The organism is Tersicoccus mangrovi (assembly GCF_036881825.1).
Taxonomy (GTDB): domain Bacteria; phylum Actinomycetota; class Actinomycetes; order Actinomycetales; family Micrococcaceae; genus Tersicoccus; species Tersicoccus mangrovi.
In genome coordinates this window covers 1-57,671 of record NZ_JBAJMW010000007.1, presented here as the reverse complement: position 1 = coordinate 57,671, position 57,671 = coordinate 1, and the positions used below count along the sequence as shown (strand labels likewise).

45 protein-coding genes (1 of these 45 running past the window's edge) are annotated in these 57,671 nt (G+C 72.6%); 35 read left to right on the top strand and 10 right to left on the bottom strand.

Features of this window, described 5'->3' with window-relative positions:
• From pyrR to V6N00_RS14135, 13 genes are all read left to right on the top strand, one after another.
• Positions 1 to 199, top strand: partial view of a bifunctional pyr operon transcriptional regulator/uracil phosphoribosyltransferase PyrR gene (gene pyrR / locus V6N00_RS14195; protein WP_334233236.1) — the end only. 416 nt of this gene lie to the left of the window's left edge; only the last 199 of its 615 coding nucleotides appear in the window; its start codon lies off the left edge, out of view; its stop codon occupies positions 197 to 199.
• Positions 196 to 1,242 carry an aspartate carbamoyltransferase catalytic subunit gene (locus V6N00_RS14190; protein ID WP_334233234.1) on the top strand — a complete coding sequence of 349 codons (1,047 nt, stop codon included), beginning with the start codon at positions 196 to 198 and terminating at the stop codon, positions 1,240 to 1,242. The genes pyrR and V6N00_RS14190 overlap by 4 nt, the downstream gene beginning before the upstream one ends.
• 26 nt (positions 1,243 to 1,268) lie before the next feature.
• Positions 1,269 to 2,603, top strand: coding sequence for a dihydroorotase (locus V6N00_RS14185; RefSeq protein ID WP_334233420.1), 1,335 nt, complete (start codon positions 1,269 to 1,271; stop codon positions 2,601 to 2,603).
• A complete protein-coding gene (locus V6N00_RS14180; RefSeq protein WP_334233232.1) occupies positions 2,600 to 3,217 on the top strand; it encodes a PH-like domain-containing protein in 618 nt (205 codons plus the stop codon). Before V6N00_RS14185 ends, V6N00_RS14180 begins: the two co-directional genes overlap by 4 nt.
• Positions 3,214 to 4,473, top strand: a complete 1,260-nt coding sequence (carA, locus tag V6N00_RS14175; protein WP_334233231.1) for a glutamine-hydrolyzing carbamoyl-phosphate synthase small subunit — start codon at positions 3,214 to 3,216, stop codon at positions 4,471 to 4,473. The genes V6N00_RS14180 and carA overlap by 4 nt, the downstream gene beginning before the upstream one ends.
• Positions 4,473 to 7,898: a carbamoyl-phosphate synthase large subunit gene (gene carB, locus V6N00_RS14170; RefSeq protein WP_334233230.1), complete on the top strand. Its 3,426-nt coding sequence runs from the start codon at positions 4,473 to 4,475 to the stop codon at positions 7,896 to 7,898. Before carA ends, carB begins: the two co-directional genes overlap by 1 nt.
• Before the next feature lie 76 nt (positions 7,899 to 7,974).
• Complete coding sequence (gene pyrF, locus V6N00_RS14165) at positions 7,975 to 8,868, top strand: orotidine-5'-phosphate decarboxylase (RefSeq protein ID WP_334233418.1); 894 nt, start codon at positions 7,975 to 7,977, stop codon at positions 8,866 to 8,868.
• A gap of 244 nt (positions 8,869 to 9,112) precedes the next feature.
• Positions 9,113 to 9,430 carry an integration host factor, actinobacterial type gene (gene mihF, locus V6N00_RS14160; protein ID WP_334233229.1) on the top strand — a complete coding sequence of 106 codons (318 nt, stop codon included), beginning with the start codon at positions 9,113 to 9,115 and terminating at the stop codon, positions 9,428 to 9,430.
• Between the two features lie 218 nt (positions 9,431 to 9,648).
• On the top strand, positions 9,649 to 10,197 hold the full coding sequence (gene gmk / locus V6N00_RS14155; protein ID WP_334233417.1) for a guanylate kinase: 549 nt from the start codon (positions 9,649 to 9,651) through the stop codon (positions 10,195 to 10,197).
• Between the two features lie 98 nt (positions 10,198 to 10,295).
• The gene (rpoZ, locus tag V6N00_RS14150; protein WP_334233227.1) at positions 10,296 to 10,619 is read left to right on the top strand and encodes a DNA-directed RNA polymerase subunit omega; all 324 of its coding nucleotides are present in this window, start codon (positions 10,296 to 10,298) and stop codon (positions 10,617 to 10,619) included.
• Positions 10,620 to 10,632: 13 nt separating this feature from the next.
• Positions 10,633 to 11,898, top strand: a complete 1,266-nt coding sequence (coaBC, locus tag V6N00_RS14145) for a bifunctional phosphopantothenoylcysteine decarboxylase/phosphopantothenate--cysteine ligase CoaBC (protein ID WP_334233225.1) — start codon at positions 10,633 to 10,635, stop codon at positions 11,896 to 11,898.
• The gene (gene metK / locus V6N00_RS14140; RefSeq protein ID WP_334233223.1) at positions 11,895 to 13,094 is read left to right on the top strand and encodes a methionine adenosyltransferase; all 1,200 of its coding nucleotides are present in this window, start codon (positions 11,895 to 11,897) and stop codon (positions 13,092 to 13,094) included. The genes coaBC and metK overlap by 4 nt, the downstream gene beginning before the upstream one ends.
• A gap of 198 nt (positions 13,095 to 13,292) precedes the next feature.
• Entirely contained in the window at positions 13,293 to 15,653 is a 2,361-nt protein-coding gene (locus tag V6N00_RS14135; protein WP_334233221.1) for a primosomal protein N' family DNA-binding protein, read from the top strand.
• Positions 15,654 to 16,034: 381 nt separating this feature from the next.
• On the opposite strand, the gene V6N00_RS14130 is transcribed toward V6N00_RS14135, so the two are convergent.
• From V6N00_RS14130 to V6N00_RS14120, 3 genes are read right to left on the bottom strand one after another with little or no spacing between them, the layout of a single operon-like run.
• A complete protein-coding gene (locus V6N00_RS14130; RefSeq protein ID WP_334233219.1) occupies positions 16,035 to 17,183 on the bottom strand; it encodes a glycosyltransferase family 4 protein in 1,149 nt (382 codons plus the stop codon).
• Positions 17,180 to 18,124: an alpha/beta fold hydrolase gene (locus V6N00_RS14125; protein ID WP_334233218.1), complete on the bottom strand. Its 945-nt coding sequence runs from the start codon at positions 18,122 to 18,124 to the stop codon at positions 17,180 to 17,182. Before V6N00_RS14125 ends, V6N00_RS14130 begins: the two co-directional genes overlap by 4 nt.
• On the bottom strand, positions 18,121 to 18,981 hold the full coding sequence (locus V6N00_RS14120; RefSeq protein WP_334233216.1) for an aldo/keto reductase: 861 nt from the start codon (positions 18,979 to 18,981) through the stop codon (positions 18,121 to 18,123). Before V6N00_RS14120 ends, V6N00_RS14125 begins: the two co-directional genes overlap by 4 nt.
• Positions 18,982 to 19,226: 245 nt before the next feature.
• Between V6N00_RS14120 and V6N00_RS14115 the strand changes: the two genes are divergently transcribed.
• From V6N00_RS14115 to holA, 7 genes are all read left to right on the top strand, one after another.
• Positions 19,227 to 19,934 carry an MIP/aquaporin family protein gene (locus tag V6N00_RS14115; protein ID WP_416385093.1) on the top strand — a complete coding sequence of 236 codons (708 nt, stop codon included), beginning with the start codon at positions 19,227 to 19,229 and terminating at the stop codon, positions 19,932 to 19,934.
• A 39-nt stretch (positions 19,935 to 19,973) separates the two neighbouring features.
• Positions 19,974 to 21,488, top strand: coding sequence for a glycerol kinase GlpK (gene glpK, locus V6N00_RS14110; protein WP_334233213.1), 1,515 nt, complete (start codon positions 19,974 to 19,976; stop codon positions 21,486 to 21,488).
• A gap of 279 nt (positions 21,489 to 21,767) precedes the next feature.
• Positions 21,768 to 24,308, top strand: a complete 2,541-nt coding sequence (gene leuS, locus V6N00_RS14105; RefSeq protein WP_334233209.1) for a leucine--tRNA ligase — start codon at positions 21,768 to 21,770, stop codon at positions 24,306 to 24,308.
• Positions 24,309 to 24,342: 34 nt separating this feature from the next.
• Positions 24,343 to 25,248, top strand: a complete 906-nt coding sequence (locus V6N00_RS14100; RefSeq protein ID WP_334233208.1) for a DegV family protein — start codon at positions 24,343 to 24,345, stop codon at positions 25,246 to 25,248.
• Between the two features lie 58 nt (positions 25,249 to 25,306).
• Complete coding sequence (locus V6N00_RS14095; RefSeq protein WP_334233206.1) at positions 25,307 to 26,710, top strand: ComEA family DNA-binding protein; 1,404 nt, start codon at positions 25,307 to 25,309, stop codon at positions 26,708 to 26,710.
• A gap of 461 nt (positions 26,711 to 27,171) precedes the next feature.
• Complete coding sequence (locus V6N00_RS14090) at positions 27,172 to 29,607, top strand: ComEC/Rec2 family competence protein (RefSeq protein WP_334233204.1); 2,436 nt, start codon at positions 27,172 to 27,174, stop codon at positions 29,605 to 29,607.
• 156 nt (positions 29,608 to 29,763) lie between these two features.
• Positions 29,764 to 30,867 (top strand): DNA polymerase III subunit delta, encoded by a 1,104-nt coding sequence (gene holA, locus V6N00_RS14085; protein ID WP_334233202.1) that lies wholly within the window; start codon positions 29,764 to 29,766, stop codon positions 30,865 to 30,867.
• Between the two features lie 128 nt (positions 30,868 to 30,995).
• On the opposite strand, the gene rpsT is transcribed toward holA, so the two are convergent.
• A complete protein-coding gene (gene rpsT, locus V6N00_RS14080) occupies positions 30,996 to 31,256 on the bottom strand; it encodes a 30S ribosomal protein S20 (RefSeq protein ID WP_334233201.1) in 261 nt (86 codons plus the stop codon).
• Between the two features lie 294 nt (positions 31,257 to 31,550).
• Here rpsT and lepA point away from each other — a divergent pair, with 294 nt between their 5' ends.
• Both lepA and hemW read left to right on the top strand, forming a co-directional pair.
• A complete protein-coding gene (gene lepA / locus V6N00_RS14075) occupies positions 31,551 to 33,416 on the top strand; it encodes a translation elongation factor 4 (RefSeq protein ID WP_334233199.1) in 1,866 nt (621 codons plus the stop codon).
• Between the two features lie 7 nt (positions 33,417 to 33,423).
• The gene (gene hemW, locus V6N00_RS14070; protein WP_334233198.1) at positions 33,424 to 34,653 is read left to right on the top strand and encodes a radical SAM family heme chaperone HemW; all 1,230 of its coding nucleotides are present in this window, start codon (positions 33,424 to 33,426) and stop codon (positions 34,651 to 34,653) included.
• A gap of 35 nt (positions 34,654 to 34,688) precedes the next feature.
• Here hemW and V6N00_RS14065 read toward each other — a convergent pair whose 3' ends face one another.
• Together V6N00_RS14065 and V6N00_RS14060 are read right to left on the bottom strand one after the other, a co-directional pair.
• Positions 34,689 to 35,111, bottom strand: a complete 423-nt coding sequence (locus V6N00_RS14065) for a DUF4870 domain-containing protein (RefSeq protein ID WP_334233195.1) — start codon at positions 35,109 to 35,111, stop codon at positions 34,689 to 34,691.
• Between the two features lie 206 nt (positions 35,112 to 35,317).
• Positions 35,318 to 36,205, bottom strand: a complete 888-nt coding sequence (locus tag V6N00_RS14060) for a DUF3097 family protein (protein WP_416385090.1) — start codon at positions 36,203 to 36,205, stop codon at positions 35,318 to 35,320.
• Positions 36,206 to 36,459: 254 nt separating this feature from the next.
• Here V6N00_RS14060 and hrcA point away from each other — a divergent pair, with 254 nt between their 5' ends.
• The 3 genes from hrcA to V6N00_RS14045 all read left to right on the top strand — a co-directional run bounded on the left by hrcA (position 36,460) and on the right by V6N00_RS14045 (position 39,661).
• Positions 36,460 to 37,506: a heat-inducible transcriptional repressor HrcA gene (hrcA, locus tag V6N00_RS14055; protein WP_334233192.1), complete on the top strand. Its 1,047-nt coding sequence runs from the start codon at positions 36,460 to 36,462 to the stop codon at positions 37,504 to 37,506.
• A gap of 61 nt (positions 37,507 to 37,567) precedes the next feature.
• On the top strand, positions 37,568 to 38,710 hold the full coding sequence (gene dnaJ / locus V6N00_RS14050; protein WP_334233190.1) for a molecular chaperone DnaJ: 1,143 nt from the start codon (positions 37,568 to 37,570) through the stop codon (positions 38,708 to 38,710).
• A gap of 96 nt (positions 38,711 to 38,806) precedes the next feature.
• Positions 38,807 to 39,661 carry a 16S rRNA (uracil(1498)-N(3))-methyltransferase gene (locus V6N00_RS14045; RefSeq protein WP_334233188.1) on the top strand — a complete coding sequence of 285 codons (855 nt, stop codon included), beginning with the start codon at positions 38,807 to 38,809 and terminating at the stop codon, positions 39,659 to 39,661.
• A 50-nt stretch (positions 39,662 to 39,711) separates the two neighbouring features.
• Here V6N00_RS14045 and V6N00_RS14040 read toward each other — a convergent pair whose 3' ends face one another.
• Positions 39,712 to 40,707, bottom strand: a complete 996-nt coding sequence (locus tag V6N00_RS14040; protein ID WP_334233186.1) for a GerMN domain-containing protein — start codon at positions 40,705 to 40,707, stop codon at positions 39,712 to 39,714.
• A gap of 250 nt (positions 40,708 to 40,957) precedes the next feature.
• Between V6N00_RS14040 and V6N00_RS14035 the strand changes: the two genes are divergently transcribed.
• The 9 genes from V6N00_RS14035 to abc-f all read left to right on the top strand — a co-directional run bounded on the left by V6N00_RS14035 (position 40,958) and on the right by abc-f (position 52,255).
• On the top strand, positions 40,958 to 42,103 hold the full coding sequence (locus V6N00_RS14035; protein ID WP_334233184.1) for a PhoH family protein: 1,146 nt from the start codon (positions 40,958 to 40,960) through the stop codon (positions 42,101 to 42,103).
• Complete coding sequence (gene ybeY, locus V6N00_RS14030) at positions 42,100 to 42,573, top strand: rRNA maturation RNase YbeY (RefSeq protein WP_334233182.1); 474 nt, start codon at positions 42,100 to 42,102, stop codon at positions 42,571 to 42,573. Before V6N00_RS14035 ends, ybeY begins: the two co-directional genes overlap by 4 nt.
• Entirely contained in the window at positions 42,570 to 44,000 is a 1,431-nt protein-coding gene (locus V6N00_RS14025; RefSeq protein ID WP_334233181.1) for a hemolysin family protein, read from the top strand. Before ybeY ends, V6N00_RS14025 begins: the two co-directional genes overlap by 4 nt.
• Complete coding sequence (gene era / locus V6N00_RS14020) at positions 43,997 to 45,028, top strand: GTPase Era (protein ID WP_334233179.1); 1,032 nt, start codon at positions 43,997 to 43,999, stop codon at positions 45,026 to 45,028. Before V6N00_RS14025 ends, era begins: the two co-directional genes overlap by 4 nt.
• Positions 45,029 to 45,242: 214 nt before the next feature.
• Positions 45,243 to 46,898: an LCP family protein gene (locus V6N00_RS14015; RefSeq protein ID WP_334233177.1), complete on the top strand. Its 1,656-nt coding sequence runs from the start codon at positions 45,243 to 45,245 to the stop codon at positions 46,896 to 46,898.
• A 281-nt stretch (positions 46,899 to 47,179) separates the two neighbouring features.
• Positions 47,180 to 48,931, top strand: a complete 1,752-nt coding sequence (gene leuA, locus V6N00_RS14010; RefSeq protein WP_334233175.1) for a 2-isopropylmalate synthase — start codon at positions 47,180 to 47,182, stop codon at positions 48,929 to 48,931.
• Positions 48,932 to 48,940: 9 nt separating this feature from the next.
• The gene (gene recO / locus V6N00_RS14005; protein ID WP_334233174.1) at positions 48,941 to 49,696 is read left to right on the top strand and encodes a DNA repair protein RecO; all 756 of its coding nucleotides are present in this window, start codon (positions 48,941 to 48,943) and stop codon (positions 49,694 to 49,696) included.
• Between the two features lie 6 nt (positions 49,697 to 49,702).
• Positions 49,703 to 50,539 (top strand): isoprenyl transferase, encoded by an 837-nt coding sequence (locus tag V6N00_RS14000; protein WP_334233172.1) that lies wholly within the window; start codon positions 49,703 to 49,705, stop codon positions 50,537 to 50,539.
• A 78-nt stretch (positions 50,540 to 50,617) separates the two neighbouring features.
• Positions 50,618 to 52,255, top strand: coding sequence for a ribosomal protection-like ABC-F family protein (gene abc-f / locus V6N00_RS13995; RefSeq protein ID WP_334233170.1), 1,638 nt, complete (start codon positions 50,618 to 50,620; stop codon positions 52,253 to 52,255).
• Positions 52,256 to 52,280: 25 nt separating this feature from the next.
• On the opposite strand, the gene V6N00_RS13990 is transcribed toward abc-f, so the two are convergent.
• Positions 52,281 to 53,423: an alpha/beta hydrolase gene (locus tag V6N00_RS13990; RefSeq protein ID WP_334233168.1), complete on the bottom strand. Its 1,143-nt coding sequence runs from the start codon at positions 53,421 to 53,423 to the stop codon at positions 52,281 to 52,283.
• A 127-nt stretch (positions 53,424 to 53,550) separates the two neighbouring features.
• On the opposite strand from V6N00_RS13990, the gene V6N00_RS13985 reads away from it, so the two are divergent.
• Positions 53,551 to 54,627, top strand: a complete 1,077-nt coding sequence (locus V6N00_RS13985; protein ID WP_334233166.1) for a quinone-dependent dihydroorotate dehydrogenase — start codon at positions 53,551 to 53,553, stop codon at positions 54,625 to 54,627.
• 1,212 nt (positions 54,628 to 55,839) lie between these two features.
• Here V6N00_RS13985 and V6N00_RS13980 read toward each other — a convergent pair.
• Positions 55,840 to 56,844 carry an aldo/keto reductase family protein gene (locus tag V6N00_RS13980; RefSeq protein WP_334233164.1) on the bottom strand — a complete coding sequence of 335 codons (1,005 nt, stop codon included), beginning with the start codon at positions 56,842 to 56,844 and terminating at the stop codon, positions 55,840 to 55,842.
• 66 nt (positions 56,845 to 56,910) lie between these two features.
• Positions 56,911 to 57,495: a DUF3043 domain-containing protein gene (locus V6N00_RS13975; RefSeq protein WP_416385089.1), complete on the bottom strand. Its 585-nt coding sequence runs from the start codon at positions 57,493 to 57,495 to the stop codon at positions 56,911 to 56,913.
• Between the last annotated feature and the right edge of the window lie 176 nt (positions 57,496 to 57,671).

Below are 57,671 nucleotides of genomic sequence, written 5' to 3'. Positions count from 1 at the left end.
CCGGCTCGCGGTGCTCGTGGACCGTGGCCACCGCGAACTGCCGATCCGCGCCGACCACGTCGGCAAGAACCTGCCGACGTCCTCCGCCGAGCGGGTCCGCGTGCGGCTCACCGAGACCGACGGCGACGCCGTCACCGACGACGGGTCGTCCGCCGGCTCCGCCGCGGCCGCTGTCGACGAGGTGGTGATCGAGGGATGAAGCACCTGCTGAGCACCGCGGGCCTGTCCCGCGCCACCGCCGTCGGCCTGCTCGACACCGCGGAGCGGATGTCCGAGGTGGAGAACCGCGAGGTGAAGAAGCTGCCCGTGCTGCGCGGGCGCACCGTCGTCAACCTCTTCTTCGAGGACTCGACCCGCACCCGCATTTCCTTCGAGGCCGCCGCCAAGCGCCTGAGCGCGGACGTCATCAACTTCGCCGCGAAGGGTTCCTCGGTCTCCAAGGGCGAATCGCTCAAGGACACTGCGCAGACGCTCGAGGCGATGGGTGCCGACGCCGTCGTCATCCGGCACTCCTCCTCGGGCGCCGCCGAGCAGCTGGCCCGGTCGGGCTGGATCGACGCGGGCGTCGTCAACGCCGGCGACGGCACCCACGAGCACCCGACCCAGGCGCTGCTCGACGCGTTCACGCTCCGTCGGCACCGCGCCACCGTCGCCGGTACCGATCCGGAGGGCACCGACCTGGCCGGGATGCGCGTCGCCATCGTCGGGGACGTCCTGCACTCGCGCGTCGCCCGCTCCAACCTGTGGCTGCTGACGACGCTCGGCGCCGACGTCACCCTCGTCGCGCCGCCCACCCTGCTGCCCGTCGGCAGCGCCGGGTGGCCCGCGCGGATCAGCTACGACCTGGACGAGGTGCTCGCCGAGGGCGTCGACGCCGTCATGATGCTGCGCGTGCAGGCCGAGCGGATGCACGCGGCGTTCTTCCCGACGGCCCGCGAGTACGCCCGCCGCTGGGGCTTCGACGCCGCCCGGCTGGCCGCCCTCGACGAGGCGTCCGCCGCCGGCGGCCCCGCCGCGGAGACGGTCATCATGCACCCCGGCCCGATGAACCGGGGCCTGGAGATCGCCGCCGAGGCCGCCGACTCGCCGCGCTCGACCGTCCTGGCCCAGGTGCGCAACGGCGTGTCCGTGCGCATGGCCGTGCTCTACCACCTGCTCGCCGGCGGGCCGGACGAGGCGGCCGCCGACGCGGCGCGCGAGTCCGGCGCCGACACCGCTTCCGACCCAGTGAGGACCTCGTGACCGATTCCCTGACCGATGCCGGCGCCCTGCCCGCGGGCACGGGCCGCTACCTCGTCCGCGGTGTCCGTCCCCTCGGCGGCGAGCGCACCGACCTGCTGATCGAGGACGGGGTGATCGCCGGGACCGGCAGCCTCTCCGCAGCCGGTGCGCAGGTGGTCGACGCCGACGGGCTCGTCGCCCTGCCCGGGTTCGTCGACCTGCACACCCACCTGCGCGAACCCGGCCGTGAGGACGCCGAGACGGTGCTCACCGGCTCCCGGGCCGCGGCCCTGGGCGGCTTCACCGCGGTGCACGCGATGGCCAACTCGGACCCGGTGGCCGACACCGCCGGCGTCGTCGAGCAGGTCTTCACGCTGGGCCGGGACGCGGGCTGGACCGAGGTCCGCCCCGTCGGCGCCGTCACCGTGGGCCTGGGCGGAACCCGGCTCGCCGAGCTCGGAGCGATGGCCGACTCCCGCGCCCGGGCCCGCGTCTTCTCCGACGACGGGATGTGCGTGCACGACCCCGTGCTGATGCGCCGGGCCCTCGAGTACGTCAAGGCCTTCGACGGCGTCGTCGCCCAGCACGCGCAGGAGCCGCGGTTGACCGAGGGTGCCCAGATGAACGAGGGCGCCGTCTCGGCCACCCTCGGGCTGACCGGCTGGCCCGCCGTCGCCGAGGAGGCGATCATCGCCCGCGACGTCCTGCTCACCGAGCACGTCGGCTCGCGGCTGCACGTGTGCCACGTCTCGACCGCCGGCAGCGTCGAGCTGATCCGCTGGGCCAAGCAGCGCGGTATCGCCGTCACCGCGGAGGTCACCCCGCACCACCTGATGCTCACGGACGAGGCGGTCACCGGGTACGACCCCGTGTTCAAGGTCAACCCGCCGCTGCGCACCGCCGAGGACGTGCAGGCGCTGCGCGCGGCGGTCGCCGACGGCACGATCGACGTCATCGGCACCGACCACGCCCCGCACCCCGCGCAGGCCAAGGAGTGCGAGTGGGCGCAGGCCGCGATGGGCATGACCGGCCTGGAGACCGCGCTCTCGGTGGTCCAGGAGGCCCTCGTCGAGACCGGGATGCTGGACTGGGCCGGCGTCGCCCGGATCATGTCCCAGACGCCCGCCCGCATCGGGCGGCTGCCCTGGCAGGGCGGCTCGCTCGCGGTCGGGGAGCGCGCGAACGTCACCCTCGTCGACCCCGCCGCGCGCCGCGTGATCGACCCGTCCACCATGGCCACCAAGGGACGCAACAGCCCCTTCGCCGGTCGCGAGCTGCCCGGCCGGGTCATCGCCACGTTCCTCGCCGGCCACCCCACGGTGATCGACGGCGAACTGAACACGCCGCTGACCAGCGCGGCGACCGCCGGGAGCGCTCGATGACCCGCGCCGTCGCCGTCGTCCTCCTCGTCGCGTTCGTGCTCGTCGTGTTCTCCCTGATGCGCCGCGGCTGGCGCGCCCGGCAGGGCCGGCAGGGCGACCTGCCCGCCCCGGCGACCTCCGCCGACCTCGGGCCGGTCCTGGTCGGTGCCGAGGGCATGTACGTCGTGACGACCAGTGCCGGCGACTGGCTGGACCGGGTCGCCGTGCACGGCCTGGGCGTGCGCACCGCCGGCACCCTCACCGTGCACCCCGGCGGCGTCCTGATCGCCCGGCGCGGGGCCGACGATCTCGTCATCCCGGCCTCCGACCTCGAGTCGGTGACCACGACGTCCGGCATGGCCGGCAAGTTCGTCGAGCGCGACGGCCTGCTCGTGCTCACCTGGCAGCTCGGGCCACGCCGCGTCGACACCGGCTTCCGCGTCCGCCGTGCGGGGGAGCAGGAGGGCCTGATCGAGGCGCTGCTCACCCTGCCCGGTGTGCGACGACGGGAGGCGCCCGGCGGCGTGCCCGACGCCGAGCCGATCCCGGGCGCCAGCACCACCGACGACACCACCGATCCTTCCCGCACCAATCCCACCGACCCCACCAACGGAACCAGGGGACCCTCCGCATGACCACTCCCGCCATCCTGATCCTCGAGGACGGGCGCACCTTCCACGGCCGCTCCTACGGCGCCGTCGGACAGGCGCTCGGTGAGGCCGTCTTCGCCACCGGCATGACCGGCTACCAGGAGACGATCACCGATCCCTCCTACGCCGGCCAGCTCGTGGTGCAGACCGCACCGCACATCGGCAACACCGGTGTGAACACCGAGGACGCCGAGTCCGTCCGTATCCAGGTCGCCGGCTACATCGTCCGCGACCCCGCCCGCCGCCCGTCGAACTGGCGCAGCGAGTCCTCCCTCGACGACGAGCTGGTGCGCCAGGGCGTCGTCGGCATCGCCGGCATCGACACCCGCGCTCTGACCCGCCACCTGCGCGACGCCGGCTCGATGCGCGGCGGCATCTTCTCCGGCCCGGCCGCCGAGCGGCCCGTCGCCGAGCTGGCCGCCGAGGTCGCCGCGAGCCCGCAGATGACCGGCGCCCGGCTCGCCGAGACGGTGTCCGTCAGCGAACCCGAGGTGATCGAGCCCGCCGACCACGGCTGGGACGGGCCCGTCCGCTTCACCCTCGCCGCCGTCGACCTCGGCATCAAGGCGATGACGCCGCACCGGTTCGCCGAGCGCGGCGTCCGCGTGCACGTGCTGCCCGCGGACACCACGTGGGAGCAGCTGACCGCGCTTCAGCCCGACGGTGTCTTCTACTCCAACGGCCCCGGCGACCCCGCGACCGCGGACGACCAGGTGGCCCTGCTGCGCCGCGTCCTGGACGCCCGGATCCCGTTCTTCGGCATCTGCTTCGGCAACCAGCTGCTCGGCCGGGCCCTCGGCTTCGGCACCTACAAGCTCCGGTTCGGCCACCGCGGCATCAACCAGCCGGTGATGGACCGCAGCACCGGCACGGTCGAGATCACGTCCCAGAACCACGGGTTCGCCGTCGACGCGCCGCTCGACGGTCCCGTACCCGCCCCCGCGGGGGACTACGGTCGCGTCGAGGTCAGCCACGTGTGCCTCAACGACGACGTCGTCGAGGGCCTGCGCTGCCTCGACATCCCCGCGTTCTCTGTCCAGTACCACCCCGAGGCCGCCGCCGGCCCGCACGACGCCGCGTACCTGTTCGACCGGTTCGTCTCCCTCATGGAGGAGGACCAGCAGGACGCGCACGACGGCCGCGAGGTCACCGGCGCCGACACGGCCGACGACCCCGCCCGCACCGGCGACGCCCAGCCGGCCCAGCCCCACGCCCACGCCACCACGGAGGACTCCCACTGATGCCCAGACGCGACGACCTCACCTCGGTCATGGTGATCGGCTCCGGGCCGATCGTCATCGGGCAGGCAGCCGAGTTCGACTACTCCGGAACCCAGGCGCTGCGCGTGCTCAAGGAGGAGGGCCTGCGGGTCATCCTCGTCAACTCCAACCCGGCGACGATCATGACGGACCCGGAGCTGGCCGACGCCACCTACGTCGAGCCGATCACCCCGGAGGTGGTCGAGAAGATCATCGCCAAGGAGCGGCCCGACGCCCTGCTGCCGACCCTGGGCGGGCAGACCGCCCTGAACACGGCGATCGCGCTCGACGGCAACGGGGTGCTCTCGACGTACGGCGTCGAGCTGATCGGCGCCAACGTCGAGGCGATCAACCTCGGCGAGGACCGCGAGGCGTTCAAGGGCGTCGTCGAGCGCTGCGGCGCCGAGTCCGCCCGCTCGCGCATCGTGCACAGCCTCGACGAGGCGTTCGCCGCCGTCGAGGAGCTGAACTACCCCGTCGTCGTCCGGCCCTCCTTCACCATGGGCGGCCTCGGCTCGGGGATCGCCTACGACGCGACGGACCTGCGCCGCATCGCCGGCGCCGGCATCCAGTACAGCCCGACCTCCGAGGTGCTCCTGGAGGAGTCCATCCTCGGCTGGAAGGAGTACGAGCTGGAGATGATGCGCGACCGCAACGACAACGTCGTCGTGGTCTGCTCCATCGAGAACCTCGACCCGGTCGGCGTCCACACCGGCGACTCCATCACCGTGGCCCCCGCCCTGACGCTGACCGACCGCGAGTACCAGAAGCTGCGCGACGTCGCGATCGCCGTCATCCGCGAGGTCGGGGTCGACACCGGCGGCTGCAACATCCAGTTCGCCGTCGAGCCGTCCACGGGCCGGGTCGTCGTGATCGAGATGAACCCCCGCGTGTCCCGCTCGTCCGCCCTGGCGTCGAAGGCCACCGGTTTCCCGATCGCGAAGATCGCCACCAAGCTGGCCGTCGGCTACACCCTGGACGAGATCCGCAACGACATCACCCGGGAGACCCCGGCGTCGTTCGAGCCGACCCTGGACTACGTCGTCGTCAAGGTGCCGCGCTTCGCGTTCGAGAAGTTCCCGGCCGCGGACCCGACGCTGACCACCACGATGAAGTCCGTCGGCGAGGCCATGGCCATCGGCCGCAACTTCACCGAGGCGCTGCAGAAGGCGATGCGCTCGCTCGAGCAGTCCGGCTCGTCGTTCGACTTCCGGCCGGCCGCGGCGGGGGAGAAGGAAGCGGCCCTCGCCGGCGCCGCGAGCCCGACGACGGCGCGCATCCACCAGGTGCAGCGGGCGATGCTCGCCGGCGCGACCGTCGAGGACCTGTTCGAGACGACGGCGATCGACCCGTGGTTCCTCGACCAGATCGCGCTGCTGAACGAGGTGGCCGCGCAGGTGCGGGAGGCCGAGGGCCTGACCCCGGAGTTGCTGCGCCACGCCAAGCAGCACGGCTTCTCCGACGCGCAGCTGGGCACCCTGACGCACCAGTCGGAGGCCGTCGTCCGCGGCATCCGGCACGCCCTGGGGATCCGGCCCGTGTTCAAGACGGTCGACACGTGCGCCGCCGAGTTCGCCGCGTACACGCCGTACCACTACTCGGCGTACGACGAGGAGGACGAGATCGCGCCCCACGCGAAGCCGTCGGTCATCATCCTCGGCTCGGGCCCGAACCGCATCGGGCAGGGCATCGAGTTCGACTACTCGTGCGTGCACGCCTCCCTGGTGCTCGGCGAGGCCGGCATCGACACCGTGATGATCAACTGCAACCCCGAGACGGTCTCCACCGACTACGACATCTCCTCCCGGCTGTACTTCGAGCCGTTGACGTTCGAGGACGTGCTCGAGGTGATCGCGGCCGAGCGCCGCACCGGCGGGCTGCTCGGCGTGTTCGTGCAGCTGGGCGGGCAGACCCCGCTCAAGCTCGCCGAGTCGCTGCAGGCCGCGGGCGTGCCGATCCTCGGCACCCCGCCGGAGGCGATCGAGGCGGCCGAGCACCGCGGCGTGTTCTCCCGCGTGCTCGACGCGGCCGGGCTGACCGCCCCGAAGAACGGCACCGCCGTCAGCTTCGAGGACGCCAAGGCCATCGCCGACGAGATCGGCTACCCCGTGCTGGTGCGCCCCTCGTACGTGCTCGGTGGCCGCGGCATGGAGATCGTGTACGACGAGGAGGGCCTCGCCCGGTACATCGCCCACGCGACGGAGATCACCGAGGACCACCCGGCCCTGATCGACCGGTTCCTCGAGGACGCCATCGAGATCGACGTCGACGCCCTGTTCGACGGCACCGACCTGTACGTCGGCGGGATCATGGAGCACATCGAGGAGGCCGGCATCCACTCCGGGGACTCCGCGTGCGTGCTGCCCCCGATCACCCTGGGCAGCGACGTCATCGACCGGGTCCGCACCGCGACCCGCGCGATCGCCGACGGCGTGGGCGTGCGCGGGCTGATCAACATCCAGTTCGCCCTCGCCTCCGACGTGCTGTACGTGCTCGAGGCCAACCCGCGGGCGTCCCGCACGGTGCCGTTCGTCTCCAAGGCGACCGGCGTGCAGCTGGCCAAGGCCGCGGCCCTCATCGGCACCGGCGCGACGATCGCGCAGCTGCGCGCCGGTGCCGCGGACGGCGCCGGGCGGCCCGCCCTGCTGCCGGCCGAGGGCGACGGCTCGGCGCTGCCGCTCTCCGCTCCCTTCGCGGTCAAGGAGGCGGTGCTGCCGTTCAGCCGGTTCCGCACCCCGGAGGGCACCGTCGTCGACTCGCTGCTCGGGCCCGAGATGCGCTCGACCGGCGAGGTGATGGGCATCGACACGTACTTCGACACCGCGTTCGCCAAGAGCCAGGCCGCCGCGAACAACGCGCTGCCCTCGGGCGGCACGGCGTTCGTCTCCATCGCCAACCGCGACAAGCGGGCCATGGTGATGCCGGTCAAGCGGCTCGTCGACCTGGGGTTCACCCTGCTGGCGACCGAGGGGACGGCCGAGGTGCTGCGCCGCATCGGCATCAAGGCCGACACCGTGCGCAAGATCGGCAGCCGGGAGGGCGCGAGCGGTGAGGCCGTCGGTGAGGGCGACACCCCGACCATCGGCGACCTGATCACGACCGGCGGCGTCGACCTCGTGGTCAACACCCCCACCGGGGGAGCGGCCCGCGAGGACGGCTACGAGATCCGCGCGGCGGCGACGTCCACGGGCATCCCCGTCATCACGACGCTCGCCGAGCTCGGCGCCGCGGTGCAGGCCATCGAGGCGCAGCGCACCTACACGTGGACCGTGGCCAGCCTGCAGGAGCACGCGGCCCGGCTGGCGGCGGCGCGTGGCGCGGAGACCGGCGGCGCGAACGGTGCTGCCGGTGGTGCGGCCCGCGGCGCCGGGAGCCCCGACGCGGCGCAGGAGCCTGCCCGTGCCTGAGGCGACTCCGGTGCCGGACGCGCCGCAGGCCGGGCGTCCGGCACCCGAGGCCGGTCCGCAACCGCGGCCGGAGGCGCTGCCGGGCGCCGGCCCGGCCGCGACGGCGGTGCTCGGCTTCGGGCCGCGCCTGCAACGGGCGATGGCGCTGAACGGCCCGCTGTGCGTGGGCATCGACCCGCACCCCGGCCTGCTGAGCGCGTGGGACCTGCCCGACGAGGCGTCGAGCCTGGACCGGTTCTCACGCACCGTGCTCGAGGCCGCTGCCGGACGGTGCGCGGCGATCAAGCCGCAGGTGGCCCTGTTCGAACGGCACGGGTCCGCCGGGTTGGCCGCGCTCGAGCGGCTGCTCGCGGCGGCCGCCGACGCAGGCGTGCTGACCATCGCCGACGCCAAGCGCGGGGACATCGGCTCGACCATGGCGGCCTACGCGCAGGCGTGGCTGGCCGACGGTTCCCCGCTGGCCGCGGACGCTGTGACGCTCTCGCCGTATCTCGGTTTCGAGTCGCTGCGGCCGGCGCTGGACCTGGCCGCGGTGACCGGCCGCGGCGTGTTCGTGCTCGCCCTGACCTCCAACCCGGAGGGTGCGGGCCTGCAGCACGCCGGTGACGACGGGGACGGCGGCTCGGTCGCCGCCCGGATCGTCACGGCCGCCGCCGACGAGAACGCCGCCCGCCGCTCCGCCGACGGGTGGGGCCCCGTCGGCCTCGTCGTCGGCGCGACCGTGGGGGCTGAGACCGTCGCCCGGCTCGGTCTCGACCTGGCCGCCGTCGCCGGTCCGCTCCTCGCCCCGGGGTACGGCGCGCAGGGTGCCGGCGTCACGGAGGTCGCGGCCACCTTCGGCGCCGCGGTGCCGGCCGCACTGGTCTCCTCGAGCCGGCAGATCCTCTCCGCCGGGCCCGACGTCGCGCGCGTCCGCGACGCGGTGGAGCGCAGCGTCGAGGACCTGCGGAGCCTGGCCGGACGGGCCTGACCGGAGGCTCCGGCGGAGGGCGGTCGTCCCCGCGCTGACCTGCGCGCACGGTGGTGAGCCTGCTCCTGTTCTCGGCCGCGACCGGGAGATACACTACGTCCACGACGCGACATGGGGGGCCTTCCACCCGTGTTCCGGTGCACTCGCGGAGCCGGAGCACGGAGCCAGTTCGACCATCCACCAGGCGCGCCGGTCGGCCCGCGAGGCCGGTCCCGGCGGGCGGGACCGTGTACGGGAGTAAATCGTGGCTCTGAAACCGTTGACCACCGACGAACGGGCGCGCGCCCGGGACAAGGCGACCGCAGCGAGGACCGTGCGGGCCGACGCCAAATCACGACTGAAAGCCGGCAACTCGTCGGTCGCGTCCGTGATCGACTCCGGGTCCGCCGACGAGGCGATCGGCCGGATGAAGGTCAGCGAGATGCTCGAGTCCCTGCCCGGCGTCGGCAAGAAACGGTCGGCGGCTATCATGGCCGAGGTCGGCATCTCGCCGTCCCGTCGCATCCGCGGCCTGGGCGTCCACCAGCGCAAGGCCCTGATCGACTACCTCACCACCCACTAGGGCCGCCGTCCGTCAGGGCCGGCGCCCCGCGACGCACAGGACGGCGCCGGCGCACGCGGCACCGCCCGGACAAGGGCCTTCTCATCGTGAGCGACGACTTCCCGACGGCGACGAGCACGGACCCGGCCACGCCGGAGACGGACCGGGTCGGGGTCCGGGACGAGCACCGCGACCGGGACGGCCACCGTGCACGGACCGGCGGGGACGGCACGCCGCGGCTGACCGTCCTCGCCGGGCCGACCGCCGTCGGCAAGGGCACCGTCTCCACCTACATCCGCGACAACTTCCCGCAGGTGTGGCTCTCCGTCTCGGCGACGACGCGGGCGCCGCGCCCGGGGGAGCAGGACGGCGTCCACTACTTCTTCCTCACGCCGGAGCGGTTCGACGAGCTGGTCGAGACCGGCCAGATGCTCGAGTGGGCCGTCGTGCACGGTCGTCACCGGTACGGCACGCCGCGGCCCGCCGTGGAGGCCGCCCTGGCCGAGGGCCGCAGTGTGCTGCTGGAGATCGATCTGCAGGGCGCGCGGCAGGTGCGCGAGGCCATGCCGGAGGCGTCCTTCGTCTTCCTTGCGCCTCCGACGTGGGACGAGATGGTCCGCCGGCTCATCGGACGCGGCACGGAGACGCCCGAGGAACAGCAGCATCGGCTCGAGACCGCTAGAATGGAGCTCGCTGCAGAACCCGAGTTCGACCACACCGTGGTCAACGACCGGGTCGAGCGTGCCGCTGCGGAGCTCGTCAGCCTGATGGGGCTGCCCGCCCGCTGACGCGCTGCTCACCGGCTCCGCCCCGGTTCTGCCCCGCGATCCTCGGCCACCGGCCCACGCCGGCCGGCCCGAGACCCCGACACCTGGAGACGAATTCCGTGACCACTCACGCCGAAGGCATCATTTCCCCGTCGATCGACTCGCTGCTGGAGACGACCGACTCCAAGTACGCGCTCGTCATCTACGGCGCGAAGCGTGCCCGCCAGATCAACGCCTACTACGCGCAGCTGCACGAGGGCCTGTTCGAGTACGTCGGGCCGCTGGTCGAGACGAAGCTGAACGAGAAGCCGCTGTCCATCGCCCTGCGCGAGATCGACGAGGGCCTGCTCGAGCGCAAGGCGGTCGACCCCGACGCCGTGCCCGAGAACGCCTCCGCGCTCGACGACACGGACGTCTTCGGCGACGCCGACCCCACCGCGTGACCCGGGGCGGCGCGTGAAGGTCGTCCTCGGTGTCGGCGGCGGAGTCGCCGCCTACAAGAGTGCGCTCCTGCTGCGGATGTTCACCGAGCAGGGGCACGACGTCACCGTCCTGCCGACCGCCGCGTCGCTCCACTTCGTCGGGGCCGCCACCTGGGAGGCCCTCTCGGGCAAGCCGGCCCCGCGTGACGTCTTCGAGGACGTCGAGCTGGTCAACCACGTGCGGCTCGGCCACGAGGCGGACCTCGTCGTCGTCGCTCCCGCCACCGCCGACCTGCTCGCCCGTGCGGCTCACGGCCTGGCGAACGACCTGCTGACCAACACGCTGCTCGTCGCCACCTGTCCCGTCCTGCTGGTGCCCGCGATGCACACGCAGATGTGGCAGCACCCGGCCACCGTTGCCAACGTCGCGACCCTGCGCTCCCGCGGCGTGCACGTGCTCGACCCGGCCGTCGGCCGGCTGACCGGGCACGACAGCGGACCCGGCCGGCTGCCCGATCCGGACGACATCCACGCCGCGGCTCTCGCGCTGGTCACGCCGGACGCCGTCGGCTCGGACGCCGTCGGCTCGGACCGCACGGACGGGGAAAGCCTCGACGGTGCGCTGCTCGCCGGACGGCGGGTCGTCGTCACCGCCGGCGGGACCCGCGAACCGCTCGATCCCGTCCGTTACCTGGGCAACCGGTCGAGCGGCAAACAGGGCGTGGCCCTCGCGCGGGCGGCCCTCGCCGCCGGGGCCGAGGTCACTCTCGTCGGCGCCAACCTGCAGGTGGAAGCGCCCGCTGGCGTCGACCTGGTCACCGTCGAGACCAGTGAGCAGCTGCGGGGCGCGGTCCTGTCCGCGACGACCGACGCCGACGTCGTCATCATGGCCGCCGCCGTCGCCGACTTCCGGCCGCGCAGCCTCGCCGCGCACAAGATCAAGAAGAGCGAGGACGGCACCGACCCGGTCATCGAGCTCACCCGCACGCCCGACATCCTCGCCGAGATCTCCGCGCACCGGGCTCGACCCGGCCAGGTGATCGTCGGTTTCGCCGCCGAGACGGGCGACGACACCCACACCCCGCTCGAGTTCGCGCGCGCCAAACTTGCCCGCAAGGGATGCGACGCCCTGGTGCTCAACGAGGTGACCGACGGGGCCGTCTTCGGGCAGGACAGCACCGCCGTGCACGTCGTGACGCCGGACGGTCAGGTGGCCGAGGCGACCGGCTCGAAGGATGATGTCGCCGTGTTCCTCGTCCGCACGATCGCCGGGATCGCAGCCAGTACAGTGGGCAGGTGACTTCCACCGATCTGCGTCTGTTCACCTCCGAGTCCGTGACGAACGGGCACCCGGACAAGATCTGCGACCAGATCAGTGATGCCATCCTCGACGGCATGCTCGCCGCCGACCCGGACTCCCGCGTCGCCGTCGAGACCATGGTCACGACCGGCCTCGTGCACGTTGCCGGTGAGGTGACCACGGCCGGGTACGTCGAGATCCCGCGCATCGTCCGCGACACCATCCTGCGCATCGGCTACGACTCCTCCGACAAGGGGTTCGACGGTGCCAACTGCGGTGTGTCCGTCTCGATCGGGGAGCAGTCGCCGGACATCTCCGGCGGCGTGACCACGTCGCTGGAGGTGCGCGAGGGCCGGGCCGTCGACGACCTCGACCGCCAGGGCGCCGGCGACCAGGGCCTCATGTTCGGCTACGCCAGCGAGGAGACCCCGGTCCTGATGCCGATGCCGATCTGGCTCGCGCACCGGCTCTCCGAGCGGCTCACCGAGGTGCGCACCAGCGGCAAACTGCCGGGCCTGCGGCCGGACGGGAAGACGCAGGTCACCATCGGCTACGACGGCCTGACCCCGGTGTCCGTCGACACCGTCGTCGTCTCCACCCAGCACGAGGCCGACTACACGCAGGCGCGGCTGAAGGCCGACATCACCGCCGCGGTGATCGAGCCGGTGCTCGCGTCCTCCGGGCTGGACACGTCGAGCACGAACTACATCATCAACCCGGGCGGCCCCTTCGTCATCGGCGGCCCCGTGGGCGACGCCGGACTGACCGGCCGCAAGATCATCGTCGACACCTACGGCGGCATGGCCCGTCACGGAGGCGGCGCGTTCTCGGGCAAGGACCCGTCGAAGGTGGACCGGTCCGCCGCGTACGCGATGCGCTGGGTCGCGAAGAACGTCGTCGCCGCGGGTCTCGCCGCGCGCGCCGAGATCCAGGTCGCCTACGCGATCGGGCAGGCGGCCCCGGTGGGCCTGTACGTCGAGACGTTCGGCACGGAGAAGACGGACCCGGCCCGGATCACCCGCGCCATCCGCGAGGTCTTCGACCTGCGGCCGCTCGCCATCATCCGGGACCTCGACCTGAAGCGGCCGATCTACGCCCGCACCGCCGCGCACGGCCACTTCGGCCGCGAGGAGCCCGGCTTCACGTGGGAGCTCACCGACCGCGCCGATGCGCTGCGGAGCGCCGCCGGGCTCTGACCCGCGGTCTGGTCGACCGCGCCTCTCTCACGGTTTCATCCGCTCGGTCGTCCGCCCGGGCGGAGCTCCGACGTCGGGCTGACCGGGGGCTCATCGGCGGAGGTGCGCCCGCGTCCGGTTCTGTCGGTAGCCCGTGATGGACTGATTCCGCGAACGAGGGGCGCACGAAGCGCCGGCCCGCGCCGGAGGGAGGGATCGATGACAGCGTCCACACCGGAGGAGCACTCCGGGCAGGCCGCCCTGCTCGACCTTCCCCCGGTCCGCTCCGGGGCCACGCCGGAGCCGGCCGCCGACCCGGTCGACATCGCCCGCGTCGTCGTCGACAGTCCGCTACCGCACCTGGACCGGCCCTTCGACTACCGCATCCCGGCGGCCATGGCCGGAGCCGTCACCGTGGGTTGCCGCGTGACCGTGCGCTTCTCGGGCCGGGTCCGCTCCGGCTTCGTGGTCGAGCGCGTCCGTGAGCCCGATCCGGGTGGACGGCTGGCCGAGCTGCAGCGCGTGGACTCCTCCGTGCCGGTGCTGACGGCCGAGGTGCTCGCCCTCGCCCAGGAGGTCGCCGCCCGGTACGCCGGGGTCACGTGGGACGTGCTGCGTGCGGCCGTGCCGTCCCGGGTCGCGGCGGTCGAGAAGAAGCTGGACCTGCCCACCGATGTGACGCGCTGGAACGGCAGGTCGTCCTCGGACGACGACGGGTCGCGCTCCTCCGACGGTGCGGCGGGCACGGCGGATGGTGATGCGGCCTCGGCCGACGGCGGTTCGTCCTCGGACGACGCGGGGCCGCGTCCCGGTGACGGCGGGGCGGCGACCACGCCGACGCCGGAGCCGGCCGCGACGGGTGCGCACGCCACCGTCGGTGGCGTCGATCCGGGCACGTCCGACGAGTCGGACGGCGCGGCAGCGCCCGAATCGCGCCCCACGGGTATCGCTCGACCCGACGGTGCCGCGCACACCGACGCGCCCGACCCCGCCTTCGCGTTGTATCCGCGCGGCGCGGCCTTCCTCGAGCACGTCCGATCCGGGGGATCACCGCGGGCCGTTCTCGACGCCGCTCCCGGGCACGGGCCGCACGCGTGGCCCGAACTGCTCGCCTCGGCGATCGTCGCCACTCGTGCCTCGGGCCGCGGCGCCGTCGCCGTCGTCCCGGATCTGCGGGATCTCGCCCGGCTCGAGGCCGCCCTCGCCGGCCGGCTGCCCGAGGGCGATGTCGTCCGCCTCAGCGCCGACGACGGCCCGACCCCGCGGTACCGCAACTACCTCGCCCTGCGGTTCGGAACCGCTCGGGTCGCGATCGGCACCCGGTCCGCCGCCTGGGCGCCCGTGCCCGACCTCGGCCTGCTGTGCCTGTGGGACGACGGCGACGACCTGCACGTCGAACCGCGGGCGCCGTACCAGCACAGCCGCGAGGTGCTCCTGCTCCGGGCCGGCCGGACCGGGGCCGCCGTCCTGCTCGCCGGGTCCAGTCGGAGCACCGAGGCGGAGCGGCTCGTCGTCTCGGGATGGGCCCAGCCGCTCAGCCCGGACCGTGCCACCCGTCGTCGTACGGCGCCACGCGTCGTCAGCACGGCCGACAGCGTCCAGTCCGCCCGGGATCCGCTCGCCCGCGTCGCCCGGTTGCCGCAACTGGCCCATGAGACGGCGCGCAGCGCCCTGACCCGGGGACCCGTCCTCGTCCAGGTGGGACGGACCGGTTACGCGCCGGCGCTGTCGTGCCAGCGCTGCCGGCAGCCGGCCCGGTGCCCGCACTGCTCGGGGCCGCTCGCGGTGTCCGGACGGCACGCCCCGCCCGTGTGCCGCTGGTGCCAGCGCAGCGCCCCCGCGTACGCCTGCCCGGTGTGCGGCGGGACCGCACTGCGGATGATCGCCGTGGGAGCGCTGCGAACGGCGGACGAGCTGGGGCGCGCGTTCCCGCAGGTGCCCGTCATCTCGTCCTCGGGCGACCACATTCGCACCGAGGTGCCCGACGAGCCCGCGCTCGTCGTCGCCACGTCCGGCGCCGAACCGGTCGCGGCCGAGGGGTACGCCGCGGCCCTGCTGCTCGACGGCGACGCGATGCTCGAGCGGGAGTCGCTCCGGGCGGCCGAGGAGACGGTCCGTCGGTGGTTCGGCGCGGCCGGTCTGGTCCGCGGTGCCGCCGACGGCGGGGTCGTCGTCGTCACGGCGGGGGAGTCCGCCGCGGTGGCCGCGCTGGTGCGCTGGGACGCCGCGGGGTTCGCCGAACGCGAGTACGCGCTGCGGCGGGAGCTGTCGCTGCCGCCGGCCGTCCGCGTCGCCGCCGTGACCGGCACGCCGGACTCGTTGCGCGATCTGCTGGACCGGGCGGAGCTGCCGGACGGTTGCCGGGTGATCGGTCCGGTGCCCATGGCCACCGGCGCTGACCCGGCCGCAGGCAGTCCGAGGACCGCACCGGGCGAACGGGAGGAACGCGCCCTCGTGTTCTTCCCCTACCGGCACGGGGCGGCGGTGGCCGCGGCACTGAAGGCCTCCCGCGCCCGGCAGTGGGCCGGCAAGCGTGCCGGTCCCGCCCATCTGCGGCTGGACGGCCTCGACCTGGTCTGACGTGTCCCGGACGCCAACGGCCCCTCCGCCGGCGTCGTCGCGTTCCGTCCCGCGACACGCCGCCGTCGGACGGGATCCAGCGCCCTGTCCCCATCTCTCCGGGCATGTCCTGGGACCGGGTGCAGGCGAAGCCGGGTCCGGCCCCCGTGCATCGACGGCTCGACCACACTGCCGCGAGCGCGGACCCGGCTTCCGGCGAGGCAGTGGACAGATGTCGAGCCCGCCCCACCCCATCCCACGACACGCTGTCGCCGATCGAGATCGGGCGCTCTGTCCCGATAGGACCCGGCGTGTCCCGTGACCGGATCCAGGCTCAGCGCAGCAGCAGCCTCGGCGAAAGCCGGTCCGCGTCGGCCGCCCAGCGCGAGCGAGCCCGGCTCATCAGCGGCGGCCGATTCGCGCCGCGACCCGCGACAGCAGCCCCGACGCCGCACCGGACGCTGCGCCGCGCTCGTCCCGCTGCCGCTTGACGTCCTCGGCCAGGGCGAGCAGGGTCCGGGCGGAGGCGTCCCAGTCGAAGTCGGCGGCCCGCTGCACACCCCGTGTCGACGCCGCGGCGAAGGCTTCCGGGTCCTCCAGCTCGCGGACAACGGCGGCGACCGCGGCCGGGTCCGTCGGGGGCACGTACCGCACGGCGTCGGCGCCTACCTCCCGGAAGATCGGGATGTCGCTGGCGATCACCGGGGTCCCCTCCGCCATCGCCTCGACCAGCGGCAGGCCGTAGCCCTCGGCCTGGGAGAGGGTGACCAGCGCGGTGGCGCGGTGCAGCAGGTCCGTGTACTCCTCGTCGCTGACCCCGTCGTGGAAGACGACGCCCGCGCCGTCGGGAACGGCCGCGGACAGTTCCTGCCGTCGCACCGGGGGCACCCGGCTGAGCAGGTGCAGCGTGTACCCGGGCAGGTGTCCCATCGCGGCGACCAGCGTCTCGACGTTCTTGTACGGCAGGAACGCGCCCATGTAGACGAGGGAGCGTTCCGGTGAGACACGGGGGTCGCGCGGGCCCGCGGCGGAGGCCGGCTGGGGTGCGTTGCCGATCACCGTGACCGGCCGGCGGGTCAGCCGGAGGCGGGTGATCGCCGCCGCCGTGGTCGCGCTGACGGTCGCGACGGCGTCCGCGCGGTTCAGCAGCAGCCGCTGCGGCCAGTACGCCCGGTGATAGAGCCGCCACAGCAGCCGCACCGGTGCGGGCAGGAACCCCGGCGGGGTCGGGTGCTCGTAGTAGATGGTGTCGTGCAGCGTCAGGATCAGCCCGTACCGCCGGCCGAAGCTGCCCATCGTCTGCATCGGGCAGAACACGACGTCGGGCTTCAGCCGGTTGACGGTGCCCGCGATCAGCAGTTCGGCGGGGGAGAGGGGACTGGACACCTTGACCCACGGCACGTCCGGCAGCAGCTCGAGCTGCCGCTCGTCGTGGATGAGCATGACGACGTCGGTGTGCCGGGACAGCGCGGCGATCAGGCTCGCCCCGTAGCGGCTGATGCCGTCGTGCCGGCCGATCCGGGTGAACCGCGCGTCCACGAGCAGCCTCACGACGTCACCCCCGTCGCCGGCGCAGCCGGTGGGGCCGGCGCCACCGGGGTCGCCGTGTCGGGAGCGGGGTGCCGGTCGAGGAAGTCGGCGATCAGCTCGGCGACGAGCTCGGGCGTCTCGTAGTGCGTCAGGTGCCCGACGCCGGCGATCACGGACAGCTCGGACCCCGGCAGCAGTGCGTGCAGCCGGTGCTGCGTGTCCAGCGGGGCGATGTCGTCCGCGTTGCCGGCGATCAGCTGCACGGGCAGGTCCAGCCGGTCGGCCGCCTCGGTGACGGTGCCGGTCACGGACGCCGTGAAGGCCTCCTGCACGACGCGCCGCTGCGAGAACGCACTGAAGTACCGTCGGTGCTGGTCGTGGATGAATCGGCGCAGCGCGGGGTCCTTCGTCGTCGCCATCACCTCGCTCATCAGCCGCACGATCGCCCGGTTGCGCAGCAGCGCCTGGCCGACGGGCTCGGGCAGCCGGGCGCCCGCGGCGTAGTAGAGCTGCGCGAGCCGCGACATCAGCGCCTGCGGACCCTCCAGCGCGGGGGCGGCGATCGGGTTGATCAAGGTCAGGCTGCTGAAGGCGTCAGGTCCCGCCGCGACGGCGTGGGCCGCGACGATCGAGCCGAACGAGTGGCCGACGAGCGCTGGGGCCGACGCCGGGCTGACCACCGCGGCGACGCTGCGGACGAAGCGGGCGTAGGCGGGCACGTCATGACGGCCGGGCAGGGCCTCCGCCGCGCCGAAGCCGGGCAGGTCGGGCACCACGACGCGCAGCGTCGGGGACGTACCGGCGAGGGCGGCCGCGATACCGGCGAGCCCGTGGTGGTCGCCGCGGAAGCCGTGTACGAGCAGCACGGTGCGCGCGGACGGTGCACCGCCGTCGGCGCCGTACGACCAGATCGGGGTGGTCGCGCCGTCCGGGAGGTCGAGCATCTCCTGCCGCCCGCTCATCGGACGGTCTCTGGGTCGGGGCCGCCCCGCTCGCCGCGATCCAGGCCGGCGATCCGGTCCATCGTCTCGTCGTCGAGCCGGAAGGAGAACAGGTCGATGTTCTGGGCGATGCGGGCCGGGCTGCTGGCCTTGGGGATGACGACGCTGCCGCGCTGCAGGTGCCAGCGCAGGATCAGCTGGGCGATGGACACCCCGAGCGGTCCGGCGATGGCGGCCAGCTGCGCGTCGTGCAGGCAGGCGCCGCGTCCGAGGGGGCTCCACGCGACCGTCGCGATCCCGTGCGCAGCGTGGAAGGCGAGCAGCTCGTCCTGCTGCAGGTAGGGGTGCAGCTCCACCTGGTTGACGGCGGGCACGACGTCGGTCTCCGCGAGCAGGCGCTCGAGCTGCGGGACGGTGAAGTTGCTGACGCCGATGCTGCGCACCGCGCCCTCGTGGTAGAGCCCCTCGAGCTGGCGCCAGGCGTGCACGTACCGGTCCGCCGAGGGCACCGGCCAGTGGATGAGGTACTGGTCGACCGTGCTGAGCCCGAGCGCGGCGCGGGACTGGGCGAAGGCGGCCCGCGCGTCATCGTGCCGGTCGTTCCACAGCTTCGTGGTGACGAAGACGTCCTCCAGGTCGAGCCGGAAGTCGCCCTCCTCGGACACGGCCTCCCGCACGGCGGCACCCACGCCGGCCTCGTTGCGGTACAGGGCCGCCGTGTCCACGTGCCGGTACCCCGTCTCGAGGGCCTCACCGACCAGCTCGGCGGTCCGCTCGGCCGGGATCTGGAAGGTGCCGAATCCGACGGTGGGCATCTGCACGCCGTTGTTCAGGGTGATCTCCCGGGTCACGGCGGCCGGGGGAATGGCTGGACTCATGGCCACGACTCTATCCGTGCAGGTCGGTCGCGGTTTGGCCCGGCGCGGCCCGGACGGCCGCCAGGTTGCACAACCGTGCCCTTGGCTCGAAGATGTGGTGGGGACCACACCGGTTCACCACCCCACCGGCACCACGGGGTTTCCGTTCCACCCCGCGCACGAGGGACGACGTCGTTCGTCGTGCCCGCTTCCCTGAAGGAGTCAAGGTGTCACTACACGCATTCGTGGCCGAGACATTCGGCACCATGCTGCTGCTGCTGCTCGGCTGCGGCGTCGTCGCGAACGTCGCCCTCGCCAAGACCAAGGGCAACGGCGGCGGTTTCCTGATGGTCAACTTCGGCTGGGGCCTGGCCGTCTTCGCCGGCGTCTTCGCGGCCGCCGCGTCCGGGGCACACCTGAACTTCGCCGTCACCGTCGGCCTGTGGGTCAACCCCGACACCGCGACCTTCGCGCCCGGGATCGACAAGAACTTGGGCAACGCCCTCCTCTACCTGCTCGCACAGATGATCGGCTCGATCCTCGGCGCCGTGCTCACCTGGGCCGCGTACAAGCAGCACTTCGACGAGGAGCCGGACCCGGCCAACAAGCTGGGCGTGTTCTCCACCGGTCCCGCGATTCGCAGCACCCCCTGGAACCTGATCACGGAGATCATCGGCACCTTCGTGCTCGTGTTCGTCATCGTCAGCTTCGGCAACACGCCGAGCGGCCTCGGCCCGCTGGCCGTCGCCCTGCTCGTCGTCGGCATCGGCGCCTCCCTCGGTGGCCCGACCGGGTACGCCATCAACCCGAACCGTGACCTCGGCCCCCGTATCGCCCACGCGTTCCTGCCGATCAAGGGCAAGGGCTCGAGCGACTGGGGCTACGCCTGGATCCCCGTCGTCGGCCCGATCGTCGGCGGCATTCTCGGCGGCCTGCTGGCCCCGCTCGTTCACGTCGCCACCGCCGCGGCCTGAGCCCCGTCCATCCGTTCATCCCCAACGAAGGAGTCACTCATGGCCGACTACGTTCTGGCGATCGACCAGGGCACCACGTCCTCCCGCGCCATCGTGTTCGACAAGTCCGGCAGCATCGTCTCGTCCGGCCAGCTCGAGCACGAGCAGATCTTCCCGCGCGCCGGCTGGGTCGAGCACGACCCGGAGGAGATCTGGACCAACGTCCGCGAGGTCATCGGCACCGCGCTCAGCCGCGCGAACCTGACGCGGCACGACATCGCCGCCGTCGGCATCACCAACCAGCGGGAGACCGCGGTGGTGTGGGACAAGACGACCGGCAAGGCCGTCTACAACGCGATCGTCTGGCAGGACACCCGCACCCAGAAGATCGTCGACGAGCTCGCCGCCGATGGAGGCGTCGAGCGCTTCAAGGACACGGTGGGCCTGCCGCTGGCGACCTACTTCTCCGGCACCAAGGTCAAGTGGATCCTCGACAATGTCGAGGGGGCCCGCGAGAAGGCCGAGGCGGGGGACCTGCTGTTCGGCAACACCGACTGCTGGGTGCTGTGGAACCTGACCGGCGGCGTCGACGGCGGCGTGCACGTCACCGACGTCACCAACGCCTCCCGCACGATGTTCATGGACCTGGAGACCCTGTCCTGGGACCAGGGCATCCTCGACGTCTTCGGGGTTCCCGCCTCGATGCTGCCGGAGATCAAGTCCTCCTCCGAGGTCTACGGCACCGTCGCCGGCTCGCAGCTGCTGCGGGAGACCCCGGTGGCCGGCATCCTCGGTGACCAGCAGGCGGCCACCTTCGGCCAGGCGGCATTCGAGAAGGGCGGCGCCAAGAACACCTACGGCACCGGCAACTTCCTCATCGTCAACACGGGCGAGGAGATCGTCCGCTCGAAGAACGGGCTGCTGACCACGGTCTGCTACAAGCTCGGCGACGCGAAGCCGGTCTACGCCCTCGAGGGGTCCATCGCCGTCACCGGGTCCCTGATCCAGTGGCTGCGGGACAACTTGGGCCTGATCAAGACGGCGCCCGAGGTGGAGGAGCTGGCCCGCACGGTCGAGGACAACGGCGGGGTGTACATCGTGCCCGCGTTCTCGGGCCTGTTCGCCCCCTACTGGCGCGGTGACGCCCGCGGCGCGATCGTCGGCCTCACCCGCTACGCCAACAAGGGCCACATCGCCCGCGCGGCGCTGGAGGCCACGGCCTTCCAGACCCGTGAGGTGCTCGACGCGGCCAACGCCGACGCCGGGGTCGACATGGAGGACCTGCGCGTGGACGGCGGCATGGTCGCCAATGACGCGCTGATGCAGTTCCAGGCCGACATCCTCGGCATCCCGGTGATCCGGCCCAAGGTGATCGAGACGACGGCGCTCGGTGCCGCGTACGCCGCGGGCCTGGCCGTCGGGTTCTGGGACAGCACGGACGACGTGACCGCCAACTGGGCCGAGGACAAGCGCTGGGAGCCGCAGATGGACGGCGCCGAGCGCGACCGCCAGCTCCGGCTGTGGAAGAAGGCCGTCACGAAGACCTTCGACTGGGTCGACGAGGACGTCCAGTAGCACTCGCTCGAACCGCTGACACGGGTCGGCACCGGGGCATCGCGCCTCGGTGCCGACCCGCTGCGCTACCATGGACGACATGCCGTTCCGACTTCTCTAGAGGCTGTGCCGACGAGGGCTGCACGCGTGCAGCGGCGTCACGTCAGGCACAGCGGCCCCTTGCTCAGCGAGGGGCTTTTGTGTGTCCGGGCCCGGAACGGGTCCGCACCGCCCTATGCGTCGAACGGGATTGTCGGACCCACCCGTCGCACACCGTCGCACCGAAGGACTGAGACCAGCGTGAACACCGAGGCGCAGCAGACACCAGCGCAGCACGGAGACCAGCACAGCGACGGGCAGCAGGCCGCCGGTTGGGACTTCGCCGCGCTCGAGGCCACCTGGGGCCCGTGGTGGGAGCAGAACGACGTGTTCGCCCCGGTCGACGACGGGTCCCGGGAGCGGCGGTACGTCGCCGACATGTTCCCGTACCCCTCCGGTGACCTGCACATGGGCCACGCGGAGGCGTTCGCGATGGGCGACGTCGTCGCCCGGTACTGGCGCCTGAAGGGCTACGACGTGCTGCACCCGATCGGGTGGGACTCGTTCGGCCTGCCCGCCGAGAACGCCGCGATCGCCCGCAACGCGCACCCGGCCGAGTGGACGTACGCGAACATCGAGACGCAGGCGGCCTCCTTCAAGCGGTACGGCCTGAGCCTGGACTGGAGCCGGCGGCTGCACACGTCCGACCCCGAGTACTACCGGTGGACCCAGTGGCTCTTCCTGCAGCTGTACCGCCGCGGCCTGGCGTACCGGAAGAACTCGCCGGTCAACTGGTGCCCCAAGGACCAGACCGTGCTGGCGAACGAGCAGGTCGTCAACGGTGCCTGCGAGCGGTGCGGCACCCCGGTGACGAAGAAGGCCTTGAACCAGTGGTACTTCCGGATCACCGACTACGCGGACCGGCTGCTGGACGACATGGACGCGCTGTCGGGCCACTGGCCCGAGCGGGTGCTGGCGATGCAGCGGAACTGGATCGGCAGGTCCACGGGCGCGCACGTCGACTTCGTGATCGAACCCGTCGCCGGCACGGACAGCGGCCAGGCCGAGCAGAAGGTCACCGTCTTCACGACCCGTCCCGACACCCTGTACGGCGCCACGTTCTTCGTCGTCGCCGCCGACGCGGACCTCGCGTCCGAGCTGGTGACGGACGAGCACGCCCAGATGCTGACGGCCTACCGCGAGGAGGTCAAGCACCTCTCCGACATCGAGCGGCAGGCCACCGACCGCACCAAGACCGGCGTGTTCCTGGGCCGGTACGCGATCAACCCGCTCAGCGGCGAGCGACTGCCCGTGTGGGCCGCGGACTACGTCCTGGCCGACTACGGCACCGGCGCCATCATGGCGGTGCCCGCGCACGACCAGCGCGACCTGGACTTCGCCCGAACGTTCGACCTGCCGGTCCGCGCCGTCGTCGACACCGGCGACGAGGACCCGGCCGTCACCGGCATCGCGACCGCCGGCGACGGCACGCTGATCAACTCGGGCCCGCTGGACGGGCTGGGCAAGACCGAGGCGATCGCCCGCGCCGTCGAGCTGGTGGCCGAGGCCGGCACCGGTGAGGCGACCGTCAACTACCGCCTGCGGGACTGGCTGCTGTCTCGGCAGCGGTTCTGGGGCGCGCCGATCCCGATCATCCACTGCGCCACCTGCGGCGAGGTGCCGGTCCCCGACGACCAGCTGCCGGTGCGCCTGCCCGACGACATGCGCGGCGCCGACCTGGCCCCGCACGGCCAGTCCCCGCTGGCCTCGAACGAGGCGTGGGTCCGGGTCGACTGCCCGTCCTGCGGCGGTGAGGCGCGCCGGGACACGGACACGATGGACACCTTCGTCGACTCGTCCTGGTACGTGCTGCGCTACACCTCCCCGCACGACACCGAGGCCGCGTTCGACCCCGAGGCCGTGCGCCGGTGGGCGCCCGTGGACCAGTACGTGGGCGGTGTCGAGCACGCCATCCTGCACCTGCTCTACAGCCGGTTCATCACCAAGGTGCTGCACGACGAGGGCCTGCTGGACTTCGTCGAGCCCTTTACGGCTCTGCTGAACCAGGGGCAGGTGCTCAACGGCGGCCGGGCGATGAGCAAGTCGCTGGGTAACGGCGTGGACCTGAGCCAGCAGCTGGACAAGTACGGGGTCGACGCCGTCCGCCTGACCATGGTGTTCGCCTCCCCGCCGGAGGACGACGTGGACTGGGCCGACGTCTCCCCGTCGGGGTCGGCGAAGTTCCTGGCCCGTGCGTGGCGCCTGGCCGACGACGTGGCGTCCCCGGTCGGGACGGATCCGGCCGCCGGTGACCGGGCGCTGCGGGTGGTCACCCACCGCACCGTCGCGGACGCGGCCGCGCTGCTGGACGACCACAAGTTCAACGTCGTCGTCGCCCGCACCATGGAGCTGGTCAACGCGACCCGCAAGGCCATCGACACCGGGGCCGGCGCCGCCGACCCCGCCGTGCGCGAGGCGACCGAGGCGGTGGCGATCCTGCTCAGCCTGGTCGGCCCGTACACGGCCGAGGACATGTGGCACCGGCTCGGGCACGAGGGACCCGTCAACCAGGCGGCGTGGCCGACGGTCGACGCGTCGCTGCTGGTGCAGCAGACCGTGACCGCCGTCGTGCAGGTCGCCGGCAAGGTCCGCGACCGGCTCGAGGTGCCCGTCGACATCAGCGAGGACGCGCTGCGCGAGCTGGCCCTGGCCGCCGACGGCGTCGTGCGGTCCCTCGACGGCCGCGGGGTGCGCACGGTGATCGTCCGGGCACCCAGGCTCGTCAACATCGTCCCGGCCTGATCCGGCCGGAGCGACGGCGGGTGGGTCGAGGCGCGTGAGTGAGCCCGGGCAGCGCGTGCCGTCGGTGGCCGTGGTCACCGACGCCGCCTGCGGGCTGCCCGACGATCTGCGGGCCACCCTCGAGGCCGAGCACGGCCTGACGGTACTGGACCTGCCGGTCTCGGTGGACGGCGAGACGCTGCCGCCGGGACCGCCCGCCGCGCTCGAACTCGCCCTGGCCTCGGGCCGGGCGGTCGCCACGTCGCGTCCCTCGCCCGGGGCCGTCGAGGCCGTGTACCGCCGGCTGGCCGCCGCCGGGCACACGCACATCGTCTCCGTGCACCTCTCCGCCGGCCTCTCCGGCACCGTGGACTCCGCGCGCTGGGCGGCCGGCCGCGTGCCGGTGCCCGTCTCGGTCATCGACTCCGGCACCGCCGGCATGGCCCTCGGGTACGCCGTCCGGGACGCCTGCGCGGCGGCGGCCGCCGGAGCGACGCCGGCCGCGGTGGCCGCGTCCGCGCGGCGCGCCTCCGAGCGCCACCGGGTGCGCTTCTACGTGCCGAACCTGGAGACGCTGCGCCGTGGCGGCCGGGTCGGTGGGGCCGCCGCCTGGATCGGCGGCGTGCTCGCGATCAAGCCGCTGCTGCAGATCGACGACGGCGTCGTCGTGCCGCTCGAACGGATCCGCTCCGCCGTGCGCGCGATCCGCCGGCTCGAGGCGCTGGCGGCCGCCGATCTCGCCGCGACGCCGCCGTCGTTGCCCCGGGAATGCGCCGTGCACCACTTCGGGAACGTCGCCGAGGCCGAGGAACTGGCGGAGCGGCTCACGGAGCAGACCGGCGTCCGGCCACTGGTGTCCCGGCTGCCTTCGGTCCTCGCCGCCCACGTCGGCCTCGGGGTGCTCGGTGTCGTCACCGGGCGGCCCGGTTCTCCCTCCACAGGCACCGTCGCCCACGGCTGAATCCACATCCGGGACTCTTCCGACACCGGCCGGACGGTGGGCTTCCTAGCGTGGGCCCATGGCCGATCCGCCCGCCCCGTTCGCCTCGCGCGCCGAGTGGCGCGCGACCGTCGGTGGCCGCCGTGGCGGGGGCTCGCGGTGGGGCGGTGCAGGGCGGGATGGTGCAGGGCGGGGCGGCTCGAGGACGGACGGCGCGGGGCTGATCCGGCAGGTCGGCGCTGAGCGTCCGCTCGGGCGTGCTGCTGGGCACGACGGTGCGACCGGCGACGCTGATCTGGAGATCGACCTCGACGCTCGGCGGTGGCGGCGTCCCGCGTACGACGAGACGAGCGAGCCAGGGCCGTCGGGATGGCCGCCTGCATGGGACGAGCACGACGCCTGGAACGATCGGGACGGCCGCGCACAGGGCAGCAGCACGCCAGTTGACGCGCTGGGCAGGGACGACCGCGAGCACGGTGACGCGCCCAGAGGCGCGCGGCACTGGCTGGGCCGGGACGAGGGCGACCTGGTGGGGTGGACGGACCGCGACCTCGATGAGGACGACCACGGCGTCGATGACGAGGACGATGCCGCCATCGATGACGAGGACGATGCCGCGCTGAGGTGGGCTCGACCGGACGCGCGACGGCGTGGCCAAGTCGCGTGGCGGATCGGGACGGCGGCTGCGGTGGTCCTGGCGACCATCGCCGTCGTGCTGCTCGTGCGCGCGTTCGTCGCGCCCGCGGCGACGCAGGTCACCATCAGGCCCGTCACGACGGCCACGTCGGCGGAGGCGTCCGGGCGGGCGACGTCCGCAGCGTCGTCCGTGTCGGGCTACTCGAGCAGCAGCGGTGCCGCCGCGACCGAGCATCCGGCGGCGGCGTCGGCACCCGGCGCCGACGCCGCGAGATCGACCCCGCCGTCGCCAGGACCGTCAGGGGCAGGGTCGACGGGGACGGTCATCGTGCACGTGACCGGGGCGGTGCACCGGCCCGGCATCGTCCGACTGGCCGCCGGCAGCCGCATCGCCGATGCGGTGTCCGCCGCCGGCGGGGCGCTTCCCGGCGCGCAGATGGACCGCATCAACCTGGCGGCACGCGCCGAGGACGGTACCCAGATCCGCGTGCCGGCGGCGGGGGAGGACACATCCGCTGCCGCCGCTGCCGGGGGCGCCACGCCGGGCGGCAGCGGTGGAACGACTGCGGGTGCTGCGACACCACCGGCGGTCTCGGGCGGGGAAACAGCAACCGGTGGAGGCACCGGTGTCGGCGCGAGCCCTGCCCCCGGCACTCCGGTGAACATCAACACCGCCGACGCCGCCGCACTCGACGGCCTGCCGCGGGTCGGGCCGGTGATGGCCCAACGCATCGTGGCCTGGCGCACCGAACACGGACCGTTCGCCGCCGTGGACGACCTGGACGCGGTGCCCGGTATCGGCGAGAAGATGATGGCCGAACTGCGGCCGCTGGTGACCACGGGATGAGCGCGCGATCGGACCCACCCTGGCGGCGGCTCGTCCAGGCCGCCAGCAGCGGACCGGGCGAGCCGAGCGTCCGAGGTCCCGCGGTGACTCAGGGCGGCTCCGATGTCTTCCTCGCCGCCGGCGCCGGATCGGGTTCTCCGGTGCGACCGCCCGGAGATGCCACGCGACACACCTCACCGCCGCCTCGCCGGCAACGGCGCTGGGATCTCCGGCTGGTCGCGCCCGCCGCAGTGGTGTGGGCCGGTACCGCCATCGGGATCACGATCCCGCCCGTGGTGATCGGCGTGGCCCTCGGGTCCGCGGTCGCGGGCGTGCTGGCGTTCGTTGCAGCCCTGCTCCGGAGGCAAGGGCAAGTCCGCCGCGGTCGTGTGTCGACGGCGGCCGAAGAACGTCGATCTGCGGGAGGTCGATCTGTCGCACCCCGTTCTGAGCGACTCCCCGCGCCCTTCCGCCGTCGACGCGTGCCGCTCGTCGCGGTCGGCGCTCTCCTGCTGCTCGGGTCGGCCGGCCTCGTGACGGGCCAGGCGTCCTCGGGCCTGCAGCGCGCGGGACCGATCGGCGCGGCCATCGCCGGTCGAGCGGCAGTGACGGCCGAGCTGACGGTCACGGACGAACCGCGCCCGGTGGGTGCAACCGGTTCGCGGACGCAACAGCAGGGCCTGGTTCTCGTCCGGGGCACGATCACGGCGGCCGCAACGGGAGGCGTCAGGTTCTCGGCAGCGACGCCGGTGCTCGTGGTGGGTGATCGGCGGTGGGCCTCGGTACGTCCCGGTCAACGGGTCCGGGTCGCCGGCGCGCTCGCGCCCACGGACGCCGGATCCCGGGAGGCCGCGTTCCTGCGTGCCAGCACGCCGCCCCGGCTCGTCGCCGAGCCGGCCGCCGTCGAGAACCTCACGGCACGGATCCGGGAAGCCCTGCGCGCGCAGAGCGCCGCCCAGTCGCCCGACGCCGGGCAACTCGTTCCCGGTCTGGTGCTCGGCGACCGGGCACCCCTGGGTGAGGATCTGCGGGCGGCGATGGCGACGGCGTCGCTGACCCACCTGACGGCCGTCAGCGGGACCAACTGCACGATCGTCCTCGCGTGCGTGGTCGGTCTCGGCGTGCTGGTGCGAGCACCGCGCTGGTCGCTCGTCCCGGGCGCGGCTGCGGCCCTGACCGGGTTCGTGGTCCTGGTGGGGCCCGATCCGAGTGTGCTGCGTGCGGCCGTCATGGGCGCGGTCGGCGCGGTCGCTGTCGTCTCGGGCCGGGGCCGGGTGCCGGTGGCCATGCTCTGCACCGCCGTCGGCGTGCTGCTGTTCATCGATCCCTTCCTGTCCACGGCCCTCGGTTTCGGCCTGTCGGTCGTCGCGACGGCCGCCCTCATCGGGCTGTGCGGCCCGGTGGAAGACGCCCTGGCGGTGATGCTGTTCGCCCTGAACGTGCCGCCGATTCCGGGTGGGGTGATCAGGGCCGTGGCCGCGCCCCTGGCTGCGCAGCTGGCGTGCGCACCACTACTGGTGCTGGTCCAACCCGCGATCAGCACGTGGGGCGTGGTCGCGAACGCCGTCGTCGCCCCTGTCGTCCCGGTGGTGACGGTCGCCGGCTCTCTCGCCGCGCTCGTGGGCGTCGTCTGGCCACCGTTGGCGGTGGCCCCGGTGTGGGTGGCCGCCCGGTGCGCCGAGACGATCGCCGTCGTCGCCCGGTCCGCGGCGACGGCACCGGCCGCGCTCCTGCCGTGGCCCGGTGGTCCCGGGGGAGTCGCCCTGCTCGGCGCGGTCGATGCGGCGGTCGTGACGGTGCTGCTGGTCCTGGGTCGCCGCCTCGGCGGTCGGGCAATCACCGCGTCTGGTCGCTCTCCGCGTCCCCGCCCGGACACAGCGCGGACAGCGGCTCGGGTGGCATCGGGCTCGTCGCCCAGGAAGCGAGCGACACCGACGCGCGCGCGACCTCGCGGACCGGGAGGTGCTCGGCTCGGGCCGACGCGGCGCTGCCGTCGACGGCCGCGTCGGACGACGCGGTGGCTGCTGATCCGCGCCGGCATCGTGATGGGCGGCGTGGCGCTCGTCGCGGCCGGAACCGCCGCCTTCGGCGTCGTGGTGCCGGCTCCGCCACCGGGGCAGTGGCAGCTGGCCATGTGCGACGTCGGGCAGGGAGACGGCCTCGTGCTGCGGATCGGTGGCGACACGGCGATGCTCGTCGACAGCGGGCCGCCCGGACCCGCCATGGCCCGCTGTCTGGACCGACTCGGAGTGCATCACCTGGCCGCGGTGCTGCTCACCCACCAGCACGAGGATCACTACGGCGGCCTGCCCGACGCGGTGCGCGGGCGGTCCGTCGACCGCTATCTCGTCTCGGCGGCCGATGCGGCCCTTGCCCCGTCGGTCTCCGCGGTCATCCGGCAGGTCCCGGCATCGGTCGAACGCCTCGTCGCGCCCGCGCACGGCAGTATCGGCCCGGTCAGCTGGACTGTGCTGTGGCCCAGGACGCCCCGACCGATCGGCGACGAGAACGACAACAGTGTCGTCGTGCTGGTCACCGTCACCGCGACGGACGGGCCGCCCCTGCGGGTGCTGCTCACGGGCGACCTGGAGGAGGACGGTACGGCCGCTCTGCTCCGAGCCGACACGGGCACCGGCACCGGTACCGGCCTCGATGTCGGCGATGCGCTGCGCGGCCTGGACGTGATCAAGGTGGCTCACCACGGTGCCCGGAACGGCGGCACCGCGATCCTCGACGCCGTCCGCGCGCCGCTGGCCCTCGTGTCGGTCGGGCGGGACAACGACTATGGACACCCCGCCACCGGCATCCTCGACCACCTGCGCGGGCTCGGCGCCACCGTCTGGCGCACCGATCAGCAGGGCGCGGTCACCGTCCGTCGCACCGGGGACGGCATCGTGGCGACGGCGCTTCCGCCGTGACCGTCGCACGGCAGGGCGACGGCGCCCGCGCGGTTCGTCCGTGTCGCGATTTGTCGGCGGCCCATGGGATGCTCGAAGTCGACGTCGTCACCCTCCCGCCCGGGCCGGTGTCACGCCGTGTCTTCCGCCCCGTTCGTCCCGAGGAGGGCTGCCGTCGTGGCCGCTCGTACCACCGCCGCCTCCCGCGGCAAGGCTCCCGCCGCCCTCATCCCGTGGCGCGAGGTCGCCGCCGCCCCCGTCGTCCTGCTCAGCGGCGCCGAGGACCTGCTCGCCCAGCGGGCGCGCCAGCGGATCCGCGCCCAGCTGCGGGAGAACAGCGCGGACCTGCAGATCCAGCAGCTCGACGCCGCCGCCTATGCCGCCGGGCAGCTGACCATGATCGCCAGCCCCTCCCTGTTTGGGGAGACCATCCTCATCGAGGTCACCGGCCTGGCCGGCATGACCGACGACTTCCTCACGGACGCCCTGACCTACCTCGCCAATCCCGAACCCGAGGTCTACCTGGTCCTCTGGCACGCGGGCGGCAACCGCGGCAAGAAGCTCCTCGACGCCCTCAAGGCGGCTGCGGTGCCGACGGTGGACTGCCAGCCCCTCAAGCGGGACAGCGACAAGATGGACTTCGTCACCGCCGAGTTCCGGGCCGGTCGCCGCCGGATCGAGGCCGACGCCGTGCGGGCCCTCGTCAGCGCGGTCGGGTCGAGCCTGCCCGAGCTCGCCTCGGCCTGCGACCAGCTCATCTCCGACACGGAGACGACCGTCGACGCCGAGACCGTCGAGCGCTACTACGGCGGCCGTGTCGAGGCCACGGCGTTCAAGGTGGCCGACGCCGCCCTGTCCGGCAACAGCGTCCGCGCCATGGCGACGTTGCGTCACGCCTTCGCCACCGGTGTCGACCCGGTGCCGCTCGTCGCCGCCCTGGCGATGAAGGTGCGTGCCGTCGCCAAGGTGTACGGCCTGCGCGGGTCGTCGGCTGCCCTGGCCGGTCAGCTGTCGATGGCACCCTGGCAGATCGACCAGGCGCGACGGGAGGCGTCCCGGTTCTCCGAGGAGCACCTGGCCGCGGCGCTGACAGCCCTCGCGGCCGCCGACGCACAGGTCAAGGGCGAGTCGCGGGACCCCGAGTACGCCGTGGAAAGCGCCGNCCTGGCCGCGGCGCTGACAGCCCTCGCGGCCGCCGACGCACAGGTCAAGGGCGAGTCGCGGGACCCCGAGTACGCCGTGGAAAGCGCCGTCATGCTCATCGCGGCCGGTCGCCCGTAGGCGTTCACGCGCCCCCGGACACAGCTGTGGCCCGGACCGCATCGGTCCGGGCCACAACGGGATCCTCGAGTGCGGGGCGGCCGCCGGCGCGGTGCGTTCGCGCTGCCGGCGTCGCTCGACGCGTCAGCTCAGAGGCTGGAGACCTGCTTGGCGATCGAGGACTTGCGGTTGGCCGCGTTGTTCTTGTGGATGACACCCTTGCTGACGGCCTTGTCGAGCTTCTTGCTGGCGTTCTTCAGGGCCGTGGTGGCGGCCTCCTTGTCGCCGGCGGTCAGCGCGGTGTGGACGGCGCGGATGGCGGTACGCAGCTCCGACTTGTAGGAGTTGTTGCGCAGACGCGCCTTCTCGTTGGTGAGAATGCGCTTCTTCTGGGACTTGATGTTGGCCACGTGCTGATCTCTTTCCTGCGGGAAACGGGTGTGCGGTCTGAGGGCAGTGGGTCGAGAAGACTGAGAACGGCGTGGGGCACCGTAGTGGCGGATCGACCCGGTTCGTGCCCGTCGACCAACGGACACACAGCGGTCAAGTCTAGCAGAGCCCACGACGAGAAGGGGGAGGCCGCCCGACGGCGTGCCGTCGCGGCGGCGGCCGGTGCGCTTCGTGGGAGACTGGAAGGTGAACCGCCGTCGTTGGACGGCCCGGTACTCCACCCGTCCGCCATCCGTCCTGAGTGAGGGCTATCCGTGTCACCGCTGGCACGCACCGCACCGGTGCCCGCCGAGACCGCCCCGGAGATCATCCGGAATTTCTGCATCATCGCGCACATCGACCACGGCAAGTCCACCCTGGCCGACCGGATGCTGCAGTCCACCGGCGTCGTCCAGCCGCGGGACATGAAGGCCCAGTACCTGGACCGGATGGACATCGAGCGCGAGCGCGGCATCACCATCAAGTCCCAGGCCGTGCGCATGCCGTGGGAGGTCGACGGTACCGCATACGCCCTGAACATGATCGACACGCCCGGCCACGTCGACTTCACCTACGAGGTCTCCCGGTCCCTCGCCGCGTGCGAGGGCGCCCTGCTGCTCGTCGACGCCGCGCAGGGCATCGAGGCGCAGACCCTCGCCAACCTGTACCTGGCGATGGAGAACGACCTGACGATCATCCCGGCGCTGAACAAGATCGACCTGCCGGCGGCCCAGCCCGAGAAGTACGCGGAGGAGCTCGCCAACCTCATCGGCGGGGACCCCGAGGACGTGCTGCTCGTCTCGGGCAAGACCGGCGTGGGCGTCGAGGCCCTGCTGGACCGCATCGTCGCGGACATCCCCGCGCCGGTCGGCGTCCCCGACGCACCGGCCCGCGCCATGATCTTCGACTCCGTCTACGACTCGTACCGCGGCGTCGTCACCTACGTCCGCGTCGTCGACGGCGCCCTCACCCCGCGGCAGCGGATCCAGATGATGTCGACGCGCGCGAGCCACGAGCTGCTCGAGATCGGCGTCATCTCGCCGGAGCCCAATCCCACGAAGGGCCTCGGGGTCGGCGAGGTCGGCTACCTCATCACCGGCGTGAAGGACGTGCGCCAATCCAAGGTCGGGGACACCGTGACCGATCTGGCCAAGCCGGCGACGGAGTCCCTGGGCGGCTACGAGGACCCCAAGCCCATGGTCTTCTCGGGCCTCTACCCGCTGGACGGCTCCGACTACCCGGACCTGCGCGACGCCCTGGACAAGCTCAAGCTCAACGACGCGGCCCTGGTCTACGAGCCGGAGACGTCGGCGGCCCTGGGCTTCGGCTTCCGCTGCGGCTTCCTCGGCCTCCTGCACCTGGAGATCACTCGCGACCGGCTCGAGCGCGAGTTCAACCTCGACCTCATCTCCACCGCCCCGAACGTCGTCTACGACGTCACCATGGAGGACGGCTCGGAGACGGTGGTCACCAACCCGAGCGAGTTCCCGACGGGCGGCAAGGTCGCCGAGGTGCGCGAGCCGATGGTGTCGGCCACGATCCTCGCCCCGAGCGACTTCGTCGGCGCGATCATGGAGCTGTGCCAGGCCCGTCGCGGCCAGCTCGGCGGCATGGACTACCTCTCGGAGGACCGGGTCGAGCTGCGCTACCGCCTGCCGCTGGCCGAGATCGTGTTCGACTTCTTCGACCAGCTCAAGTCGAAGACCCGCGGCTACGCGTCGCTGGACTGGAAGGCCGACGGCGAAGAGGCGGCCGACCTGGTCAAGGTCGACATCCTCCTGCAGGGCGAGCAGGTCGACGCGTTCAGCGCCATCACCCACCGCGACAAGGCCTACTCCTACGGCGTCATGATGACGGGCAAGCTGCGCGAGCTGATCCCGCGCCAGCAGTTCGAGGTGCCCATCCAGGCCGCCATCGGCTCCCGCATCATCGCCCGCGAGAACATCCGCGCCATCCGCAAGGACGTGCTCGCCAAGTGCTACGGCGGCGACATCACCCGCAAGCGGAAGCTGCTGGAGAAGCAGAAGGAGGGCAAGAAGCGCATGAAGATGGTCGGCCGCGTCGAGGTTCCCCAGGAGGCCTTCATCGCCGCGCTCTCCTCGGACGACAGCGGCGCCGCGAAGGACAAGGCGAAGAAGTAGCCCCGCGATGCCCAGCGCTCTGCCCCTCGCCGACCCGGCTCCGGCCGACGGTCGGCTGCCCGCCACCGTCGCCGACGGCGCCGCGGACCGCACCTTCAGCCTCTACGTCCACATCCCGTTCTGCGCGGTGCGCTGCGGATACTGCGACTTCAACACCTACACCGCGACGGAGCTCGGCGGCGGGGGCAGCCAGGCCGAGTACGCGTCCCGCGCCGTCGCCGAGGTGGACCTCGCGGCCACGGTGCTGGCGGAGGCCCGCATCGGCGATCGGCCCGTGCACACCGTCTTCTTCGGCGGCGGCACCCCGACCCTGCTGCCGGCCGAGGACCTGATCCGCATCGTCGACGCGGCCCGGTCCCGCTGGACCTTCGCCGACGACGTCGAGATCACCACCGAGGCGAACCCGGACTCGGTGACCCCGGAGAGCCTCGCGCGCCTCGCCGCCGCCGGCGTCACCCGCGTCTCGTTCGGCATGCAGTCCGCCGTTCCCCACGTCCTCGCCGTCCTGGACCGCACCCACAACCCGGACAACGTGCCGCAGGCCGTCGCCTGGGCCCGCGAGGCCGGGCTGGACGTGAGCCTGGACCTCATCTACGGCACGCCGGGGGAGAGCCTCGGCGACTGGGAACAGTCCCTCGACGCCGCGCTGGCCTGCGAGCCCGACCACATCTCGGCCTACGCGCTGATCATCGAGGAGGGCACGCGCCTCGCGGCGCGGATCCGCCGCGGCCAGGTGCCCGACGTCGACGACGACGACCACGCCGCCAAGTACGAGCTCGCCGACGCGCGGCTGCGGGCGGCGGGCATGGACTGGTACGAGGTGAGCAACTGGGCCCGCGGCGTCGACCACGCCTGCCGGCACAACGTGGCCTACTGGCGCAGCGGCGACTGGTGGGGGATCGGGCCCGGTGCCCACTCCCACGTCGGCGGCGTGCGCTGGTGGAACGTCAAGCACCCGACGGCGTACGCCGCCCGGCTGGCGGCGGGGGAGTCACCGGCCGCGGGCCGGGAGACGCTCGACCCGTCGACCCGGCACGTCGAGGACGTCATGCTGCGCACCCGGCTGGCCGAGGGCCTGCCGGTGGCGACGCTCGGGGCATCCGGCCGACGTCAGGTCGCGGCGCTGATCGCCGAGGAACTGGTCGAGCCGGCCGCGGCCTTCGCCGGGGCGCTGCGCCTCACGCTGCGCGGTCGCCTGCTCGCGGACGCCGTCGTGCGGCGCCTGCTCGAGGACTGAGCCGCGGCCCCTCCCACCGGGGAGAGACGCTCTCGTCAGCCCCGGATGAGGCGGAGGTTGACCGGGTACCGGTAGGGCTCGCCCCGGTTGGCGTGCACGCCGGCGATCACGGAGAAGGCGGTGACGCCGAGCCACAGCGCGGCCGCGAGGAGCGCGAACACCCAGCCCACGACGGGGATGAGCGCGAGCACGTTGCACAGCACCGCGACGATGGTCGGCGGGACCGTGAAGTTGAGGGCCTCGTGGGATTCCTGCGCGGTGAAGGGGCCGCGTTCGCGGAACACGAGGTAGATGACCAGCGAGGGGACACAGCCGAGGATGCCGCCGAAGTGCGCCATGGTGGCCCACTGCCGGTCCTCGGTCGCCGTCAGAGGCAGGGCGTTGGCCGGGACACCGGTGTAGTCGCCTGCGTGGCCGTGGCTGGCACCGGGGCTCTCCTGCCGGGGGGTCTGCGACACGACTGCCTCTCTGCGGACCGTCCAGGACGGCCCACGCGTTCGGTGACCGGCGCGGCCACGGAGCGGTCCGCGCCGCGACTATTGTACCGGGCACACGGCACCCTCCCGGTCAGGGAACAGCGCTCCGGGACGTGATCCCGGCCGCGTCGAGATCGCCGCGCAGGTCAGCGCCAGGAGGTCGAACCGATACGGTCAGCCCGACACGGTCAGCCCGAGACGGTCAGGAAGTCGATGACCTCCTCGACACGGCCGAGCATCGCCGGTTCGAGGTCGGTGTAGGTGTGCACGGACGCCAGCAGCCGCTGCCACCCGCGCGCGACGTCGATCGGGCCGGCGTGCGGCCAGCCGAGTCCGGCGAGGATGCCGGTCTTCCAGTCCTGCCCGCGGGCGATGACGGGCCACGCGTCGATGCCGAGCACCGCCGGCTTGATCACCTGCCACACGTCGACGTAGGGGTGCCCGACGACGAGGACGTTCGACGCCGCACCCGGCACGCGCAGGGCGTCCTGGGCGATGCGGGACTCCTTGCTGCCCGGCACCAGGTGGTCGACGAGCACCCCGAGCCGGCGCTGCGGGCCGGGCTCGAAATCGCGGATGGCACCGACGAGGTCGTCGATCCCACCAAGCGGCTCGACGACGATGCCCTCCTCGCGCAGGTCGTCGCCCCAGACCTTCTCGACCAGTTCGGCGTCGTGCTTGCCCTCGACCCAGATGCGGCTGGCGCGGGCGACGCGGGCCCGTGTGGTCGCTCCGCGGACGGACCCCGACGCGGTGCGCGCCGGGGCGGCGGGAGCGGCGGCACTGTTCGTTCCGGCGGCGCCGGGTGCGGTGATCTCGACCGGCCGCCCCTCGAGCAGGAAGCCGTGACCGAGCGGGAAGGAGCGGGTGCGCCCGCCACGGCCCTCGAGGACCATGACGATCATCCCCGCGGTGCGCTCGACACGCATCAGTTCCCCGACGAACCCGCTGGCGCCGTCCTCGAGCACGAGACCGCGGCGGGCGGGCACCGCGGGCACGTCCTGCCGGACGCGCCCGGACTGCCGTCCCGTGTTCGCCGTCGTCAGGTCCTGCGGGCCCCAGTCGTAGTCGTGCACGCGTCCTCCTGGCAGCTCGGATCCGGGAGTCGTCGATCCTCCCGGGGCGCCGGGCCGGGCCGGCCGCGGGCGCCTACATGCTAGCAACGGGGCACCCGTACTAGACTTGGCACTTGAGCTTCCCGAGTGCTAACCGTCAGTGCTCGAGTCCGATGCTCGACCTCGATGCTGGTGGTGCGGGGCGGACCCGTGGTCCGGCCGCCGCGGCGGCCAGCGGCACGAGGCCCGTCGAGACCGCCACAGGAGGTGCGGCAGTGAGCGATTCGCGGCGATTGAACGTGCTGCGCGCCATCGTGGAGGACTACGTCCAGTTCCGTGAGCCCGTCGGATCCCGCGCCCTGGTCGACCGGCACCGTCTCGGCGTGTCGTCGGCGACCATCCGCAACGACATGGCGGTGCTCGAGGAGGAGGGGCTCATCGTGGCCCCGCACACGAGCGCCGGCCGGGTGCCCACGGATGCGGGCTACCGGTTGTTCGTCGACCGGATCTCGGACGTCAAGCCACTCTCGCAGGCCGAGCGCCGCGCGATCCAGACCCTGCTCGACGAGGCGAACGACCTCGACGACGTCATGGAGAAGACGGCGCGCCTGCTCGCCCAGCTCACCCACCAGGTCGCCCTGATCCAGTACCCGACGATCGGCGACGCGCGGGTGCGCCACCTCGACGTCGTCGCGCTCGCCGAGGACCGTGCCCTCGTCGTGCTCATCACGAGCAACGGCCACGTCGAGCAGCGGGTCGTCCCGCTCGCGTCGCCGGTCACGGTCGAGGAGCTCGCCGACGCGCGCACCCGGCTGCTCGGTGCGATCGACGCGCGCCCCCTGACCGAGGTGCCGACCCTGCTCGGCCGGCTGCGCGGACCGATCGACGCCGAGACCGGCACCGACGCCCCGGTCGAGCACCCACCGGCCGATCCGCTGCTGGACCGCCTGGCCGCCGCGGTCGTCTCCCTCGTCGGTTTCGCGGGCCAGGACCGCATCGTGATGGCCGGGACGGCGAACCTCGCCCGGGCCACCCGGGACTTCCCGCTGACGATCCTGCCGGTGCTGGAGGCGCTCGAGGAACAGGTCGTGATGCTCCGGTTGTTGTCGGAGATGGGGCAGGACGAGGCCGGCGTGACCGTGCGCATCGGTCACGAGAACCCGTACGAGCCGCTCAGTGAGGCCTCGGTCATCGCCTCGGGCTACGGGCCGGCGGCCGCGTCCCGGCTCGGGGTCGTGGGCCCGACCCGGATGGACTATCCGACCTCCATGGCCGCCGTGCGCGCGGTGGCCCGCTATCTGTCCCGCATTCTCGCGGGTTGACGCTCGCCGTAGGTGCGCAGCACGCGCCCGACGGTGTCGAGAAACGATGTGAAAGGACGTTGTGGCCAGTCATTACGAGGTCCTGGGTGTGTCCCGGGACGCCACCGGCGAAGAGATCAAGAAGGCCTACCGCAAGCTGGCCCGCAAGCTGCACCCCGATGTGAACCCGGGGGACGACGCCGCCGAGGAGTTCAAGAAGGTCAGCCACGCCTACGAGGTGCTCAGCGACCCGCAGAAGCGGCAGATCTACGACACGACCGGCAACGAGAACGGCAGCGCCAACGGCTTCGGCGGCGGCGGAGGGTTCGGTGGCGCCGGCTTCGGCGGGTTCCAGGACATCTTCGACACGTTCTTCGGTGGTGCCGGCGCGGGTGCGGCCGGCCCGACGTCGCGGATGCGGCGCGGCCAGGACGCGCTGATCTCCGTCGGCGTGAGCCTGAAGGACGCGGTGTTCGGCACCAACACGTCGATCGAACTCGAGACCGCCGTCGTGTGCGAGCGATGCTCGGGCTCGTGCTGCGAGCCGGGCACCTCGCCGACCACGTGCGACGTGTGCCACGGCACCGGCCAGATCCAGCGGGCCGTTCGCTCCATCCTCGGCCAGGTCATGACGACGGCCCCGTGCCCCACCTGCCAGGGCTTCGGCACCGTGATCCGCAACCCCTGCAACGAGTGCGCCGGCCAGGGGCGCGTGCGCAGCCGCCGCAGCCTTACCCTCAAGGTCCCCGCCGGCGTCGCGACCGGCACACGCATCCAGCTCGGCGGCCAGGGCGAGGCCGGCGTCGCCGGTGGCCCGCAGGGCGACCTGTACGTCGAGATCCAGGTCGCGAAGGACCCCGCGTTCGTGCGCGACGGCGACGACCTGCACGCCACGCTCCAGCTGCCGATGACGGCGGCCGCGCTCGGCACCGTCATCGACTTCGACACCTTCGACGGGCCGCAGCCCCTGCGGGTCGCGGCCGGCAGCCAGTCCGGCGAGGTCATCACCCTCAAGGGCCTCGGCGTCACGCACCTGCGCTCGGGGGGCCGCGGCGACGTGCGCATCCACCTGCACGTGGAGACGCCGACCCGGCTCGACGACGAGCAGGAGGAACTCCTGCGTCGCCTCGCCGGCCTGCGGCACGAGGAGAAGCCCTCCGCCAGGCCCGCGACGGCCGGCAGCGGCGTGTTCTCCCGCCTGCGGGAGCGCTTCGGCGGCATCTGAGTCGCCGCATCCACCCCGCGGGTGGCCGATTGCGCCCCGGCCCCATGACGTGTCCCTGACCTGACCCCACCGATCCGAGAGCGAGGCCGCCCCGCCATGAGCGCCCCGGTGTTCTACCCGGCGACGGACCTCACCTCAGTGATGCCCGGGGGCCGGTTCCGGCTGGACGGGCCGGAGGGCCGGCACGCCGCGACCGTGCGCCGGATCGGTTCGGGCGAGACGGTCGAGGTGTGCGACGGTTCCGGCCGCCGCCTCACGTGCGTCGTCACCGGCACCGCGAAGGACGCGCTGGAGTTGAGCGTGCGGTCGGTCGTGGTCGAAGCCGCCCCGACGCCGGCGCTGGAACTGGTCCAGGCCCTCGCCAAGCAGGACCGCGACCTGCAGGCCGTCGAGACGGCCACCGAGCTCGGCGTCGACGTGGTCGTGCCGTGGCAGGCGGACCGGTCGATCGTGCGCTGGAAAGCCGACCGGGCGGCGAAGTCCGCGGGCAAGTGGGAGAGCGTGCTGCGCGCCGCGGCCCAGCAGTCCCGGCGCGCGTGGATTCCCCGGCTGGCGGACCTGACCGGCACCCGGGCCCTGGCGGCGCGGATCGCCGCCGGCACGAAGGACGGCAGCCTCGCCGCCGTCGTGCTGCACGAGGACGCGGCGACGCCGTTGAGCGCGGTGCTCGCCGAGATCACCGGCGTTGCCGGTGCTGACGCAGAACCGACCGGGGCGACCGGTGAGGACACCGATGCGGCCGGGACCGAGACCGGTCAGGACGCCGCGGCGTCCACCCTCCGCCGGGTGCTGCTCATCGTCGGACCTGAAGGCGGTATCGGCCCGGACGAACTCGCGGCCCTGACCGACGCCGGTGCCCGACTGGCGGTACTGGGCCCGCACGTGCTGCGCTCGTCGACCGCCGGCCCCGCGGCCCTGGCCCTGGCCTCCGTGCAGCTGGGCCGCTGGTGAGCAGACCGCGCGACCCGAGAGGACCCGCGACGGTCGACGACTCCCGCGCGTCAGCGCATCGTGATGGTCTTGCTGTCCGCCCAGCGCTGGGCGCCCCCGTCCCCGGGCTCGAAGAACGTGACCCGGTAGTTGCCGGGCGGGAGCTGTTGCTCGAGGGCGAAGCTGCCGCCGTTGCTGCTGTCGCTCTGCAGCTTCGACGTGCCGGTGCGGTAGCGGCGGTAGCCGTCCTTGCCGTCGTCGGTCGCCCGGCCGATCTCCCAGCTGACGCGGTGCACCACGCTGGTCACCCGGCCCGCCGCGCGCACCGTGGATCCGGTCACCACCGTGCCGTCCTGCGGGTCGATCACCCAGATCGGCGCGGCCCGCTCGGTCTGCCGGCTCATCGGATCGCCCAAGGTGATCTGCCCGAACGCCCGGTACCCGGTGTGCCCGTCGACGAGGATGATCACCCGGCTCTGCTGGTCCGTGGGGATCAGGCCGGCGTTCGCGGCGGCCCCGGTGGCCGTGTAGACGAGCTGCTGGATGGCCAGCTCCGCCTCCTCGGGGCCGAGCTGGGCGCCGAATGCGTCGGAGGAGACGTCCACCGTGACGGTGTTGTTGTCACCGATCGCGGAGCCGACGCGGGAGGCCGGTTTCCAGGGCGTGTAGTAGTCGGGGTCCAGCGGCCTGGCGGACATCATCGCGGAGACCGCGGTGGAGACCGAGTCGCCCGCGGCCGGCAGCAGGCGGTACTCCCGGAACAGGTAGGTGCCGTCGCTCGTGCCGCCCAGCCAGTAGACCGGCACCTGCGAGGTGCTCGCCACGGACTCGGCGGCCCCGGTCGGCTGGCTCAGGTCCTGGGCGGCCTGCCCGTCGCCGCTCGCGTCGGCGGTGGGGCGTGGCGTGGAGAGGGCGGTGCAGGCGCTCAGGCCCGGCACGAGCAGCACGACGGTGGCGAGAACGGCCAGCACGCGACCGACCATGGAGAGACGGCGCGGCAGGTGGCGGCGAGCCCGGTGCTCGACGGAGGCAGGCCGGGTACGGCGTCGCAGTACGATCGCAGCCACCTCCTGTCGTCGAGCGGTCGTCGACCGTCCGTCCACCGAGCGCGAACACGGGCCGTGCGCGCCCCGCTGCCCAGTCTGGCACGGAGGGCCGTGCCGTAGAATCGACAGTGCTGGAACCCGTGCGTCCGGTGCGCCGGTGCAGTGGACGGCGGACCCGCCGGGACCGGCAGCGGACCGCGACCACCCGCGGGTCGCCCCGATCACCCGACCGATCCGACAGGAGCGACGGCAGGCCACCTCGGCCGCACCCATGAGCGAGTTCACCGCATCCGCAGTCACCAGTCCCGCCGGCCCCGAGTCGCGCACCATCGACTTCGATTCCTCGGAGCAGATGGTCCAGGCGCTCGGCGCCCAGGACGAGGCCCTGCGCATCATCGAGAGCACCTACCCCAGCCTCAACCTGACCGTGCGGGACCACTCCGTGCAGGTCACCGGCCCGGACCCGGCCGCCGTCACCCGAGCCGCCGAGGTGCTGGCCGAGGTCAAGGAGATGGCCGCGGCGCACACCGTGATGTCCGCGCAGACCCTCCGCCAGCTGATGAGCATGCTCGAGACCTCCGCCGAGGCACGTCCCGCCCAGGTCCTCACGCAGAACATCCTCTCCAGCCGTGGCCGCACGATCCGCCCGAAGACGCTGAACCAGAAGCTGTACGTCGACGCGATCGACGCCAACACGGTGATCTTCGGCATCGGCCCGGCCGGTACCGGCAAGACCTACCTGGCCATGGCGAAGGCCGTGCAGGCGCTGCAGAACCGCGAGGTCAACCGGATCATCCTGACCCGTCCCGCCGTCGAGGCGGGGGAGCGGCTCGGCTACCTGCCCGGCACCCTCAGCGACAAGATCGACCCCTACCTGCGTCCGCTGTACGACGCGCTGCACGACATGATGGACCCCGACTCGATCCCGCGCCTGATGGCGGCCGGCACGATCGAGGTCGCCCCGCTGGCGTACATGCGCGGCCGAACCCTCAACGACGCGTTCATCATCCTCGACGAGGCGCAGAACACGACGCCCGAACAGATGAAGATGTTCCTCACGCGCCTGGGCTTCGGCTCGCGCATCGTCGTCACCGGCGACGTCACGCAGGTGGACCTGCCGCAGGGCACCCAGTCCGGCCTGCGCGTCGTCCGGGAGATCCTCGACGGCATCGACGACGTCGCCTTCACGACCCTGGACGCCTCCGACGTCGTTCGGCACCGCCTCGTGGGCGACATCGTCACCGCCTACAGCCGGTGGGACGAGCAGCAGCGGCAGGGGAGCGAGCGCGCACGGGAGCGGCGGGAGCACCGCCGGCACGAGGATCGTGGACGCGCCGACCGGCGGAGCAACGACCGGCGGAGCGACGACCAGCGCAGCTCGGGTGAGCGGGCCGACTCGCAGGAGTCGGCGTCGTGAGCATCGAGATCTCCAACGAGTCGGCGCAGACCGTCGACGAGGACGCGATCCTCGCCCTCGCCCGTCACCTGTTCGATCGGCTGTACCTGCACCCGCAGACGGACCTGTCCATCGTCCTCGTCGACGAGGAGGCCATGGCGGCCCTGCACCAGCAGTGGATGGACGAGCCCGGGGCCACCGACGTCATGTCCTTCCCGATGGACGAGCTCCGGCCCGGCAGCGAGGACGCCCCGTCCGCGGAGGGTCTGCTCGGCGACATCGTCGTGTGCCCGCAGGTCGCCTCGCGGCAGGCGGCCCGCGGCGGCCACAGCGTCGGCGACGAGATCCTCCTGCTCGTCACGCACGGCGTCCTGCACCTGCTCGGCTACGACCACGAGGAGCCGGACGAGAAGGCGGAGATGTTCGCCCTGCAGCGAGCACTCCTGACCGAGCACCTCGGCCGGCCCTCCCCACGGGAGACCGACTCGTGACGGTGGCCCTGCTGTTCGTCCTGGTCGTCGTCTTCCTCTGCGGAGCGGCGATCACGGCCGCGGCAGAGGCCGCCTTCACCTACCTGCCCCGGCACGACGCCGAGGCGGCGCTCGGTGGCCGGAACGCCGGGGCGCTGCGCCGCATCATCGACGAGCCCGCCCGGCACATGCACGCCACCCGCTTCTGGCGCGTGTGGTTCGAGATGGCCGCGGCGGTCGCCGTCGCGATGCTGCTGCTCGGCGGGATCGGCAACCCGTGGGTCGCCGGGCTCATCGGCACCGTGGTGATGGCGGCGATCGGTTTCGTCCTCGTCGGTGTCTCACCCCGCCAGCTCGGCCGCACCTACTCCGTGGGCGTGGTCACCGCCACCGCCCCGCTCGTGCACTTCCTGTGCGTCATCCTCGGCCCCATCCCCGGCTGGCTGATCTCGGTCGGCAGCCTCGTCACACCGGGCGCCCCGCGGGCCGACGCCGCGTTCTTCACCGAGGACGAGCTGCGGGAGATGGTCTACCGGGCCAACGAGTCCGAGATGATCGAGGACAACGAGGCCGAGCTGATCCACTCGGTGTTCGACCTGAACGACACCAAGGTCCGCGCGGTCATGGTCCCGCGCACCGACATCGTCGGCATCGAGACGGGCGCGACGCTGCGCCAGGCGCTCTCCCTGTTCCTGCGGTCGGGCTACTCCCGGGTGCCGGTCATGGGGCAGAGCACCGACGATCCCCGCGGTGTCCTCTACCTCAAGGACGTCGTCGCGGCCGTCTACGGCGCCGAGCGGGCCACTCCCGGCGCCGGCGCGGCGGCGGACGCGGCCGGTGCCACGGTGGACACCGTCGCCCGCCCCGTCCGCTTCGTCCCCGAGTCCAAGCCGGTCGCGGATCTGCTCAGCGAGCTGCAGCGGGAGGGCACGCACGTCGCGATCGTCATCGACGAGTACGGAGGCACCGCCGGCATGGTCACCCTCGAGGACCTGATCGAGGAGATCGTCGGCGAGATCGTCGACGAGTACGACTCGGAGCGCCCCGAGGTCGAGGACCTCGGCGACGGCCGGTACCGGATCTCCGCGCAGCTCTCCGTCGAGGACCTCGGCGAGCTGTTCGACATGGAGCTCGAGGACGACGAGGTCGACACCGTCGGCGGCCTGCTCGGCAAGGCGATCGGCAAGGTCCCGATCGTCGGCAGCGAGGCCGACGTCGCCGGCATCCACCTGGACGCCGAGCGGCTCGAGGGCCGCCGGAACCGCGTGTCCCACATCATCGCGCGCCTGGCCGACCCGCTGCCGGTCGAGGACGATGAGGACGCCCACGGGAACCACCGCCCGGAGGACGCCCACGACGGCGGGCGTCGCGGCAGCACACGACACGACGACAGTCGGCAGGACAGCACACGACACGACAGCACCAGCCAGCAGGAGGTCGCCGGATGAGCCGCGGACCCGCATCCCCGTCCGGATCGAACGCCCGCCGGGCCGAGGGCGGCACGCCGTCCGTGCTGCAGTCCCGCCGCGAGGCGGCAGACACGCAGGACGACGGCGCCCCCTACCGCGCCGGGTTCGTCAGCCTCGTCGGCCGCCCCAACGCCGGCAAGTCGACCCTGACCAACGCCCTGGTGGGGCAGAAGGTCGCCATCACGTCGTCCCGGCCGCAGACGACGCGCCACACGATCCGCGGCATCGTGCACCGCGCCGACGGGCAGCTGATCCTCGTCGACACCCCGGGCCTGCACCGGCCCCGCACCCTGCTCGGCCAGCGCCTGAACGACCTCGTCACCGAGACGCTCGGCGAGGTCGACGCCATCGGGTTCTGCCTGCCCGCCGACGAGAAGATCGGTCCGGGGGACCGCTTCATCGCCGAGAAGCTGGCCGGCCTGCGCCGCCGCCCCGTCTACGCGCTCGTGACCAAGACCGACCGGGTCGGCCGGGACGCCCTGGCCTCCGCCCTCGTCGCCGTCGAGTCGCTCGGCCGGGACGCGCTCGGCGGGGAGGGCTGGGCCGGCATCGTGCCCGTCAGCGCGGTCGACGGTTTCCAGGTCAGCACCGTCGCGGACGTGCTGATCGGCGCGATGCCCCCGTCGCCGCCGCTCTACCCGGATGGGGAGCTGACCGACGAGCCCGAGGCCGTCATGGTCGCCGAACTCGTCCGGGAGGCCGCCCTCGAGGGCGTGCGCGACGAACTGCCGCACTCTCTTGCCGTGGTCGTCGAGGAGATCCTTCCCCGCGAGGACCGCCCGGAGGACCGGCCGCTGCTCGACGTGCGCGTCAACCTCTTCGTCGAGCGGTCCTCGCAGAAGGCCATCGTGATCGGCCGGGGCGGCTCCCGGCTCCGGGAGGTCGGCACCGCCGCGCGGAAGGGGATCGAGGCCCTGCTCGGGACGCCCGTGTACCTGGACCTGCACGTGAAGATCGCCAAGGACTGGCAGCGCGATCCCAAGCAGCTCGCGCGCCTGGGCTTCTGAATCTCCATGTCATCGCCGCGGTCGTGACGCTCGCCACGGGCGGCACCCAGGAGTCCGGAACATCAGCCGGCACCCGGATCGGTGTGCCACAATACAGCGAGCCCGGGGGTGGGGAGCACCCGGGCGGCCGCACCGTTCGCGGTCGATCGACGCTGTCCCCAGGATCCGTTCGCGCACCGGCGCCGAACGCCGGACTGCCAGGAAGTAGGGGTGGATGAGCCGACGCCACGTCGCCGATGACGAACACCCGGTCGAGCCCCTCACCGACGAGCCCGTCGACGGACACGGTCCCACGCGCGCGGAAGCGAAGCATCCGGTGCCCAAGCACCTGGGCCGCGGCAGTCACGCCGGCCGGGAGCCGCGGCACCGCGGACTGAAGATCACCGCCCTGGTGGTCGCCCTGCTCATGGTGGCCGGAGCGGTGTTCGCCGGCGTGCAGGTGATGCGGCTGCAGGGCAACCTCGTCTCCAAGCCCCTCAACCTTGACGCCGCGGGCGGCTCCAGCGCGGACCAGAACCTCGATCACCAGCCGATCCAGATCCTCGTCCTCGGCACCGACACGCGCACCGGGTCGGACTCCCGGTTCGGCAATCCCTCCGACTCCTCGACCGCCGGCAACTCCGACGTGATGATGCTCGTGCAGATCTCCGCGGACCGGAAGCGCGTCGCCGTGGTCAGCTTCCCCCGGGACCTGATGGTCCACATCCCCGCCTGCAAGGACCCGGAGTCGGGCAAGGTCTACCCCGCCAAGGCGATGGGCCAGCTCAACAGCGCCCTGGCCTCCGGTGGTCCCGGCTGCACCGTGGCGGCGATCAACCGCCTCACGGGCCTGAACATCGACCACTTCATGATGGCCGACTTCAACGCGGTCACCGAGCTCTCCCGCACGCTCGGCGGGGTCGACGTGTGCGTCAACCAGGCGATCGACGACCCGGACTCCGGGCTCAAGCTGCCCGCCGGCGTCAGCTCCATCGAGGGCGACCAGGCGCTGGCCTTCCTGCGCACGCGGCACGGCTTCGGCAACGGCGGCGACGAGGGCCGCATCCGCGCCCAGCAGAGCTTCCTCGCCTCGATGGTCCGGAAGGTCAAGTCGCAGGGCACCCTGACGGACGTCCCGCGCCTCTACTCCATCGCCGAGACCATCACCAAGAACCTCACCGTCGACGACCAGCTCGCGCAGATCCCCGCGCTGATCAACCTCGCCACCCAGCTGCAGAACATCGACCTCTCCCGCGTCGCCTTCGTCACCGCACCGGTCGAGCCCTACACCGCCGACCCGAACCGGCTGCAACTGAAGGCCAGCGCCGCCAACCCGCTGTTCGCTCGCCTCCGAGCGGACGAGGACCTCACCGCGAAGCAGGCGTCGCCCAGCGCGAGTGCGAGCAGCGCGTCGTCCTCCGCCACCGCCTCCCACGCAGCCACGCACTCCGCCACCGCCAGCGCGACGCCGTCCGCATCGTCGAGCGCCACTGCCACGGCGACCGACACGCAGCAGGCCGTCGCGGCACGCGCCGACGTGCCCGTCGCCATCCGCAACGTCTCCGGCACGACGGGGCGCGACAAGACCATCGCCGCCGCGCTGGTCAAGGACGGCTACACACAGGCCGCCGCGGAGACCGCGACCGGCACCCGGCCGGGCACCCAGGTGTTCTACGGCGCCGGCTACGAGGACCAGGCCCGGGCGCTGGCCACCGTGCTCGGCATCAGCCGGGTGCAGGTCGTCCCCGCCGCGAACCTGAACGGCGTCCGCGTGGACATCGGCAAGGACTTCACGACCGGGACGAAGATGACGAGCGGCTCCGACCTCGGCGACCTGAACGGCCAGACCGCCGACCAGCAGACCTGCCAGTCGGCCTTCGGCAACTACTGACCCGCAGCCACGGGTTCGCGGCCCTCGCGCGGGCAGGGGAGGTTCGGGACGACGGCGCCGGGTCACGTTTCGCGGCGCCCTCCGCGCGGCGTGTAGGGTGACAACGTGCCCCAGGGACTTCTCCTCCTTAGCTGCCGCGCCAGGGTCTGAGCCTTCGCTTCGAGTCCAACACTCGCGAAGGCGGCCGACGCCCCGGTGCGGAGTCGTTGTGTCAGGCCAGACCCACTTCGTACCGGTCCGCGATCGCCGGCCGTTGCGCCACAGGAGAGAAGGCGACCCCGATGCAGAACCTGCAGAAGCCGTCCGGCATGCCGGTCCACCGTTACGTCCCGTTCCACGAGCAGATCACCGTGGACCTGCCCGACCGCACGTGGCCCACCAAGCGGATGACCACCGCGCCGCGCTGGTGCGCCGTCGACCTGCGGGACGGCAACCAGGCCCTGATCGACCCGATGAGCCCCGAGCGCAAGCACCGCATGTTCGACCTGCTGGTGCAGATGGGCTACAAGGAGATCGAGGTGGGCTTCCCCTCGGCCTCGCAGACCGACTTCGACTTCGTCCGCCAGCTCATCGAGCAGGACCGGATCCCCGACGACGTCAGCATCCAGGTGCTGACCCAGTCGCGTGAGCACCTGATCGAGCGCACCTACGAGTCGCTGCAGGGCGCGAAACAGGCCATCGTGCACCTGTACAACTCCACGTCAGTGCTGCAGCGCCGCGTCGTGTTCAAGCAGGACGAGGACGGCATCATGGACATCGCGCTGTCCGGGGCGCGGCTGTGCAAGAAGTTCGAGGAGACCCTGACGGACACCCGGATCACCTACGAGTACTCGCCGGAGTCCTACACGGGCACCGAGCTGGAGTTCGCCGCGCGCATCTGCAACGCCGTCGCCGACGTCTTCGAGGTGTCCGAGGACAACCAGGTGATCCTCAACCTGCCTGCCACCGTCGAGATGGCCACCCCGAACGTGTACGCCGACTCGATCGAGTGGATGGGACGGCACCTGTACAACCGGGAGAACATCATCCTCTCCCTGCACCCGCACAACGACCGGGGCACCGGCGTCGCCGCCGCCGAGCTCGGTTACCTGGCCGGCGCGGACCGGATCGAGGGCTGCCTGTTCGGCAACGGGGAGCGCACCGGCAACGTGGACCTGGTGACCCTGGGGCTGAACATGTTCAGCCAGGGCATCGACCCGATGATCGACTTCTCCGACCTGGACTCCGTGCGCCGCACCGCCGAGTACTGCACCCAACTGGGCGTGCCCGAGCGGTCCCCGTACGGCGGTGACCTGGTCTTCACCGCCTTCTCCGGCTCCCACCAGGACGCCATCAAGAAGGGCTTCGAGGCGATGGCCGCCGACGCGCAGGCCAGCGGCAGCGAGCTGGAGGACATGGTCTGGGGCGTCCCGTACCTGCCGATCGACCCGAAGGACATCGGCCGCTCCTACGAGGCGGTCATCCGGGTCAACTCCCAGTCCGGCAAGGGCGGCGTCGCCTACCTGCTCAAGAACGAGCACAGCCTGGAGCTGCCGCGCCGCATGCAGATCGAGTTCTCCGGCGTCGTGCAGCGGCTCACCGACACCGCCGGCGGCGAGGTCAGCGGCAAGGACCTGTGGAAGATGTTCATCCACGAGTACCTGCCCTCCGCCGAGCACGAGCGCGTCGGCGAGCCGCTGCCCGAGTGGGGCCGGTACGCGATCCGCTCCTTCAGCACGCACACCGAGGGCGAGACGACGACGCTGGAGATCGACCTGGTCGTCGCCGGCGTCGCCCAGCACCGGACCGCGACGGGCAACGGCCCGCTGTCGGCGCTGTTGAGTCTGCTGGCCGAGGACGGCATCGACGTCCGGGTGCTCGACTACACGGAGCACGCCCTGTCCGAGGGCGGCAACGCCAAGGCCGCCGCCTACGTCGAGGCGGCCGTGGGGGAGCGGGTGCTCTGGGGCTCCGGCATCAACGAGAACACCACCCTGGCGTCGCTGAAGGCCGTCGTCTCCGCCGTCAACCGCGCGGTCCGGGACCAGGACTGAGCTGACGCCGTGGCCCGGACGTCCTCCTTCGCCTCCCGGCAGTACCGCGATCACGGGGTGATCCTCCGTACCCACAAGCTGGGCGAGGCGGACCGCATCATCGTGCTGCTGACCAAGCGGCACGGGCAGGTGCGGGCGGTGGCGAAGGGGGTGCGGCGCACCAGCAGCAAGTTCGGTGCGCGGCTCGAGCCGTTCATGGTGGCCGACCTGCAGCTGGTCACCGGCCGGAACCTGGACATCGTGTCCCAGGCCGAGTCGGTGGCCAGCTATGGTCAGCCGATCGTCGCGGACTACGCCAAGTACACGGCCGCGGCCGTGATCTGCGAGACCGCCGAGCGGCTCAGCGACATCGACACCGAGGCAGCCAGCAGCCAGTACGGGCTGCTGCTCGGGGCCCTCCACGCCCTGGCGGCCGGCTCCCACCCGCCGCAGACCGTCCTGGACTCGTACCTGCTGCGGGCCCTCGCCGACGCCGGCTGGGCGCCGAGTTTCACGGACTGCGCGCGCTGCGGTGCGCCCGGCCCGCACCGGGCGTTCTCGGTGCCGGTCGGCGGGGTCGTGTGCCCCGACTGCCGGCCCCCGGGGTCGGCGTCCCCGGATCCGGCCACCCTCGCGCTGCTGGCCGCCCTGCTCGCGGGGAACTGGGCCGGGACCGCGGCGGCGGACCAGACGCAGCGCAACGAGGCGTCCGGCCTGGTCGCCGCCTACGCGCAGTACCACCTGGAGCGCTCCGTGCGCTCCCTCAAGCACATCGAGAGGGTCTGAGAACCGATGCCCGACCACCTCGTCGGAAAGCACCGTCACGTCGCCCCGGAGCCCCACCCGAGCGGCGCGCGGCCTCCCGCCGTGCCTCCCGCCCTGGTGCCCAGGCACGTGGCGATCGTGATGGACGGCAACGGCCGCTGGGCCAACCAGCGCGGCCTGCCCCGGAACGAGGGTCACCGGCGCGGTGAGGCGGCCCTGCTCGACGTCGTCGCCGGCGCCATCGAGATCGGCGTCGAGTACGTGAGCGTCTATGCCTTCTCGACGGAGAACTGGAAGCGGTCCCCGGAGGAGGTGCGCTTCCTCATGGGGTTCAGCCGTGACGTGCTCCGCCGGCAGCGGGACCAGCTCGACGCGTGGGGCGTGCGCGTCCGCTGGGCAGGCCGGCGCCCGCGGCTGTGGCGCTCGGTCGTCAACGAGCTCGAGGTCGCCGAGGAGCACACCCGGGACAACGACGTGTGCCACCTGACGATGTGCGTGAACTACGGGGGCCGGGCCGAGATCGCCGACGCCGTGTCCGCGATCGCCGAGGACGTCGCCGCGGGACGGTTGCGGCCCGGGTCGGTCTCCGAGAAGACGATCCAGCGGTACCTCGACGAGCCGGACCTGCCCGACGTCGACCTCTTCCTGCGCACCTCCGGCGAGCAGCGGATGAGCAACTTCCTGCTCTGGCAGTCGGCGTACGCGGAGTTCGTCTTCCTCGACACGCTGTGGCCCGACGTGGACCGGCGCACCCTGTGGGACGCGATCGAGATCTACGCCCGGCGGGACCGCCGGTACGGCGCAGCCGTGGACCGGGCCGCCGACCTGCCGAGCGGGAGTAACACCGGCGCGGAAGCCGGCTGAGCGGAGCCGCCCTCCCGCGAGGAGCGCTCGGGCGACCGGGTTCCGTCGAATCACCCGCTCCGCCCTAAGCTGGCAGGCGTGACTGGCACCCTCGTCGCGAAGGACCTGGCCGGTGGCCACGGTCACCGCACCCTCTTCGAATCCCTCGACCTCACGGTCGCCCCCGGCGACGTCGTCGGGGTGGTGGGGGCCAACGGCGCCGGCAAGTCCACTCTGCTGCGGCTGCTCGGCGGCGAGGCGACGCCGATGGCGGGCACGGTGTCCACGGCACCCGCGGGCGCGTTCGTCGGCTGGTTGCCGCAGGAGCACGAACGGATCCCGGGGGAGACCGTGGCGGCCTACCTCGGCAGGCGCACCGGCGCGACCGCCGCGACCGAGGCGATGGAGGCGGCGGCCGCCGCGCTGGACTCCGACGACCCCGACGCCGCCGACACCTACGCCGACGCCCTCGAGCACTGGCTCGCCACGGGTGCGCCGGATCTGGAGGACCGCGCGCCCGCGACCCTCGCCGAACTCGGGCTCGACGTCGGGATCGACGCGCTGATGACCGGCCTGTCCGGTGGCCAGGCCGCGAGGGTCGCCCTCGCCGCGCTCCTGCTCAGCCGGTTCGACGTCGTGCTCCTCGACGAACCCACCAACGACCTCGACCTGGACGGCATCGAACGCCTCGAGCGTTTCGTCGGCGGCCTGCGTGCCGGCGTCGTGCTCGTCTCCCACGACCGCGAGTTCCTCGCCCGCTGCGTCACCCGGATCGTCGAGCTCGACCTCGCGCAGGGCCAGGTCGCGGTGTACGACGGCGGCTACGAGTCCTACCTCGAGGAGCGCGCGATCGCGCGCCGGCACGCCCGCGAGGCCTACGAGGAGTTCGCCGACCGGAAGGCCGACCTCGTCAGCCGTGCCCGCACCCAACGCGAGTGGAGCTCGCAGGGCGTGCGCAACGCCATGCGGAAGTCGCCCGACAACGACAAGGTCCGGCGCCGCGCCCAGACCGAGTCCTCGGAGAAGCAGGCGCAGAAGGTGCGCCAGATGGAGTCGCGGATCGCGCGGCTCGAGACGGTCGAGGAGCCCCGCAAGGAGTGGGTGCTCCAGTTCGACATCGCCGCCGCCCCGCGTTCCTCCAGTGTCGTCGCCACGCTCGACGCGGCGAGCAGACGGCTCGGCGACTTCGTCCTCGGCCCGGTCTCCCTCCAGGTCGCCGCCGGGGACAGGATCGCCATCACCGGGCCCAACGGCGCCGGCAAGACCACGCTGCTGCGGCTGCTGCTCGGCCGGGTCACCCCCGACGAGGGGCGGGCCTCCCTCGGCGCCAGCGTCGCGATCGGCGAGATCGACCAGTCCCGCACCTCGCTGGACGAGGGCCTGCCGCTCGGTGACGCCTTCGAGGCCGCCGTCCCGACCATGGCGTCGTCCGAGGTCCGCACCCTGCTGGCCAAGTTCGGGCTCAAGGCCGACCAGGTCGCCAGCGCGGTCGGGCGGCTCTCGCCCGGGGAGCGCACCCGCGCCGCGATGGCACTGCTCCAGGCGCGTGGGGTCAATCTGCTCGTGCTCGACGAGCCGACCAACCACCTCGATCTGCCCGCGATCGAGCAGCTCGAACAGGCGCTCGGGTCCTACGACGGCACGCTGCTGCTCGTCTCGCACGACCGCCGGCTCCTCGCCAACGTGCAGCTCGACCAGCGGTGGGAGGTCGACGCCGGGCGGGTCACGGTGCGCTGACGGCACCGTCCGGGTGGAACGAGCGCTACGCGCGCCGGGACCGGCGGTACGGCAGTGAGATAGACCGCGAGGTGGCCTGCGCCGTCGTCGCTGCCGTGACGTCGTCGGGTGAGAAAGCGGCGCCCACGACCGCTGCCGGCGGGTCGAGCGCCGGTATCTCGGAGGCCGCGGACCCGAACACGTACGCCTGGGCCCACTGGTCCATCGCCGTGTACACCGCGGCCCGGATGCCGGCGGGGGAGAGCAGCACGTCGTGCAGGGCCCCGTCGAACCGGTTCACCGTCACCCTCGCGCCGAGGTCGAGGGCACGCTGCGCCATCGTCGTCACGTCGAGCACGCAGTCGGCGGTCCGCATCCGCTCGTTCCAGCGCGGGGAGATGACGGAGCGGGCGCTGGTCAGCACGAGCGCGGGGCAGTCCAGATCCAGTCCACGGGCCACCGTCTGCTGACCGGCGACGACGGCGCGCAGCCAGCCCGCCCGGACCGGGAACGAGAACCGGGGGCGCCAGCGCGGGTCCAGTTCCCACTCGCCGTCGGCCTGGTCGCTGAGGGTGCGCCAGTAGTGGTCGACCGCCGGCAGCCGCAGGGCCGTCCGTGGCCGGCGCCGGGCGAGCTGCTCGAGCACCGGTGTGGTCGTGGTGCGCACCAGCGCACTGCCGTGCGCCTCCAGCCACGGGCTGTTCAGCACCAGGGCGTGCACCCGACCGGGGTGCCGTGCGGCCCACAGGCTCGCCACCAGGCCGCCGGTGGAGTGGCCCATCAGCACGAGCGGGGCGCTCGGATGGCCGTCCGCCGCGATCGCCGCCAGCGCGGCGTCGATGTCCTCGTCGTAGGCGCCAAGGTCGTCCACGTATCCCGGGGTCTGCCCGTCACGCAGGCTCCGGCCGTACTTGCGCAGGTCCAGCGCGTGGAAGGCGCACCCGCGGTCGGACCAGAACCGCGCGAGATCGCGCTGGTGGAAGTAGTCGGTCCACCCGTGCACGTAGAGCACGACCGGCTGCTCCGGGCCTCGCTTCCGTGCCGTCCGTCGTGACGACGGCCCCCGCCGCTCCGGGTCCCGGTAGCGGATCACGGTGGCCGAGACGGGGCCCTCGTCGTCCTCGCCCAGCGGCAGCCGCAGCGCCGTGAAGCCGGGCCCGAGGAGGTCGGGCGCCCATGTCTGCACCACATCGTGAAAGCTATCACCGGCGTCTGACGTGCCGCCCGCGGCAGAACCGCCGAACGGAGCGCGGAGGGCGTCGGGTACCGCCCGGCCCGGATTGGCCGCCGCGGCACCGGTGTGGCACGGTTTGTGCATGCGCCTGTACCCCCTCGTCTTCCGTGCCGCCTTCTCGTGGATGGACGCCGAACGGGCACACGGGATCGGGGCGGGCATGATCGGCCTGGCCCACCGCGTCGGCGCGGGCCGCGTGCTGCACCGGATCGGCGCCCCGGACCCGGCGCTGCGCACCACCGTGATGGGCCTGGACTTCCCGTCGCCGTTCGGTCTCGCGGCCGGGTTCGACAAGCACGGCCACCACACGGTCGCGCTGACCGATCTCGGCTTCGGGCACATCGAGGTCGGCACCATCACCGGAACGGCCCAGCCCGGCAACCCGCGGCCTCGGCTGTTCCGGCTCGTCGCCGACCGCGCAGTGGTCAACCGGATGGGGTTCAACAACCACGGCGCCGCGGTGCTCGCGCCACGCCTGGCCGCGGTCCGGGCGGACCTGGAGCGGCGGTACGGGCGGGAACGCCCCCTGATCGGGGTCAACATCGGCAAGACGAAGACGGTCGAGCTGGCCGACGCCGCCGCCGACTACGAGCTCTCGGCCCGCACGCTCGCGCCCTACGCGGACTACCTCGTCGTCAACGTGTCCAGCCCCAACACGCCCGGCCTGCGCCAGCTGCAGGAGATCGACGCGCTGGCCCCGCTGCTCCGCGCCGTCCGGTCCGCGGCGACGGCGGCGGGGCGTCCCGACGTGCCGCTGCTGGTCAAGATCGCCCCGGACCTGGCGGACGAGGACGTCGACGCCGTCGCCGCCCTGGCGCTCGACCTCGGCCTGGACGGGATCATCGCCACCAACACGACGCTGCGCCGCGACGGGCTGACCACCGACGCCACGACGGTGACGGCCGCCGGCGCCGGAGGCCTGTCCGGCGCGCCGCTGGCCGACCGGTCGCTCGCCGTCCTGCGCCGGCTCAAGGCCGCCGTGGGGGATCGGCTCGCGCTCGTCTCGGTGGGCGGCGTGACCACCGCCGACGACGTCGCCGAGCGGCTCGTGGCCGGCGCGGACCTCGTGCAGGGCTACACGGCCTTCCTCTACGAGGGGCCGTTCTGGGCCGCGCGGATCAATGCGGGACTGGCACGCCGGCTCGGCGCCCGCCGCTGACGACGCCGGACGCCGTCGGTTCCGTCACGAGTGCCGTCGTCGGTCCACTCGGCGCGACTGATCCCTCGAGTGGACGACTCCGGTGAGCGTTGGTGCCGATGGGCGACATCGTCGGTCTACTCGGCGCGACACGGTGATGCACCCCGTCCACGGGAACGGCCGGCTTCGGCCAGTGGGCGGCTCCTGTGAGCGTTGGTGCCGTTCGGCGACATCGTCCGTCCACTCGGCGCGACTGATCCCTCGAGTGGACGACTCCGGTGAGCGTTGGTGCCGATGGGCGACATCGTCCGTCCACTCGGCGCGACACGGTGATGCACCCCGTCCATGGGGACGGCCGGCATCGCCGAGTGGACGGCTCCTGTCGGCACTCGTGCCGTTCGGCGACATGGTCCGTCCACTCGGCGCGACACGGTGATGCACCCCGTCCATGGGCACGGCCGGCTTCGGCCAGTGGGCGGCTCCTGTGAGCGTTGGTGCCGTTCGGCGACATCGTCCGTCCACTCGGCGCGACTGATCCCTCGAGTGGACGACTCCGGTGAGCGTTGGTGCCGATGGGCGACATCGTCCGTCCACTCGGCGCGACACGGTGATGCACCCCGTCCATGGGGACGGCCGGCATCGCCGAGTGGACGGCTCCTGTCGGCACTCGTGCCGTTCGGCGACATGGTCCGTCCACTCGGCGCGACACGGTGATGCACCCCGTCCATGGGCACGGCCGGCTTCGGCCAGTGGGCGGCTCCTGTGAGCGTTGGTGCCGTTCGGCGACATCGTCCGTCCACTCGGCGCGACACGGTGATGCACCCCGTCCATGGGCACGGCCGGCTTCGGCCAGTGGGCGGCTCCTGTGAGCGTTGGTGCCGTTCGGCGACATCTTCCGTCCACTCGGCGCGACGGATCCCTCGAGTGGACGACTCCGGTGAGCGTTGGTGCCGATGGGCGACATCGTCCGTCCACTCGGCGCGACACGGTGATGCACCCCGTTCATGGGGACGGCCGGCATCGCCGAGTGGGCGGCTCCTGTCGGCACTCGTGCCGTTCGGCGACATCGTCCGTCCACTCGGCGTGCGCCGAGTAGCGCCCAGACCGGCCCGTCCGCCGAGCCAGCCGAGCAGCGTCCAGACCCGCCACGGGGGCGACGCGGCACCGAGACGCCGACACGCGAAGGGCCCGTGACACCGTTCGGTGTCACGGGCCCTTCGCGTGATGCGCCGGTCAGGCCGGGCGCTTCTCCGGGGAGACCGTCTTGGTCGCGTCGCGCTCGATGACGCCCGAGAGCGCGTCGTCGATCGCCTTCATCGCGTCCGCGTCGAGCTTCACCCCCGCCGCGGCGACGTTCTCGGCCACCTGCTCGGGCCGCGAGGCGCCCACGAGGGCGGCCGCGACGTTGTCGTTCTGCAGCACCCACGCGATGGCGAGCTGGGACATCTTCAGCCCCGCACCGTCGGCGATCGGGCGCAGCTTCTGCACCGCGGTCAGGGTCTGCTCGTCCATGAACCGGGCGATGGTGTCCTGCCCGCCCTTGCTGTCCGTGGCGCGCGAGCCGGCCGGGGCGTCCTTGCCGGGCTCGTACTTGCCGGAGAGCACACCCTGCGCCATGGGCGACCACACGATCTGGGAGATGCCGAGTTCACGGGACGTGGGCACGACCTTCTCCTCGATCACGCGCCACAGCGCCGAGTACTGGGGCTGGTTCGAGACGATGGAGAAGCCGGCCTGCCGGGCCAGCTCCTGGCCGCGTCGCAGCTGGTCGGCGTCCCACTCGGAGACGCCGATGTAGAGCGCCTTGCCCGAGCGGACGACGTCCGCGAACGCCTGGATGGTCTCCTCGAGGGGCGTCTCGTGGTCGTACCGGTGAGCCTGGTACAGGTCCACGTAGTCCATCTGCAGGCGGGACAGCGAGTTGTCGATGCCCTCCATGATGTGCTTGCGGCTGAGCCCGACGTCATTGACGCCCTTCGGGCCGACCGGCCAGTACACCTTGGTGAAGATCTCCAGCGATTCGCGCCGCTCGCTCTTGAGCGCGTCGCCGAGGACCTTCTCCGCCGCGCCGTTCGCGTAGGCGTCGGCGGTGTCGAACGTCGTGATGCCAGCATCGAGGGCCGCGCGCACGCACTGCGTGGCGACGTCGTTCTCGACCTGGGAGCCGTGGGTGAGCCAGTTGCCGTAGGTGATCTCGGAGACCTTGAGACCACTGTTGCCGAGGTATCGGTAATCCATCTCGCCAGACTATGCCCGCTGGTCAAGAGGCGGATGCCGCGCCGTCACGGACTGCGCGGCGAGGGCTCAGGAGGGGTACTGTCCGCGCTTGACCATCGGCTTGGGCAGCCGGATCCGGCGGAACTGCAGGCTGCGCATGAACGCGTACCAGTACACGCCGCGCTCCAGCGCGCCGAACTTCGCGGTCAGCCGCTGCTTGAGCGTGCGCCGCAGCCACAGGCCGTCGATCGCGACGACGGCGACGAAGGCGTAGAAGAAGACGAGCACGATCGAGCTGAGCGTGGGGTTCGGGATGAACGTGAGGATCACGAAGACGAGGGCCAGCGGCAGCAGGATCTCGCCGACGCTGAACCGGGCGTCCACCCAGTCGCGGGCGAAGCGCTTCTGGGGTCCCTTGTCCCGCAGGGGCAGGTACTTGTCGTCGCCGGTCTCCATGGCCCGCCGCGTGCGCAGTCGCGACTCGCGGCCGGCCTCCCGACTGGCCTCGCGCGCCGCCTTGCGGTCGTCGGGAACGAGCGGGCGACGACGGGCCGCCTCCTGGTCGCGCCGCTTCGGCGTCGGGGCACCTTTGCCCACGGTGCGGTGCGCCTCGACCGTCTCCTCGACGTCGGCGGCGGTCACGGCTGTTGATCCCTTGTTGCGTCCGAACACCCGACAAGGATACCGGCCGCACCGGCACGCGCGCGCCGTCCCGGCGTGCGGCTCTGCGCGGCCGAGGCGCCCGGCCCCGAGCCGTCGACGGGCGCCGGACTAGGTGTAGGAGGTCATGACGTTGGCGACGCGGGTTGGGACGCGGGAGGCGGGTGGCTGGTCGGCGCAGGCGGTGT

Bases quoted from the DNA above. Each gene is read 5' to 3' on its own strand.
- V6N00_RS14190 (WP_334233234.1), top strand. From the start codon at position 196: ATGAAGCACCTGCTGAGCACCGCGGGCCTGTCCCGCGCCACCGCCGTC.
- V6N00_RS14180 (WP_334233232.1), top strand. From the start codon at position 2,600: ATGACCCGCGCCGTCGCCGTCGTCCTCCTCGTCGCGTTCGTGCTCGTC.
- carA (WP_334233231.1), top strand. From the start codon at position 3,214: ATGACCACTCCCGCCATCCTGATCCTCGAGGACGGGCGCACCTTCCAC.
- carB (WP_334233230.1), top strand. From the start codon at position 4,473: ATGCCCAGACGCGACGACCTCACCTCGGTCATGGTGATCGGCTCCGGG.
- V6N00_RS14135 (WP_334233221.1), top strand. From the start codon at position 13,293: ATGACAGCGTCCACACCGGAGGAGCACTCCGGGCAGGCCGCCCTGCTC.
- V6N00_RS14125 (WP_334233218.1), bottom strand. From the start codon at position 18,124: ATGAGCGGGCGGCAGGAGATGCTCGACCTCCCGGACGGCGCGACCACC.
- V6N00_RS14120 (WP_334233216.1), bottom strand. From the start codon at position 18,981: ATGAGTCCAGCCATTCCCCCGGCCGCCGTGACCCGGGAGATCACCCTG.
- V6N00_RS14115 (WP_416385093.1), top strand. From the start codon at position 19,227: ATGCTGCTGCTGCTGCTCGGCTGCGGCGTCGTCGCGAACGTCGCCCTC.
- glpK (WP_334233213.1), top strand. From the start codon at position 19,974: ATGGCCGACTACGTTCTGGCGATCGACCAGGGCACCACGTCCTCCCGC.
- V6N00_RS14095 (WP_334233206.1), top strand. From the start codon at position 25,307: ATGGCCGATCCGCCCGCCCCGTTCGCCTCGCGCGCCGAGTGGCGCGCG.
- hemW (WP_334233198.1), top strand. From the start codon at position 33,424: ATGCCCAGCGCTCTGCCCCTCGCCGACCCGGCTCCGGCCGACGGTCGG.
- V6N00_RS14045 (WP_334233188.1), top strand. From the start codon at position 38,807: ATGAGCGCCCCGGTGTTCTACCCGGCGACGGACCTCACCTCAGTGATG.
- V6N00_RS14035 (WP_334233184.1), top strand. From the start codon at position 40,958: ATGAGCGAGTTCACCGCATCCGCAGTCACCAGTCCCGCCGGCCCCGAG.
- era (WP_334233179.1), top strand. From the start codon at position 43,997: ATGAGCCGCGGACCCGCATCCCCGTCCGGATCGAACGCCCGCCGGGCC.
- V6N00_RS14015 (WP_334233177.1), top strand. From the start codon at position 45,243: ATGAGCCGACGCCACGTCGCCGATGACGAACACCCGGTCGAGCCCCTC.
- leuA (WP_334233175.1), top strand. From the start codon at position 47,180: ATGCAGAACCTGCAGAAGCCGTCCGGCATGCCGGTCCACCGTTACGTC.
- V6N00_RS14000 (WP_334233172.1), top strand. From the start codon at position 49,703: ATGCCCGACCACCTCGTCGGAAAGCACCGTCACGTCGCCCCGGAGCCC.
- V6N00_RS13985 (WP_334233166.1), top strand. From the start codon at position 53,551: ATGCGCCTGTACCCCCTCGTCTTCCGTGCCGCCTTCTCGTGGATGGAC.
- V6N00_RS13980 (WP_334233164.1), bottom strand. From the start codon at position 56,844: ATGGATTACCGATACCTCGGCAACAGTGGTCTCAAGGTCTCCGAGATC.